The sequence below is a fragment of the Pseudomonas sp. NPDC089534 genome, from assembly GCF_044749305.1.
GTDB lineage: Bacteria > Pseudomonadota > Gammaproteobacteria > Pseudomonadales > Pseudomonadaceae > Aquipseudomonas > Aquipseudomonas ekonensis.
Genome location: NZ_JBIVHR010000032.1, coordinates 1 through 55310, shown reverse-complemented (window position 1 = coordinate 55310; position 55310 = coordinate 1). Strand labels below are relative to the sequence as shown.

Annotated in this window: 53 protein-coding genes and 1 pseudogene (1 of these 54 running past the window's edge); 31 read left to right on the top strand and 23 right to left on the bottom strand. The window is 66.0% G+C overall.

The genetic code is table 11. The features are described from left to right. On the top strand, positions 1-98 hold the 3' portion of the coding sequence (locus ACIP0B_RS12690; RefSeq protein ID WP_400832279.1) for an ATP-binding protein. The gene continues 1513 nt to the left of window position 1, outside the view; only the last 98 of its 1611 coding nucleotides appear in the window; its start codon lies off the left edge, out of view; the stop codon is at positions 96-98. Positions 99-257: 159 nt separating this feature from the next. Here the strand turns inward: ACIP0B_RS12690 and ACIP0B_RS12685 are convergent, their stop codons facing one another. Both ACIP0B_RS12685 and ACIP0B_RS12680 read right to left on the bottom strand, forming a co-directional pair. After that, positions 258-983 carry a 4'-phosphopantetheinyl transferase gene (locus ACIP0B_RS12685; RefSeq protein ID WP_400832278.1) on the bottom strand — a complete coding sequence of 242 codons (726 nt, stop codon included), beginning with the start codon at positions 981-983 and terminating at the stop codon, positions 258-260. A gap of 164 nt (positions 984-1147) precedes the next feature. Further along, positions 1148-1939: a dienelactone hydrolase family protein gene (locus ACIP0B_RS12680; protein ID WP_400832276.1), complete on the bottom strand. Its 792-nt coding sequence runs from the start codon at positions 1937-1939 to the stop codon at positions 1148-1150. Between the two features lie 140 nt (positions 1940-2079). On the opposite strand from ACIP0B_RS12680, the gene ACIP0B_RS12675 reads away from it, so the two are divergent. From ACIP0B_RS12675 to ACIP0B_RS12665, 3 genes are all read left to right on the top strand, one after another. Further along, on the top strand, positions 2080-2685 hold the full coding sequence (locus ACIP0B_RS12675) for a hypothetical protein (protein WP_085578199.1): 606 nt from the start codon (positions 2080-2082) through the stop codon (positions 2683-2685). Positions 2686-2834: 149 nt separating this feature from the next. After that, positions 2835-3512 carry a response regulator gene (locus ACIP0B_RS12670; protein ID WP_400832275.1) on the top strand — a complete coding sequence of 226 codons (678 nt, stop codon included), beginning with the start codon at positions 2835-2837 and terminating at the stop codon, positions 3510-3512. After that, positions 3509-4855, top strand: coding sequence for an ATP-binding protein (locus tag ACIP0B_RS12665; RefSeq protein WP_400832274.1), 1347 nt, complete (start codon positions 3509-3511; stop codon positions 4853-4855). The genes ACIP0B_RS12670 and ACIP0B_RS12665 overlap by 4 nt, the downstream gene beginning before the upstream one ends. 119 nt (positions 4856-4974) lie before the next feature. Here the strand turns inward: ACIP0B_RS12665 and ACIP0B_RS12660 are convergent, their stop codons facing one another. Further along, on the bottom strand, positions 4975-5973 hold the full coding sequence (locus ACIP0B_RS12660) for an AraC family transcriptional regulator (protein WP_400832272.1): 999 nt from the start codon (positions 5971-5973) through the stop codon (positions 4975-4977). A 351-nt stretch (positions 5974-6324) separates the two neighbouring features. Between ACIP0B_RS12660 and ACIP0B_RS12655 the strand changes: the two genes are divergently transcribed. Both ACIP0B_RS12655 and ACIP0B_RS12650 read left to right on the top strand, forming a co-directional pair. Continuing rightward, positions 6325-7659, top strand: a complete 1335-nt coding sequence (locus ACIP0B_RS12655) for a dicarboxylate/amino acid:cation symporter (RefSeq protein WP_400832271.1) — start codon at positions 6325-6327, stop codon at positions 7657-7659. Between the two features lie 145 nt (positions 7660-7804). Then, positions 7805-8986 (top strand): CaiB/BaiF CoA transferase family protein, encoded by a 1182-nt coding sequence (locus ACIP0B_RS12650; RefSeq protein ID WP_400832270.1) that lies wholly within the window; start codon positions 7805-7807, stop codon positions 8984-8986. A 119-nt stretch (positions 8987-9105) separates the two neighbouring features. Here the strand turns inward: ACIP0B_RS12650 and ACIP0B_RS12645 are convergent, their stop codons facing one another. Then, positions 9106-9600 (bottom strand): SprT family zinc-dependent metalloprotease, encoded by a 495-nt coding sequence (locus ACIP0B_RS12645; RefSeq protein ID WP_400832268.1) that lies wholly within the window; start codon positions 9598-9600, stop codon positions 9106-9108. Positions 9601-9771: 171 nt separating this feature from the next. Further along, positions 9772-10374 (bottom strand): Yip1 family protein, encoded by a 603-nt coding sequence (locus ACIP0B_RS12640; RefSeq protein ID WP_085578192.1) that lies wholly within the window; start codon positions 10372-10374, stop codon positions 9772-9774. Between the two features lie 288 nt (positions 10375-10662). Here ACIP0B_RS12640 and ttcA point away from each other — a divergent pair, with 288 nt between their 5' ends. Both ttcA and ACIP0B_RS12630 read left to right on the top strand, forming a co-directional pair. Then, complete coding sequence (gene ttcA / locus ACIP0B_RS12635) at positions 10663-11487, top strand: tRNA 2-thiocytidine(32) synthetase TtcA (RefSeq protein ID WP_085578191.1); 825 nt, start codon at positions 10663-10665, stop codon at positions 11485-11487. Between the two features lie 246 nt (positions 11488-11733). Further along, complete coding sequence (locus ACIP0B_RS12630; RefSeq protein WP_400832266.1) at positions 11734-12408, top strand: DNA-3-methyladenine glycosylase I; 675 nt, start codon at positions 11734-11736, stop codon at positions 12406-12408. 100 nt (positions 12409-12508) lie between these two features. Here the strand turns inward: ACIP0B_RS12630 and ACIP0B_RS12625 are convergent, their stop codons facing one another. The 3 genes from ACIP0B_RS12625 to arsC are packed head-to-tail and all read right to left on the bottom strand — an operon-like array spanning position 12509 to position 13883. Continuing rightward, positions 12509-12934 (bottom strand): DUF2069 domain-containing protein, encoded by a 426-nt coding sequence (locus ACIP0B_RS12625; protein ID WP_400832264.1) that lies wholly within the window; start codon positions 12932-12934, stop codon positions 12509-12511. A gap of 2 nt (positions 12935-12936) precedes the next feature. Then, positions 12937-13533: an NAD(P)H:quinone oxidoreductase gene (gene wrbA, locus ACIP0B_RS12620; RefSeq protein ID WP_400832263.1), complete on the bottom strand. Its 597-nt coding sequence runs from the start codon at positions 13531-13533 to the stop codon at positions 12937-12939. Beyond that, on the bottom strand, positions 13530-13883 hold the full coding sequence (gene arsC / locus ACIP0B_RS12615) for an arsenate reductase (glutaredoxin) (RefSeq protein ID WP_400832261.1): 354 nt from the start codon (positions 13881-13883) through the stop codon (positions 13530-13532). Before arsC ends, wrbA begins: the two co-directional genes overlap by 4 nt. Before the next feature lie 113 nt (positions 13884-13996). On the opposite strand from arsC, the gene ACIP0B_RS12610 reads away from it, so the two are divergent. Beyond that, positions 13997-14464, top strand: coding sequence for a TlpA disulfide reductase family protein (locus tag ACIP0B_RS12610; protein ID WP_400832259.1), 468 nt, complete (start codon positions 13997-13999; stop codon positions 14462-14464). Positions 14465-14609: 145 nt separating this feature from the next. On the opposite strand, the gene ACIP0B_RS12605 is transcribed toward ACIP0B_RS12610, so the two are convergent. Next, the gene (locus tag ACIP0B_RS12605; protein WP_400832257.1) at positions 14610-15014 is read right to left on the bottom strand and encodes an META domain-containing protein; all 405 of its coding nucleotides are present in this window, start codon (positions 15012-15014) and stop codon (positions 14610-14612) included. Next, on the bottom strand, positions 15014-15448 hold the full coding sequence (locus ACIP0B_RS12600; RefSeq protein WP_400832255.1) for a hypothetical protein: 435 nt from the start codon (positions 15446-15448) through the stop codon (positions 15014-15016). The genes ACIP0B_RS12605 and ACIP0B_RS12600 overlap by 1 nt, the downstream gene beginning before the upstream one ends. A gap of 133 nt (positions 15449-15581) precedes the next feature. Here ACIP0B_RS12600 and ACIP0B_RS12595 point away from each other — a divergent pair, with 133 nt between their 5' ends. After that, positions 15582-16031, top strand: coding sequence for a hypothetical protein (locus tag ACIP0B_RS12595; RefSeq protein WP_400832254.1), 450 nt, complete (start codon positions 15582-15584; stop codon positions 16029-16031). Between the two features lies 1 nt (position 16032). Here ACIP0B_RS12595 and ACIP0B_RS12590 read toward each other — a convergent pair whose 3' ends face one another. Then, on the bottom strand, positions 16033-17022 hold the full coding sequence (locus ACIP0B_RS12590; protein WP_400832253.1) for a 2-hydroxyacid dehydrogenase: 990 nt from the start codon (positions 17020-17022) through the stop codon (positions 16033-16035). 83 nt (positions 17023-17105) lie between these two features. Then, positions 17106-19859, bottom strand: coding sequence for a response regulator (locus ACIP0B_RS12585; RefSeq protein ID WP_400832283.1), 2754 nt, complete (start codon positions 19857-19859; stop codon positions 17106-17108). Between the two features lie 217 nt (positions 19860-20076). Here ACIP0B_RS12585 and ACIP0B_RS12580 point away from each other — a divergent pair, with 217 nt between their 5' ends. The 7 genes from ACIP0B_RS12580 to ACIP0B_RS12550 all read left to right on the top strand — a co-directional run bounded on the left by ACIP0B_RS12580 (position 20077) and on the right by ACIP0B_RS12550 (position 28417). After that, complete coding sequence (locus ACIP0B_RS12580; protein WP_400832251.1) at positions 20077-20799, top strand: response regulator transcription factor; 723 nt, start codon at positions 20077-20079, stop codon at positions 20797-20799. Further along, a complete protein-coding gene (locus tag ACIP0B_RS12575; RefSeq protein WP_400832250.1) occupies positions 20786-22210 on the top strand; it encodes a histidine kinase sensor domain-containing protein in 1425 nt (474 codons plus the stop codon). Before ACIP0B_RS12580 ends, ACIP0B_RS12575 begins: the two co-directional genes overlap by 14 nt. Before the next feature lie 120 nt (positions 22211-22330). Then, positions 22331-23233, top strand: coding sequence for a cysteine synthase CysM (cysM, locus tag ACIP0B_RS12570; protein ID WP_400832249.1), 903 nt, complete (start codon positions 22331-22333; stop codon positions 23231-23233). Next, entirely contained in the window at positions 23233-24585 is a 1353-nt protein-coding gene (gene rlmD, locus ACIP0B_RS12565; RefSeq protein WP_400832247.1) for a 23S rRNA (uracil(1939)-C(5))-methyltransferase RlmD, read from the top strand. The genes cysM and rlmD overlap by 1 nt, the downstream gene beginning before the upstream one ends. Before the next feature lie 124 nt (positions 24586-24709). Continuing rightward, a complete protein-coding gene (relA, locus tag ACIP0B_RS12560; protein ID WP_400832246.1) occupies positions 24710-26953 on the top strand; it encodes a GTP diphosphokinase in 2244 nt (747 codons plus the stop codon). Positions 26954-27011: 58 nt separating this feature from the next. Further along, positions 27012-27848 carry a nucleoside triphosphate pyrophosphohydrolase gene (mazG, locus tag ACIP0B_RS12555; RefSeq protein ID WP_085636695.1) on the top strand — a complete coding sequence of 279 codons (837 nt, stop codon included), beginning with the start codon at positions 27012-27014 and terminating at the stop codon, positions 27846-27848. Positions 27849-27874: 26 nt separating this feature from the next. Next, entirely contained in the window at positions 27875-28417 is a 543-nt protein-coding gene (locus tag ACIP0B_RS12550; RefSeq protein ID WP_085578175.1) for a DUF2058 domain-containing protein, read from the top strand. A 102-nt stretch (positions 28418-28519) separates the two neighbouring features. On the opposite strand, the gene ACIP0B_RS12545 is transcribed toward ACIP0B_RS12550, so the two are convergent. From ACIP0B_RS12545 to ACIP0B_RS12520, 6 genes are all read right to left on the bottom strand, one after another. Continuing rightward, positions 28520-28702, bottom strand: a complete 183-nt coding sequence (locus ACIP0B_RS12545) for a hypothetical protein (protein ID WP_400832245.1) — start codon at positions 28700-28702, stop codon at positions 28520-28522. A gap of 322 nt (positions 28703-29024) precedes the next feature. Then, positions 29025-30245 (bottom strand): beta-ketoacyl-ACP synthase I, encoded by a 1221-nt coding sequence (fabB, locus tag ACIP0B_RS12540; RefSeq protein WP_085578173.1) that lies wholly within the window; start codon positions 30243-30245, stop codon positions 29025-29027. An 11-nt stretch (positions 30246-30256) separates the two neighbouring features. Next, positions 30257-30772, bottom strand: coding sequence for a 3-hydroxyacyl-[acyl-carrier-protein] dehydratase FabA (gene fabA, locus ACIP0B_RS12535; protein WP_085578172.1), 516 nt, complete (start codon positions 30770-30772; stop codon positions 30257-30259). Between the two features lie 248 nt (positions 30773-31020). Continuing rightward, entirely contained in the window at positions 31021-32925 is a 1905-nt protein-coding gene (locus ACIP0B_RS12530) for an ATP-binding protein (protein WP_400832243.1), read from the bottom strand. Beyond that, positions 32922-33857, bottom strand: coding sequence for an ABC transporter substrate-binding protein (locus tag ACIP0B_RS12525; RefSeq protein ID WP_400832242.1), 936 nt, complete (start codon positions 33855-33857; stop codon positions 32922-32924). The genes ACIP0B_RS12530 and ACIP0B_RS12525 overlap by 4 nt, the downstream gene beginning before the upstream one ends. Position 33858: 1 nt before the next feature. Next, the gene (locus ACIP0B_RS12520) at positions 33859-35982 is read right to left on the bottom strand and encodes a TonB-dependent receptor plug domain-containing protein (RefSeq protein ID WP_400832240.1); all 2124 of its coding nucleotides are present in this window, start codon (positions 35980-35982) and stop codon (positions 33859-33861) included. Positions 35983-36178: 196 nt separating this feature from the next. Between ACIP0B_RS12520 and ACIP0B_RS12515 the strand changes: the two genes are divergently transcribed. The 9 genes from ACIP0B_RS12515 (at position 36179) to ACIP0B_RS12475 (ending at position 44248) form a co-directional block, all read left to right on the top strand. Continuing rightward, on the top strand, positions 36179-37204 hold the full coding sequence (locus ACIP0B_RS12515; RefSeq protein WP_400832239.1) for an NAD(P)H-dependent glycerol-3-phosphate dehydrogenase: 1026 nt from the start codon (positions 36179-36181) through the stop codon (positions 37202-37204). An 18-nt stretch (positions 37205-37222) separates the two neighbouring features. Then, positions 37223-37570 (top strand): DUF4389 domain-containing protein, encoded by a 348-nt coding sequence (locus ACIP0B_RS12510; RefSeq protein ID WP_400832237.1) that lies wholly within the window; start codon positions 37223-37225, stop codon positions 37568-37570. Then, positions 37567-38019, top strand: coding sequence for a phosphohistidine phosphatase SixA (gene sixA, locus ACIP0B_RS12505; protein WP_217890987.1), 453 nt, complete (start codon positions 37567-37569; stop codon positions 38017-38019). The genes ACIP0B_RS12510 and sixA overlap by 4 nt, the downstream gene beginning before the upstream one ends. A 268-nt stretch (positions 38020-38287) precedes the next feature. Further along, on the top strand, positions 38288-39943 hold the full coding sequence (locus ACIP0B_RS12500; protein ID WP_400832236.1) for an AMP-binding protein: 1656 nt from the start codon (positions 38288-38290) through the stop codon (positions 39941-39943). Positions 39944-39975: 32 nt separating this feature from the next. After that, the gene (locus ACIP0B_RS12495; RefSeq protein ID WP_400832234.1) at positions 39976-40419 is read left to right on the top strand and encodes a hotdog fold thioesterase; all 444 of its coding nucleotides are present in this window, start codon (positions 39976-39978) and stop codon (positions 40417-40419) included. A 119-nt stretch (positions 40420-40538) separates the two neighbouring features. Beyond that, the gene (locus ACIP0B_RS12490; protein WP_400832233.1) at positions 40539-41345 is read left to right on the top strand and encodes an alpha/beta fold hydrolase; all 807 of its coding nucleotides are present in this window, start codon (positions 40539-40541) and stop codon (positions 41343-41345) included. Further along, positions 41342-42196 carry an alpha/beta fold hydrolase gene (locus ACIP0B_RS12485; protein WP_400832232.1) on the top strand — a complete coding sequence of 285 codons (855 nt, stop codon included), beginning with the start codon at positions 41342-41344 and terminating at the stop codon, positions 42194-42196. Before ACIP0B_RS12490 ends, ACIP0B_RS12485 begins: the two co-directional genes overlap by 4 nt. 124 nt (positions 42197-42320) lie before the next feature. Further along, positions 42321-43127, top strand: a complete 807-nt coding sequence (locus tag ACIP0B_RS12480) for a DUF4892 domain-containing protein (RefSeq protein ID WP_400832282.1) — start codon at positions 42321-42323, stop codon at positions 43125-43127. 68 nt (positions 43128-43195) lie between these two features. After that, positions 43196-44248, top strand: a complete 1053-nt coding sequence (locus tag ACIP0B_RS12475) for an AI-2E family transporter (RefSeq protein ID WP_400832231.1) — start codon at positions 43196-43198, stop codon at positions 44246-44248. A gap of 213 nt (positions 44249-44461) precedes the next feature. Here ACIP0B_RS12475 and xopAW read toward each other — a convergent pair whose 3' ends face one another. The 3 genes from xopAW to ACIP0B_RS12460 all read right to left on the bottom strand — a co-directional run bounded on the left by xopAW (position 44462) and on the right by ACIP0B_RS12460 (position 47323). After that, on the bottom strand, positions 44462-45319 hold the full coding sequence (gene xopAW, locus ACIP0B_RS12470; RefSeq protein WP_400832230.1) for a XopAW family type III secretion system calcium-binding effector: 858 nt from the start codon (positions 45317-45319) through the stop codon (positions 44462-44464). A 193-nt stretch (positions 45320-45512) separates the two neighbouring features. Then, positions 45513-46562, bottom strand: a complete 1050-nt coding sequence (locus ACIP0B_RS12465) for a sensor histidine kinase (RefSeq protein ID WP_400832228.1) — start codon at positions 46560-46562, stop codon at positions 45513-45515. Next, positions 46562-47323, bottom strand: coding sequence for a response regulator (locus ACIP0B_RS12460; protein WP_400832227.1), 762 nt, complete (start codon positions 47321-47323; stop codon positions 46562-46564). The genes ACIP0B_RS12465 and ACIP0B_RS12460 overlap by 1 nt, the downstream gene beginning before the upstream one ends. 283 nt (positions 47324-47606) lie before the next feature. Here ACIP0B_RS12460 and pyrF point away from each other — a divergent pair, with 283 nt between their 5' ends. Further along, positions 47607-48305, top strand: coding sequence for an orotidine-5'-phosphate decarboxylase (gene pyrF, locus ACIP0B_RS12455; RefSeq protein ID WP_400832226.1), 699 nt, complete (start codon positions 47607-47609; stop codon positions 48303-48305). Between the two features lie 76 nt (positions 48306-48381). On the opposite strand, the gene ACIP0B_RS12450 is transcribed toward pyrF, so the two are convergent. Next, a complete protein-coding gene (locus ACIP0B_RS12450; RefSeq protein WP_400832224.1) occupies positions 48382-49386 on the bottom strand; it encodes an NADP-dependent oxidoreductase in 1005 nt (334 codons plus the stop codon). Positions 49387-49625: 239 nt separating this feature from the next. Between ACIP0B_RS12450 and ACIP0B_RS12445 the strand changes: the two genes are divergently transcribed. The 4 genes and pseudogenes from ACIP0B_RS12445 to ACIP0B_RS12430 all read left to right on the top strand — a co-directional run bounded on the left by ACIP0B_RS12445 (position 49626) and on the right by ACIP0B_RS12430 (position 54031). Beyond that, the gene (locus ACIP0B_RS12445; RefSeq protein ID WP_400832223.1) at positions 49626-50387 is read left to right on the top strand and encodes an SDR family oxidoreductase; all 762 of its coding nucleotides are present in this window, start codon (positions 49626-49628) and stop codon (positions 50385-50387) included. 191 nt (positions 50388-50578) lie between these two features. Beyond that, positions 50579-51955 (top strand): PLP-dependent aminotransferase family protein, encoded by a 1377-nt coding sequence (locus ACIP0B_RS12440; protein WP_400832221.1) that lies wholly within the window; start codon positions 50579-50581, stop codon positions 51953-51955. A gap of 108 nt (positions 51956-52063) precedes the next feature. Then, positions 52064-53125 (top strand): annotated as a pseudogene (locus tag ACIP0B_RS12435) (HAMP domain-containing protein); the annotation flags it as partial. A gap of 24 nt (positions 53126-53149) precedes the next feature. Continuing rightward, a complete protein-coding gene (locus tag ACIP0B_RS12430) occupies positions 53150-54031 on the top strand; it encodes a methyl-accepting chemotaxis protein (protein WP_371856089.1) in 882 nt (293 codons plus the stop codon). A 78-nt stretch (positions 54032-54109) separates the two neighbouring features. Here the strand turns inward: ACIP0B_RS12430 and ACIP0B_RS12425 are convergent, their stop codons facing one another. Continuing rightward, entirely contained in the window at positions 54110-54868 is a 759-nt protein-coding gene (locus ACIP0B_RS12425) for a hypothetical protein (RefSeq protein WP_225927212.1), read from the bottom strand. Positions 54869-55310 lie beyond the last annotated feature (442 nt).

The following is a 55310-nucleotide window of genomic DNA, read 5'->3' as shown; positions in this document are numbered from 1 at the left end:
TCCACTGGCACGATGGCCGGGCGCTGATCGGCAAGAGCAAGAGCCTGGGCGGGGCGTGCTTCAGCCTGAGCTGGCCGCGCAATCAGGAACGGCGCTAGGTCTTGCGGTGAAGCTGCCGTCGCCATCGCCAGCAGGCTGGCTCCCACCGTTTTATGGAGGGTGCCGGCCTCATCGCGAGCAGGCTCGCTCCTGCATCTCACCGCAGAAACCTGTGGGAGCCAGCCTGCTGGCGATGGCGTCGGTGAGGGCGCAAGCCTTCAGGCGGGAATGCTGACCAGGCTCAGCAACTGTCCGTCCTGCATCCCGAACTGTGCATCCAGTTCCGTTCCGTTGCGCCATTCGCCGGACAGGTCCGTCAACAGGCGCAACCGCACGGCGCCTTCCGGTGTCCACTCCAGCACTTCGGCATGCTCGAAGTAGAAGCGCTGCCGCACGATCGGATACAGCGCCTTGAACAGGCTTTCCTTCACCGAAAACGTCATCGTCACCCACAACGCCACCTGATCACGAGGCCCGGCGGCCATGCGCTGCAGTTCCGGCGGCGTGAGGATTTCCCCGGCCAGGCGCTCGGCCCGTTCGGCGTCGAGCAGGTTTTCCAGGTCCATGCCCAGCCCGCGCCAATGCCGCTTGTGGGCGACGATCGCCGCCGCGCGGCCGGTGCCGTGGGTGATCGAGCCGGTGATGTGCGCCGGCCACACCGGGGCACGGTCCTCGCCGATGGCCGGCACCACGCTTATGCCTTCCAACTGCTGGAGCGCAGCGCGGGCGCAGAGGCGGCCGGCCAGAAACTCCGCCTGACGCTTGGCCACCGAGCGCTGGATGCTCGGCGGGGGCTCGATGGCGGCGCGGGCAAAGTCATCGCCGAGCAGGCGTGACGGGTCGAAACGGGTGCTCAGCAGCACGGTGTCGGGCAGCGCCGTGGGCAACGGCCAATGGGCGTCGAGCGCGGAGCAGCAGGCGGGGAGCAGGGGATCGGCATTCATGGGAGGCATTTTGCCGGGTGGCGCCGGCACTGGAAAGCGGCACGTGTCCTGTGGCGAGGGCGCTTGTCGAATCGTCGCGCCGTCCCGCCAGGACGCGCAGCGGCCCGAAAGCCAGGGGCCGCTTCGCGGCCCAACGGGAGCGAGCTCCCTCGCCACGGGAGGGATCAGCCGAAGAGCTTCTTGAAGAAAGCCTGCATGTCCGCCCAGGACTTTTCATCGGCGGCCTTGTTGTAGCCGATGTCCGGGCCGCCATGGTCGCCGTGGCTCAGGCGGTCGGCGTCGGGGTTGCTGAAGCCGTGCTTGGCGCCGTCGAGGCTGACGAAGCGGTAGTCGGCTTTGGCCTTGTCCATTTCCGCCTTGAAGGCCGCGACGTTGTCTTGGGTGACCATGCTGTCCAGCGCGCCGTGCTCGACGAGGATCTTCGCCTTGACGCTGCCGGGCGTGGCCGGGGTGCTGGTGGCGAGGGAGCCGTGGAAACTCACCACGCCGGCCAGCGGCACGCCTTGGCGCGCGGCATTCAGCACCACGCCGCCGCCGAAGCAGTAACCGATGGCCGCCAGCTTTTGCGGATCGGTCTGCGGCTGTTTCTTCAAGAGGTCGAGGCCGGCCTGGAACCGCGCTCCCGCCGCCGCGCTGTCCTTGAGCGCCGCCTGCATGAAGGCCATGGCGTCTTTCGGGTGCTCGGTGTTCTTGCCGTCGCCGTACATGTCGATGGCCAGGGCGCTGTAGCCCAGCCCGGCGAGGTCGCGGGCGCGGCGCTTGGCGTAGTCGTTCAGCCCCCACCATTCATGCACCACCACCACGCCCGGGCGCGGGCCCTTGAGGGCGTCGTCGTAGGCGTAGTAGCCGATCAGCCGGGTGCCGTCGGCGCTCTGGTAAGGGATTTCCTGGGTCTTGATCGCCGCCTGGCTGAAACCGCTGGCGAGGAGCAGGGCGAGGGCGAGGAACAGGCGCATGGTCGGGTCTCCTGACAAAAAGGGGTCAAGACAGCCTAGTCCATTTGGTTCAGCGCAGGTTCAGAGAGCGTTCAGGGGCGGTACAGGGGAGGGCCGTTAACCTTGCGCCATACCCGAAGAGCACACATGAGGAACACCCTATGACTCGTTTGAACAAACTGCTGCTGGCTTTCACCGTCATGAGCGCAAGCATCGCCGCCCATGCCGACACCACCTCCAACTTCGCCGGCCTGACGTTCGGCCAGACCAGCGACAAAGTGAAGAAGTCCAACGCCCTGAACGAGAACCTGGGCCACCCGGACGCCGACGGCGTGATCGGCAAGGACAACACCTGGGGCGTGCGCCTGGGTCAGCAAAACAGCCAGGGCCGCTACTACGCCACCTACGACACCGTGTCCGGTTCGCACAATGGCATTAAACTGCGCCAGGAAAACCTGCTCGGCAGCTACGATCTGTTCTATCCGGTGGGCGACAGCACCAAACTGTTCGGCGGCGCCACCGCCGGCCTGACCAAGCTGAGCCAGAATTCCCCGGGCTTCAGCCACGACAGCGACATCGGTTACGCGGTCGGCGGCCAGTTCGGTGTGTTGCAGCAAGTGTCGCAGAACACCTCGGTGGAACTCGGTTACCGTTACCTGCGCAGCAACGCCAGCACCGAGATGAGCGAGCGCGGCGGCAGCAAGCAGGGCTCGCTGGACTTGACCAGCAGCGCCCAGACGTACCTGTCGGCCAACTACGCTTTCTGAGGCGCGGTTGACTGCAAAGCCCTGTGGGAGCCAGCCTGCTGGCGATGGCGTCCTGACGGTCGACCCTTTGTCGGCTGCCGGATCGCCCTCGCCAGCGGGCTGGCTTCCACCTGTTGTGTCCGGAAATATCGATTGACTGGGAGAAGGTCATGAAGCTGTTGGTCGTCGAAGATGAAGCGCTGCTGCGCCATCACCTGCAAACCCGCCTCACGGAAAGCGGCCATGTGGTCGAGTCCGTGGCCAACGCCGAGGAGGCGCTGTACCAGACCGGCCAGTTCAACTTCGATCTGGCGGTGATCGACCTCGGCCTGCCGGGCATGGGCGGGCTCGACCTGATCCGCCAGCTGCGCTCGGGCGGCAAGGCGTTCCCGATCCTGATCCTCACCGCCCGCGGCAACTGGCAGGACAAGGTCGAAGGCCTGGCCGCCGGCGCCGACGACTACGTGGTCAAGCCGTTCCAGTTCGAGGAGCTCGAAGCGCGCCTCAATGCGCTGCTGCGCCGCTCCAGCGGGTTCACCCAGTCGACCATCGTCGCCGGCCCGCTGCTGCTGGACCTGAACCGCAAGCAGGCGACCCTCGACGAAAAGCCGCTGGCGCTGACCGCCTACGAGTACCGGATCCTCGAATACCTGATGCGCCACCATCAGCAGGTGGTGCCCAAGGACCGCCTCATGGAGCAGCTGTACCCGGATGACGACGAGCGCGATCCGAACGTGATCGAAGTGCTGGTCGGCCGCCTGCGCCGCAAACTGGAAGGCCCGGCCGGGTTCAAGCCGATCGACACCGTGCGCGGCCTGGGCTACCTGTTCAACGAGCGCTGCACTTGATCCGCTCCCTTCGCGTCCGTTTGATGCTCGCCGCCACGACGTTGGCGGTGCTGTTCATGCTCGCCCTGCTGCCGGCGATGCAGGGCGCGTTCAGCCTGGCGCTGCAGGACTCGATCGAGCAGCGCCTGGCGTCGGACGTCACCACGCTGATCTCCGCCGCACGCGTGGAGAACGGCCGCCTGGTGATGCCGACGCAGTTGCCGGACGAGCGCTTCAACCTCGCCGACTTCCGCCTGCTGGGCTACATCTACGACCGCGAAGGGCATCTGGTCTGGCGCTCCAAGGCGACCCAGGAAGAGCAGATCAACTACAAGCCGCGCTACGACGGGCTCGGCAACGAGTTCGCGCGGATCCGCGAGAGCAACGGCCAGGAGTTCTTCGTCTACGACGTCGAGGTCAAGCTGCTGGGCGGCAAGAGCGCGGCGTTCAGCATCGTCGCCCTGCAACCGGTGCGCGAGTACGAAACCACCCTCGAAGGCCTGCGCGAAAATCTCTATCTGGGCTTCGGCGCCGCGTTGCTGGTGCTGCTGGCGCTGCTGTGGATCGGCCTGACCTGGGGCCTCAAGGCCCTGCGCCGGCTCAGCCAGGAGCTGGACGAAATCGAAAGCGGCACCCGCGAGAGCCTCAGCGAACAGCACCCGCGCGAACTGCTGCGCCTGACCGGCTCGCTCAACCGCCTGCTGCACAGCGAACGCCAGCAGCGCAGCCGCTACCGCGATTCCCTCGACGACCTGGCCCACAGCCTGAAGACCCCGCTGGCGGTGCTGCAGGGCGTCAGCGAAGACATGGCCCAGCGCCCGCAGGACCGGGATCAGGCCTGGGTGCTGCAGAGCCAGATCGAACGCATGAGCCAGCAGATCAGCTACCAGCTGCAGCGGGCCAGCCTGCGCAAGAGCGGGCTGGTGCGCCATCAGGTGCGCCTGCGCCCGGTGCTGCAGAGCCTGTGCGACACCCTGGACAAGGTCTACCGAGACAAGCGTGTGCGGGTCGCCTTCGACCTGCCCGAGCACTGCTATGTGCCGATCGAGCAGGGCGCGTTGCTGGAAATGATGGGCAACCTGCTGGAGAACGCCTATCGCCTGTGCCTGGGCGAGGTGCGCATCAGCGTGTGCGAGAGCCTGGCCGGGGTCGAGCTGTGCGTGGAGGACGACGGGCCCGGCGTGCCGCAGGATCAGCGCGCGCGGATCCTGGAGCGCGGCGAGCGGCTGGACCGTCAGCATCCGGGGCAGGGCATCGGCCTGGCGGTGGTCAAGGACATCATCGAGAGCTACAGCGCGAAGCTGACCCTGGGGGATTCGCCGATGGGCGGGGCGGCGTTCAGGATTTGTTTCCCGGCGGTCTAGCGGCTGATCGTGCCGGCCTCATCGCCAGCAGGCTGGCTCCCACGGGAGATGGGTGACCGGCACTGGACTTTGTGGGAGCCAGCCTGCTGGCGATGACCCATGTCCGTTCGCCGCGGGGCTCAATGCTCCTGCGCCCGGTAGGCCCCCGGCGTCAGCCCCGTCCACTTCTTGAACGCCCGGTGAAACGCCGACGGTTCGGAAAACCCCAGTTGCTCGGCGATCGCCTGCAACGACAGATCCGCCCGCCCCAAGTGATAGATGGCGATATCCCGCCGCAACTGATCCTTGAGCTCCTGAAAACTGGTGCCTTCCTCGCGCAGGTGCCGGCGCAGGGTCTGCGGGCTGATGTGCAGGTGCGCCGCCACCGCGTCCAGGTCCGGCCAGCGCGCGCTGTCCTGGCTGAGCAGGCGGCGCAGGCGGCTGCTGAGGCTGTTGCCGTCGTCCGGGCGCGACAGCAGGTCGGCGGGGGAGCGTTCGAGGAAATGCTTGAGGGTGCGCTCGTCCTGCAGCAGCGGCATGCCCAGGTAGCGGCTGTGGAAGCGCAGGCTGCTTTGCCCGGCCGAGAACGACAACGGGCAGGAGAACAGCAGGTCGTACTCGGCACCGTGCGCCGGCTTGGGGTAGCTGAACGTCGCCTGCTCCAGGCGGATCCGCTGGCCGATCATCCAACTGCCCAGGCGATGCCAGATCACCAGCAGGCTTTCGGTCAGGAAGTGATCCGGATCCCACAGCTGCGAATCGTCCAGGCTCAGGCGCACCCACTCGTCCTCGCGGCTGAGGGTCAGGCGCGGGGCCTCGGGGAATAGGCTATAAAACAATAAGCCGCGGTTGAGCGCCTTCTCCAGCGTGCGGCAATGGATCACGGCATGGCACATCATGGCGAAACTGCCGGGTTTGCTCGGCGCACGGCCGAACCCCAGGTACTCGTCGTCCAGCGCCAGCCACAGGCCCTGGATCAGCCGGGTGAACTGCTCCGGGGCGATCCGCGCGCGCGGCTCCTCCAGCAGTTCGGGGCTGATGCCCAACTGCTGCAGCAGGTCTGAACAGTCGTGGCCCGAACGCTGCGCGCCGACCAGGGCGGCGCGGGCGAAATGACTGGCAATGGTGCGTTCGCGCATAAACGGCAAATCCTCCCTCGGGCGGCGGATGGTATCCGGGTGTTCGAACCTGCAACAAGGCGGATTTCCGCCAAATTGTAGGACGAGTTCGGATGACTTGGCGGAAATCCGCCAACGCCAGGTCACCAAACGGTGACACAAAAATGCCGGCAACACCTGATATCAAAAGGCTTGCAGCCAATTGCGCCAAAGTGGCACGCGGTTTGCGATAGAAGCGCCAGAAGCGTGCGCCGAGCCGGTCCGGAAAGCGTCGCTCGACACAACAAATCCCTCCAGTGCAGGAGGGTTCGCAATTCAAGTGTCGTGTTCAACAGATGGATGTTGCCCACGGGACTCTTGAGGAAACTTGCAATGACGACTCGTCAGCCACTGTACAAATCCCTGTATTTCCAGGTGATCGTCGCAATCTGCATCGGTATTGCGCTCGGCCACTACTATCCGCAGCTCGGTGTGGCCGTAAAGCCGCTGGGTGACGGGTTCATCAAACTGATCAAAATGATCATCGCCCCGATCATCTTCTGCTCCGTCGTCAGCGGCATCGCCGGCATGCAGAACATGAAATCGGTCGGCAAGACCGGCGGCTACGCGCTCCTGTACTTCGAAATCGTTTCGACCATCGCTCTGCTGGTGGGTCTGGTCGTGGTCAACATCGTGCAGCCGGGCAACGGCATGCACGTCGACGTGAGCACCCTGGACGCCTCGAAAGTCGCCACCTACGTGCAGCAAGGCGCCGAGCAGAGCGTCGTCGGCTTCCTGCTCAACGTGATCCCGAGCACCATCGTCGGCGCCTTCGCCACCGGCGACATCCTGCAAGTGCTGATGTTCTCGGTGATCTTCGGTTTCGCCCTGCACCGCCTGGGCGCCTACGGCAAGCCGATCCTCGACTTCATCGATCGCTTCGCCCACGTGATGTTCAACATCATCAACATGATCATGAAGCTTGCGCCGATCGGTGCCTTCGGTGCGATGGCGTTCACCATCGGCGCCTACGGCGTCGGCTCGCTGGTGCAGTTGGGCCAACTGATGGCCTGCTTCTACATCACCTGCCTGGCGTTCATCCTGATCGTGCTCGGCGCCATCGCCCGCATGCACGGCTTCAGTGTGCTGAAGATGATCCGCTACATCCGTGAAGAGCTGCTGATCGTGCTCGGCACCTCGTCGTCGGAATCGGTGCTGCCGCGCATGCTGATCAAGATGGAGCGTCTGGGCGCGAAGAAATCCGTCGTGGGTCTGGTGATCCCGACCGGCTACTCGTTCAACCTCGACGGCACCGCGATCTACCTGACCATGGCGGCCGTGTTCATCGCCCAGGCGACCGACACCCACATGGACATCACCCATCAGATCACCCTGCTGGTGGTGCTGCTGCTGTCCTCCAAAGGCGCGGCCGGCGTGACCGGTTCGGGCTTCATCGTGCTGGCGGCCACGCTGTCGGCCGTGGGTCACCTGCCGGTGGCCGGCCTGGCGCTGATCCTGGGCATCGACCGCTTCATGTCCGAAGCCCGCGCGTTGACCAACCTGGTCGGCAACGCCGTCGCCACCATCGTGGTCGCCAAGTGGGTCAAGGAACTGGACACCGACGTGCTGCAGGCCGAGCTCGCCTCGGGCGGTCGCGGCATCGCCGATACCCGTCCGGAAGACGACCTGGGCGTGGCCGAAGGCCCGACCCCAAGCAGCGTCAAGTAACGCTGATGCCATGAAAAAACCCGCTGCGGCGGGTTTTTTCATGCCTGCGGTTTGAGCGCAACGGTCACTGCCGCTGACGCATCCGGTGATTGCCGCCCCGGCCGCGGCTGCCTAGGCTGCAAGGCATCGTTCACGGAGATCGCCCATGTCCGCACCGCTGGCCTCACTGAAAGTCCTGGATTTCTCGACCCTGTTGCCGGGGCCGTTCGCCTCGCTGCTGCTGGCGGACATGGGCGCCGAGGTGTTGCGCATCGAATCGCCGACCCGCCTGGACCTGGTGCGGGTGCTGCCGCCCCACGACCGGGGCTTGTCGGCCAGCCACGCCTACCTCAACCGCAACAAGCGCAGCCTGGCCCTGGACCTGAAGCAGCCCGAAGCGCTGGAGGTGATCAAGCGCTTGCTGGCGGATCACGACATCCTCCTGGAGCAGTTCCGCCCCGGCGTGATGGAGCGCCTGGGGCTGGGCTACGAGGCGCTGAAGGCGATCAATCCCCGGCTGATCTACGTGTCGATCACCGGCTACGGCCAGACCGGCCCCTACAGGGACCGCGCCGGCCACGACATCAATTACCTGGCCCTGGCCGGGCTCGCCAGCCACACCGGCCGCGCCGACAGCGGGCCGTTGCCGCTGGGCGTGCAGGTGGCGGACATCGCCGGCGGTTCGCTGCACGGCGTGATCGGCCTGCTGGCGGCGGTGATCGCCCGGCAGCAGACCGGGCAGGGCACGCACGTGGACGTGAGCATGACCGACTGCGCGTTCAGCCTGAACGCCATGGCCGGCGCCGGCTACCTGGCCTGCGGCGTGGAGCCGGGGCGGGAGGATCAGATCCTCAACGGCGGCAGCTTCTACGACTACTACCGCACCCGGGACGGGCGCTGGATGTCGGTGGGCAGCCTGGAGCCGGGGTTCATGCAGCAGTTGTGCAACGCCTTCGGCTGGCCGGAGCTGGCGGCCCATGGCCTGTCGCCCAAGCCCGAGCGCCAGCGGGCCCTGAAGGAGGCGCTGCAGGTCGAGTTCGAGAAGTACGACTTCGCCGAGCTGTGCGAGCTGTTCGCCGGCATCGATGCCTGCGTCGAGCCGGTGCTCGGCCTGGGCGAGGCGGTGCGGCATCCGCAGTTGCAGGCGCGGGAACTGGTGGCGCAGGTGCCGCGGGGGGACGGCACGGCCCAGGCGCAGATGGCGTGTCCGCTGAAGTTTTCCGAAGGGTTGCCGGCGCCGCGGCACGTCGGGGCGGCGCTGGGGGCGCACACGGACCAGGTGCTGGAAGGATTGGGCTTCGCTGCGGCGGAGATTGAGGCGCTGCGTCAAGCCAAGGTGGTGCTCTAGCGGCTGTCCCGGCCCATCGCCAGCAGGCTGGCCCCACACTGGATCTGTGGCGCTCACAAATCCCCTGTGGGAGCCAGCCCGCTGGCGATGGGGTCGGAACAGTCGGCGCAGAACCCGCGCTATTCGACCCGCATTTCCCCGCTGAACACCAGGGTATGGCGACACCGCCGGCACAGATACCGTCGCCCCTGCCGCACCAGGCTGTGGCGCTGGGCCGTGAACGGAAAGTCGCTGTCCGCGCACGGGCACTTGTAGATGTAGCGGGTCACGCTGCGGCGCTTGACCTCATAGGTGTGGCAGCGGTCGGGCGGCAATTCGTAGACGCCGCGCATGATCAGTTGCCATTCCTCGCCGTGGGGCTGGATGCGGTCGCCGAACAGTTGATGGGCGATCAGGTGCGCGACTTCATGGGCCACGGTCTGCTTGAGGAAATGCTCGGTGTTTTCCCGGTACAGCTGCGGATTGAAGCGCAGCAGGTTCTCGTGCAGGTGCGCAACCCCGGCTTTCTGCCCGCGCAGCTTGAGGCTCACCACAGGGCGCTTGAAAGGACGTTTGAAAAAGGATTCAGCGAGTTGGAAGCAGTCTTCGACGCGGGTGTTGAGTTGCTCGGGCATGCTTGATGGATCTCCAGAGGTTTGGAGTATGCCGCAACCTTCCGGCCTTGCGTATCGCCGAACCGCCGAATGGTCGCTGCGTTCCCAGGCATGAGAAGGCCGCCTTGCGGCGGCCTGGTGTTGGCGGATCTTGTTCTTCTCGGGGTGGAGCGGTCACCGGCGTGCGGCGATCTAGTTGGTGTAGACAGGGCCTACGCCCAGCCCCCAGACAATCACGGTGAACGCCATGATGGCCACCAGCACCACCAGGCCCACCGCCAGCACCGAGCTGGAGAACAGGAATCCCTCATCGGTCGGTATGTTCATGAAGGTGGGCAGGCCCACATAGAGCAGGTACACCGTGTAGCAGATGGCAGCCGTGCCGACGATCATCCCCAGCCACATGTGCGGATACAGCGCCGCCAGCCCGCCGACGAACAGCGGTGTCGCGGTGTAGGTGGCGAAGGCCACGCAACGGGCCAGGCTCGGGTTGGCGTCGTAGGTGCGGGCCATCCAGTGGATGAAAGCGCCCATGACCGCCACGCCGCCGAGCATCGCCAGGTACGACATGATCGTCATCCACAGCGCGCTTTCGAGGGTGAGCATCACCGGCGCGCGGCTGCCGATCACCCAGCCGACCTGGGTCGTGCCGATGAACGCCGAGACCGCCGGGATCGCCGCCAGGATCAGCGTGTGCGTCAGGTACATGTGGCTGATGCTTTCTTCCTGGTCGCCACGGATTTCCTTCCATTCCTGATCGGGGTGGGTGAAGAGCCCCACTACGTGATGGATCATGCCAGTCACTCCTCTCTATATTGCCATCGCCCCCCAAACGGAGCGCCTACGGGCCAAGGTGGCCGAGCAAATTCAGGTCTCCAGACATCTATGCGACCTTATGTCGCAGTATAGGGAGGTCTTGACCGCACAGGGTGTAGGGGCTTAGAGCAAATCGCGCTGTAAACCCGGGGCTTAATCGCCGCAGGGACTTGCGCCGCTGCGCAGTGACAGACCCGCGGCCCTTCGCCCTGGCGGCGTTTTTGCGTAAAATGCCCGCCCTTCGTCACACCTCACGGATTTCGCGTCATGGGCACTCTCACCGTCAACCAGAACAAACTGCAAAAGCGCCTGCGCCGCCTGGCCGGCGAAGCGGTCGCCGACTTCAACATGATCGAAGACGGCGACAAGGTGATGGTCTGCCTGTCCGGGGGCAAAGACAGCTACACCATGCTCGATGTGCTGATGCACCTGCAGAAGGTCGCGCCGGTCAAGTTCGAGATCGTCGCGGTGAACATGGACCAGAAGCAGCCGGGCTTCCCCGAGCACGTCCTGCCGGCCTACCTCAAAGAGCTGGGCATCGAGTACCACATCGTCGAGAAGGACACCTACTCGGTGGTCAAGGAACTGGTGCCGGAAGGCAAGACCACCTGCTCGCTGTGCTCGCGCCTGCGCCGCGGCACGCTGTACACCTTCGCCGACGAGATCGGCGCGACCAAGATGGCCTTGGGGCACCACCGCGACGACATCGTCGAGACGTTCTTCCTGAACATGTTCTTCAACGGCACCCTCAAGGCCATGCCGCCGAAGCTGCGCGCCGACGACGGCCGCAACGTGGTGATCCGCCCGCTGGCCTACTGCAACGAGAAGGACATCCAGGCCTACTCGGACTTCAAGCAGTTCCCGATCATCCCGTGCAACCTGTGCGGTTCCCAGGAGAACCTGCAGCGCCAGGTGGTCAAGGAAATGCTCCAGGACTGGGAGCGCAAGACCCCGGGCCGCACCGAAAGCATCTTCCGCAGCCTGCAGAACGTGGTGCCGTCGCAACTGGCCGACCGCAACCTGTTCGACTTCACCAGCCTGAAGATCGACGAGACCGCGGCTTCGCGCTTCGTCAACGTCGTCAATCTCTAAGCCCCGTTAAGGTGGGAGCCAGCCTGCTGGCGATGGCGGTGGGTCAGGCTCCGGTGATGTTGGATGTGCCGGCCTCATCGCTGGCAAGCCAGCTCCCACAGGGATTCTGCGATAGCCGGGAACCCTGTGGGCCAGCCCGCTGGCGAGCCGGTGCGTCACGAGTGATGCAGCGTCATCGCCGGCAGGCTGGCTCCCACTGTCGTTTGCGTTCTCGGGCGACATTCATTTCAGACCTCAGGAGAGGGCATGCGCGACTACAAGTGGCTGCACGAATACTGTCTGAACCGTTTCGGTTCGGCGGCCGAGCTGGAAGCCCACCTGCCGGTGCCCAAGACCGCGGCGCAGCTGCGTGCGGTCGGCGACGACCGCTACCTGTCGACCATGGCCCTGCGGGTGTTCCGCGCCGGGCTCAAGCACAGCCTGGTGGACGCCAAGTGGCCGGCCTTCGAAGAAGTGTTCTTCGGCTTCGACCCGGAAAAGGTCGTGCTGATGAGCGCCGAGCACCTTGAGCGCCTGATGCAGGACGCGCGGATCATCCGCCACCTGGGCAAGCTCAAGAGCGTGCCGCGCAATGCGCAGTTCATCCTGGACGTCGAAAAAGAGAAGGGCAGTTTCGGCGCGCTGCTCGCCGACTGGCCGGTGACCGACATCACCGGCCTGTGGACGTACCTGAAAAAGCGCGGCCACCAGTTGGGCGGGCTGTCGGCGCCGCGGTTCCTGCGGATGGCCGGCAAGGACACCTTCGTGCCGAGCTACGACGTGGTCGCGGCATTGAATGCCCAAGGCATCATCGACAAGGTGCCGAGCAGCCTGCGCGACCTGGCCACGGTGCAGGACGCGTTCAACCGCTGGCACGAAGAGAGCGGCGGACGGCCGATGAGCCAGATCTCGATGATGCTGGCCTATACCGTCAACCATTGAGGCCGTGTAGGCCCTGATCGCCAGCAGGCTGGCTCCCACAGGGGATTGGTGAACACCGCAGATCCAATGTGGGAGCCGGCCTGCCGGCGATGGCGACCGGTCAGGCGACGCTGATGGCGCCTTCGCCCGCCAGCTTGCGGTCCAGCTGATAGCGCCACCGCACATACAGCAGCGCCGAGCAGAACACCGCCAGGCTGGCGACCATCTCCAGCACGCCGAACAGCTGACGGCCCGGGTCATACGCGGCCAGCGCGCCCTTGATGAAGTACAGGTTCACCGCAAAGCACATCCACGAATGCCCGCGCGGGCTGCCCGTGATCATGCCCGGCGCGAGCACGAGCCACGGGATCAGCTCGATCAGCAGGATCACCCAGGGCCGGGCGCCGTGCAGGTCGGCGAACGCCAGGTAGTAGGCGGCGAGCAGCCCGGCCAGGGCGAAGAAGCACAGCAGGCTGACGATCCGCATCGCCCGCACCCGTGGCGCGAGCCATTCGACGGCGGGCAAGACTTTCGGCTTTCGGGCCATCCTCAGTTCCCCAGCTTCTGGGCCGTTTTGGCCAGGCGTGCGCCGAGGGCGCGGCACAGCGCGACTTCGTGGCTGTCCAGGCCGCTCTTGCCGTCGGCCCCGGCATGGTGGCTGGCGCCGTACGGCGTGCCGCCGCCCTGGGTCTCCAGCAGCGCCGATTCGCTGTAGGGCAGGCCGGTGATCAGCATGCCGTGGTGCAGCAGCGGCAGCATCATCGACAGCAGCGTGGTCTCCTGGCCGCCGTGCAGGCTGGCGGTGGAGGTGAACACGCCGGCCGGCTTGCCCACCAGGGCGCCGGTCAGCCACAGGTTGCTGGTGCCGTCGAGGAAGTACTTGAGCGGCGCGGCCATGTTGCCGAAGCGGGTCGGGCTGCCCAGGGCCAGGCCGGCGCAGTTCTTCAGGTCGTCGAGGGTGGCGTAGAGCGCGCCTTCGTCGGGGATGTCCGGCGCCACGGCTTCGCACTCGGCGGAGATCGCCGGCACGGTGCGCAGGCGCGCCTCGAGCCCGGCCTGCTCGACGCCACGGGCGATCTGCCGGGCCATCTCGTTGGTCGAGCCGCTGCGGCTGTAGTACAGGACCAGAATGTACGGATCGCTCACGGCAGCAGCTCCAGGATCTGCTCCGGCGGCCGGCCGATGACGGCCTTGTCGCCGGCTTCGAGGATCGGGCGCTCCATCAGTTTCGGATGGGCCGCGATGGCGGCGATCAGCTGTTCTTCGCTGAGGCCGCTGTCGGCCAGCTGAAGCATTTTGTATTCATCTTCGCCGGTGCGCAGCAGTTGCCGGGCGCCGATCCCCAGCTTGCCGAGCAAGGCCTTGATCTGTGCGGCGTCCAGCGGGGTTTCGAGGTAACGCACCACGTTCGGGGTCAGGCCACGGGCTTCGAGCAGTTCGAGTGCGCCACGGGATTTCGAGCAGCGCGGGTTGTGATAGAGCGTCAGATCGGTCATGGCGGGTCGCTTATGGCGTAAAGTGGCGGCTATTCTAACTGTGCGGCGCGCAATCCAGAACCTCGGGAGGCGAAGGGTCGCAGGCGCATTCAATTTTTGACAAGGAACATGACATGACACGGCGACTGGCAGCGGCATTGACGATCATCGGAGCGTTGATGCTGGGGGGCTGCGGTAACGACTATGGCATCGACCAGAACGGGCAGAAGGTGGCCTCCGAGCGCCTCGACAAGCAATGGGTGGTGCTCAACTACTGGGCCGAATGGTGCGGCCCGTGCCGGACCGAGATCCCGGAGCTCAACCATTTGGCCGATCAGCTCAAGGACAAGAAGATCGGCGTGTTCGGGGTCAACTTCGACAACGTGCAGGGCGAGGAACTGAAGGGCGCCAGCGAGAAGCTGGGCATCCGCTTCACGGTGCTGGCGCAGGATCCGGCGGATCTCTTCGAGTTGCCGCGCAGCGAGGCCTTGCCGGTGACCTACATCATCGACAACAAGGGCAAGGTGCGTGAGCAGTTGCTGGGCGAGCAGACGGCGGCGGGGGTGATGGCGAAGCTGGAGGCGCTGAAGGCGACCAACTGAGGGTGGTGTCAGATTCAGGGCCGCTTCGCGGCCCAGCGGGAGCAAGCTCCCTCGCCACAGGGGGCGAAGGGAGTGAGTTCTCTTGGGGGCTTCCGGCGGGAGCGAGCTCCCTCGCCACAGGAGCTCCTTCAGCCAGGAATGTGGCTCAGCCTTCTTCCAGCCACCAGCGCAACGGCTTGCCTTCGGCGGGCCAGAAGCGCATCTGCTCGATCGGCGAGACGTCCCAGCGCTCGACGTGCTCCAGGGCTTGCAGGAAGCGCTGCTCCTGCTCCATCAGCGCCGGCGCGCATTGCTTGCGGGTCTTGCCGATCTTGCCGAAGCTCAGCCTGTCGCCGTCCAGGGTGTACGGCGCGAACCAATGGTTGCAGCCGCCGTTGCCGTAGGCCCGGCCATCGTCGCCCAGGGTGACGGTCAGGTGGCTGTAATCCATCAGCGGGCGTTCGCCGATCCACTCCAGGATGTAGCTGCGGTTCTGCTGCAACTGCACGGGCTCGGCGGCGCACCCCATCAGGCCGGCACCGACGGCGGCGGTCAGGGCCAGGTGTTTCATCACGCGGACTCCCGGCAGCTCGGGCACACATGCTTGTCGCCGACGGCCTTCCAGCCGAGCTCGGCGATGCGTGCGGTGGCGGCGGCCGTTTCGGCCGGCTTGCCGAGCTTGGCGTCCACCGCGAACTCGAAGCTCAGGGCTTTGGCGCAGGCGTCGCAGTTGACCTCCCAGGTGTGGATTGCCAGTTCGCCGAACACCGGCCCCTGGGTCATCGCCGTCCATTGGCCCGGCGGGTTGATCAGGTGGCGGACGGATTCGACGGTCAGGCGCATGGACAAGTCCTTGCTGCCCTTGAGGGTCACCACCAGTACGTCGCCGATGCGGATCGAGCCGCCGTTGCCGGTGACCTGATAGCGGCCCGGCACGATGGCGCGGCATTCGGTGAGGGTGTGTTGCGGGTTCATCAGGGTGTAGCGGAAATCGTGTTCGACCATGGAGCCTCCAAATATGCGCGACATGCTAGCACGGGCTTGATTGCAGAATGGTGCGCGCTTGCGACCTTCGATCCGGTTCAAATCGGCATTGCAGTCATGGCAAACTGCCGCCTTCATTTCTAAGGAACGGAACATGGCGCTGATCGAATGTTATGAATGCAAGCGCAGCATCAGCTCGCAGGCGTCGACGTGCATCCATTGCGGAGCCCCGCTGGAACAGGGGGCGGCCGGCCCTGAAGCGACGAAATCCCCGATTTCGTTTGGCCGGCTGCCGCGCAACGAGTCTGTTCCCGAAGCCGTCACCGCTCCCGCAGCGCCTGCGCCTGCGCCTGCGCCGCAGCCACGGGCCACGCCGGCGGCGGCCGGTCGCCGGCGTCGTGCGCAAGCGGCTCAACCGGCCGAGCGTCAGTTGAACGCCGACGGTTCGCGGCCGGTGGAAGGCTGGCTGAAGATCATGGTGTTTCTGCTGCCGGGTTTCTTTGTCTGGTTTTTGCTGCGCAGCGGCCATTCGGCCAAGCAGCGGCTGTTCGGCTTCGGCTGGCTGGCGTTGCTGATCCTGGCGTCGTCGCTCAAGCCGTCCTGACTCAGGCCTCGACCCGGTTCTGCGGCGAGCCCTGTGCCCAGGCGGCGATGTTGCGCAGGGTCGTCGCGGCGATCGCGCCCAGGGCCTCGTGGGTCAGGAAGGCCTGGTGCGCGGTGACGATCACGTTGGGGAAGGTCAGCAGCCGGGCGAGGACGTCGTCCTGCAGCGGCAGGTCGGAGCGGTCCTCGAAAAACAGCTGCGCCTCCTCTTCATAGACGTCCAGCCCCAGATACCCCAATTGGCCGTCCTTCAGGGCGTCGATCAGCGCCGGGGTATCGACCAGCCCGCCGCGTCCGGTGTTGATGAGCATCGTGCCCGGCTGCATGCACGCCAGCGATTGGCGGTTGATCAGGTGCCGGCTCTGCTCGTTGAGCGGGCAGTGCAGGCTGATGATCCGCGACCGGGCCAGCAGTTCGGGCAGGCTCAGGTAACGGGCGCCCAGGGCTTCGACGGCCGGGTTGGGGAACGGGTCGTAGGCCAGCAGCTCGCAGCCGAAGCCGTGCATGATCTTCGCGAACGTGGCGCCGATCTGCCCGGTGCCGACAATGCCGACGGTCTTGCCCACCAGATCGAAGCCGGTCAGGCCGTGCAGGCTGAAATCGCCTTCGCGGGTGCGGTTGTAGGCGCGGTGCAGGCGCCGGTTGAGCGCCAGGATCAACGCCACCGCGTGTTCGGCCACCGCATGGGGCGAGTAGGCCGGCACCCGCACGACAGCCAGCCCGAGGCGCCGGGCAGCGGCGAGGTCGACGTGGTTGTAGCCGGCCGAACGCAGGGCGATCAGCCGTGTGCCGCCGGCGGCCAGGCGCTCCAGCACCGGCGCGCCGAGGTCGTCGTTGATGAAGGCGCAGACCACCTCGTGACGCTCGGCCAGCGCCGCCGTGTCGAGGCTGAGCCGGGCCGGCTGGAAGTGCAGCTCGATGCCGTCCGGGCAGTCGCAGGCCAGGAAACTGTCGCGGTCATACGTCTGGCTGCTGAAAACGATCGTGCGCATGCTGGCCTCCTGGAACCTCGTCGCGGGGCCCGATTGCCCACGCTCACTGTAGCCGTCCGCACCAGCGGCGGCGTTGTCCTGGATCAGGCGCTGATCCTGGCCTGCGCGGCCAGACGGTTGATCGCCCGGTCGAGTTCGTCCAGCGCCTGGGCGGCGGCGGGATCGTGCTGCTTGAGCAGGGTTTCGCTGCGCTGGCAGGCGGCGCGCAGCTGCGGCACGCCACAGTAGCGGGTGGCGCCGTGCAGGCGGTGCACCCGTTCAAGCAGGGCGTTCTGGTCGTTGCCGTCGCGGGCGGTGCGGATCGCTTCGCGGTCGGCCTCAAGCGACGCCAGCAGCATCGCCAGCATGTCCGCCGCCAGATCCGCCTTGCCGGCGGCCAGGCGCAAGCCTTCCTCGTGGTCGAGCACCGGCAGCTCCTGAGGGCCCGAGACGCTTTCGCCGGTGCGTTCCTGGGTCAGGTTGCGCAGCGCCAGCCCCGTCCATTTCAGCACCACCTGGGCCAGTTGCCGTTCGCTGATCGGCTTGGTCAGGTAGTCGTCCATACCGCTTTGCAGCAAGGCGCGCTTCTCATTGGCCATGGCGTGGGCGGTGAGGGCGACGATCGGCAGCGGCGTGCAATGCCGTTCGCTTTCCCAGTGGCGGATCGTTTCGGTGGTCTGACGGCCGTCCATGCCCGGCATCTGCACGTCCATCAGCACCAGGTCGAAGGCTTCGCTCTGCACGGCGTTGACCGCCGCATAACCGCTTTCCACGGCCAGCACCTTGGCGCCCATGTCTTCGAGCAGCGTCTGCACCAGCAGCAGGTTGGCCGGGTTGTCGTCGACGCACAGCACTTTCGGCGCACGGCTGGACAGCGGTTCGCCCGGCTCGCTGCGGGTCTGGCGCGGCAGCACCAGGTCCGACAGCGCCCGCCGCAGTTTGCGGGTGCAGGCCGGTTTGGCCTGGAGCTGGCTGTGGGGGTTGGGCACCGACAGGTGGAACAGGGTCTGTTCGGTGGTCGGGCACAGCACCAGCACCTTGCAGCCCAGGTGTTCGAGATCCCAGATGTGCTGGTTCAGCCGTTCCGGAAGCATGTCGTTGCTGGTGATGCCGAGCACCGCCAGGTCGATGGCCTGCTCGGTCTGGTGGGCGCCGGTGACGCCGTTGGTCAGGCTTTCCAGGGTGTTGAACGGGGTGACGTCCAGGCCGCAGTCTTCCAGCTGGTGCTGCAGCGCCTGGCGCGCCAGTTCGTGGTTCTCCAGCACCGCCACCCGGCGTCCGAGCAGCGGCGCGGCGGGCAGGTCCTCGGCGTCGTCGCGGGTCTTGGGCAGGCTCAGGCTGATCCAGAACTCCGAGCCTTCGCCCGGTGTGCTGTCGACGCCGATCTCGCCGCCCATCTGCTCGATGAGGCGCTTGGAGATCACCAGGCCCAGGCCGGTGCCGCCGGGTTGGCGCGACAAGGAATTGTCGGCCTGGCTGAAGGCCTGGAACAGCGCGCGCACATCCTGGGTCGAGAGGCCGATGCCGGTGTCCTGGATGCTGATGCGCAGCTGCACGCTGTCTTCGTGTTCCTCTTCGAGCATCGCCCGGGCGACGATGGTGCCTTCGCGGGTGAACTTGATCGCGTTGCTGACCAGGTTAGTGAGGATCTGCTTGAGCCGCAGCGGATCGCCGACCAGCGACAGCGGCGTGTCGCGGTAGACCAGGCTGACCAGTTCCAGCTGCTTGGCATGGGCGGCGGGGGCGAGGATGGTCAGGGTGTCCTGCAGCAGGTCGCGCAGGTTGAACGGAATGTGGTCGAGCACCAGCTTGCCGGCCTCGATCTTGGAGAAGTCGAGGATCTCGTTGATGATCCCGAGCAGGCTGTCGGCGGACTTCTCGATGGTGCCCAGGTAGTCGAGCTGACGCGGGGTGAGCTCGCTTTTCTGCAGCAGGTGGGTGAAACCGAGGATGCCGTTGAGCGGCGTGCGGATCTCGTGGCTCATGTTGGCCAGGAACTCGGACTTGATCCGGCTCGCCTCCAGCGCTTCCTTGCGGGCCAGGTCCAGCTCGATGTTCTGGATCTCGATGGTTTCGAGGTTCTGGCGCACGTCTTCGGTGGCCTGGTCGACGCTGTGCTGCAACTCTTCCCGGGCATTCTGCAGGGTGCCGGCCATGCGGTTGATGCCGGAGGCCAGTTCGTCCAGCTCTTGGCTGCCGAGGGGCGGCAGGCGGGTTTCCAGGTGGCCGTCCTTGAGCTGGGCGACGGCCTGCTTGATCTGGCTCAGCGGCCGGTTGATGGTGCGGCCCATGCGCACGGCCAGCAGCGCCGCACCGGCCAGGCCTGCGCCGATCAGCAGCAGGCTGGCGAACAGGCTGCGGTAGCCGCGCAGCAGCATGCCGTTGTGCGACAGCTCCAGTTCGACCCAGCCGAGCAGGCGGTCGGACTCTTCGGGGATCAGTTCGCCGGCCAGGTTGCGGTGCTTGCCGAACACCGGCAGCAGGTAGCGGGTCGCGTCGTTGCCGCTGCGCCGCAGCAGTTGCAGGCTGTCGCCGCTGGGGGCCTGGTTGAGCATGGTCGGGCCGGCGTGGGCCAGGGGCGAGCGGTCGGGCGCCAAAAAGGTCACCGCGCGCACGTCGGACTGTTCCAGGGATTGGGTGGCGATGCGCTCCAGCAGTTCGCTGTCGCCGTGGCCCATGGCGGGCGCCACCAGCGGCGCCAGTTGCTCGGCGATCATTTCGCCGCGCTGCATCAATTGGGCCTGCAGGTCGGATTGCTGCGTCCAGGTGAAGTAGCCGCCCAGCACCAGCGCCATCAGGCTGGTCGGCAACAGGGTCAGCAACAGCACGCGACCTTTGATTCCCAGTTTCTTGAGCACGCCCATCTCCCGCATCCCGCTGATCCGTTGACTCTCGCGTGCATCCGGCACGCGGCTTTGGCGCAGTGTAGCGATTTGCTCGCGGGCAATCTTGGGAAAAATGCGGTCGTCGCCCATCGGCCGGAAACGGGTCGTTTGTCCGCCGGTCCAACCTTGGGTTGCCCGGCGCCCGGCAATCTTGAATAATCCGCCAACTGAGAACTATTTGCAGATAGTCATGACTCCTGTCTCTGTTGGCCAGCCCCGCATCCTTTCCATCGAAGACGATCCCGTGCTCGGTGCCTATGTCCACGAGCACCTGGGCCGCAGCGGCTTTCAGGTGACCTGGTGCCGCGATGGCCAGGAAGGCCTGAACATCGCCAGGCGCCAGCCGTTCGATGTGGTGCTGATGGACATCCTGCTGCCGGGGCTGGACGGGCTCAACGCGCTGACCCAACTGCGCCGCAGCCATTCCACGCCGGTATTGCTGATGTCCGCCCTCGGCGCCGAAGCCGACCGCATCAGCGGCTTTCGCCTCGGCGCCGACGATTACCTGCCCAAGCCGTTCAGCATGGCCGAACTGCATGTGCGCATCGAGGCGATCCTGCGCCGGGTGGCGCTCGACCGGCGTCCGGTGCCGGTGGTCGAGCCCGTGGCGGCGGGGGCGCTGCATTTCGATGACGAACAGTGCGATGTGTTCTACCTCGACCGGCCCGCCGGGCTGACCCGCAGCGAGTTCCGCCTGCTGGAGACCCTCGACCGCAACCCCGAAGAAGTGCTGAGCAAGGCCTTCCTTTATCAGCACGTGCTGCAGCGCGGCTACGCGCCCCACGACCGCAGCCTCGACATGCACATCAGCCAGATCCGCCGCAAACTCAAGGCCGTCGGCTATGCCGAGCGCGAAGTGCGCACCGTGTGGGGCAAGGGATACGTACTGAGCGCGCTCGATGAAACCGTCTGACCTGCCGGGCCGGCACTCGCTGTTCTGGAAACTGGCCTGCCTGCTGGTGGCTTTCTGTCTGCTGATGATCTGGCTGAGCTGGTCCTGGGGCCGCTACATGGAGCAGCGCAATCAGTTCCTCTCGGACGAGGCCCGCGGCACGCTGGCCCGTTACGCGGCCGAAGCCGAGCAGGCCTGGCGGCATGGCCGGCAGGAGGGCGTCGATGCCTGGCTGCGGACCATGCGCTGGCGCGAGGCGGGTTGGGTCGGCGTGATCGGCGGCCACCTGCAGTCGCTGGGCAGCCAGCCGCTGAGCGAAGCCGAAACCCTGCGCCTGACCTTCCTGCGCGGCCCCGACTGGCCGATCCACAAGAAAGGCCTGCCTTGGCTGCGGGTGCCGTTTCCGCAGAACCCGTCCGCCGGCAGCCTGGTGATCGAGCTGCCCGAGCGTTTCGTGCCGGGGCGCTACAAGACGTTCTGGCGGGTCATCACCAACGGGGTGATTCCCGGCCTGTTCACGCTGCTGCTGTGCGTCGGCCTGTACCGTCTGCTGGTGGTGCCGCTGAACAACCTGCGCGAACAGGCCAACGCCTGGCGCGCCGACCAACTGAATGTGAGGCTGTCGAGCGGCATCACCGAGCGCCCCGACGAACTCGGCGAGCTGGCCCGGGCGTTCGACTCGATGGCCGAGCGTCTGCAGTCGACCGTGGCCCTGCAGCAGCAACTGCTGCGCGACCTGTCCCATGAGCTGCGCACGCCGCTGAGCCGCCTGCGGGTGGCCAGCGAAGGCGAGCAGGCGCTGTTGCCGTTGCGCGAACGGATCGGGCGGGAGGTCGACGTCATGCAGCGGCTGGTGGAGGACACCTTGCAGCTGGCCTGGCTCGACACCGAGCGCACGCCGCTGCCCGACGAGGCGATCCAGATCCAGGCCCTATGGGAAATGCTGACCGACAACGCCTGCTACGAAAGCGGCTGGCCGAGCGTGCGGCTGCAGTGTGCGGTGGAGGCTTCCTGTTGGGTGCGCGGCAACCTCAACGCCCTGGCCCAGGCGCTGGAAAACATTTTGCGCAACGCCATCCGCCATTCGCCGCCGGGCGGCACCGTGCGCCTCGGCGGGCAGCGCGACGGCGACCGCTGGCACCTGTGGCTGGAGGATCAGGGCGGCGGGGTGGCCGAGGCGGATCTGGAGCGGATCTTCTCGCCGTTCATCCGGCTCGACGGTTCGCGGCCCGGCGACGGCGGGTTCGGCCTGGGCCTGAGCATTGCGCGCAATGCGGTGCTGCGTCAGGGCGGCAGGCTGTGGGCCGAGAACACCGGAGCCGGGTTGCGGCTGAATCTGTCGCTGAAGGCGGATGAGGGCGGTGCATGCCCCGACGTCGCACAGGGCAGGCCCGCATCCGCAGCGGACGGGCTGCAGCCGCAGATCACCTGACGGCCCGGCGGTTTCTTCACTTATTCCCATAAGCCATAAGCACCATACTTTGCGTGATATGGCCGGCGCGGGTTTGCCGGTATGATAGGCGCCCCCGCTGTCCGGATTGCGAAAAACGCCATGACCTTGCAGTACCCAACCATCGCCGATTGCGTCGGCAACACGCCGCTGGTGCGTTTGCAGCGCCTGCCCGGCGCCACCAGCAACACCCTATTGCTCAAGCTGGAAGGCAACAACCCGGCGGGTTCGGTCAAGGATCGTCCGGCGTTGTCGATGATCACCCGTGCCGAGCTGCGCGGGCAGATCCAGCCCGGCGACACGCTCATCGAAGCGACCTCGGGCAACACCGGGATCGCCCTGGCGATGGCCGCTGCGATCAAGGGCTACAAGATGATCCTGATCATGCCGGACAACTCCACCGCCGAGCGCAAGGCCGCCATGACCGCCTACGGCGCCGAGCTGATCCTGGTCACCCAGGAAGAGGGCATGGAAGGCGCCCGCGACCTGGCCCAGCGGATGGAGGCCGAAGGCCGCGGCAAGGTGCTCGACCAGTTCGCCAACGGCGACAACCCCGAAGCGCACTACGCCACCACCGGCCCGGAGATCTGGCGGCAGACCCAGGGCACCATCACCCATTTCGTCAGTTCCATGGGCACCACCGGCACCATCATGGGCGTGTCGCGCTACCTCAAGGAACAGAGCGACAACGTGCAGATCATCGGCCTGCAGCCGATGGAAGGCTCGGCCATTCCCGGCATCCGCCGCTGGCCGCAGGAATACCTGCCGAAGATCTACCAGGCCGACCGCGTCGACCGCATCGTCGACATGGCGCAAAGCGAAGCCGAGGACGTCACCCGTCGCCTGGCCCGCGAAGAAGGCATCTTCTGCGGCGTGTCCTCCGGCGGTGCGGTGGCGGCGATGCTGCGCCTGTCCAAGGAGGTCGAGAACGCGGTGATCGTCGCGATCATCTGCGACCGCGGCGACCGCTACCTGTCGACCGGCCTGTTCGACGCGCCCAACTGATGGCCAAGCAAGCAAGAGGCCTGCGCTTCCAGCCCACCGGCGGCAGCAAGGCCCCGCAAATCCCGACCGGCAAGAAGCAGCGCCTGACCATCGAGCGCCTGGCCAATGACGGTCGCGGCATCGCGTTCTTCGAAGGCCGCACCTGGTTCGTCCTCGGCGCCCTGGCGGGCGAGGAGGTCGAGGCGCGGGTGCTCGGCGCCCACGGCAAAGTGGTCGAGGCCCGTGCCGAGCGCGTCATCAAGGCCAGCGAGCTGCGTCGTCCTGCGCCTTGCCAGCATGCAGGCACCTGCGGCGGCTGCAGCGTGCAGCATCTGCCCCACGGCGAACAGCTTGCCCTGAAACAGCGCATGCTGGCCGAGCAGCTGTCGCGGGTCGCCGGTGTCGAGCCCCAGGAATGGGCGGCGCCGCTGACCGGCCCCGAATTCGGCTACCGGCGCCGCGCCCGGGTGGCGGTGCGCTGGGACGCCAAGGCGAAGCGCCTGGACGTGGGCTTTCGCGCCGCGGGCAGCCAGGACATCGTCGCGATCAGCGAATGTCCGGTGCTGGTACAGCCCTTGCAGCCGATCATGAGCCGGTTGCCGCAGATGCTCCGCCGCTTGGGCAAGCCTCAGGCGCTGGGGCATGTGGAACTGTTCAGCGGCTCGTCGCTGGCGGTGCTGCTGCGGCACACGGCGCCGCTGTCGGACGCGGACCTTTCGGTCCTCAAGGATTTCTGCGCGTTCCATGAGGCGCAGCTGTGGCTGCACGGCGAAGGCGAGCCGCAGCCGGCGGACCCTGCGCAGTCCCTGGGCTATCGCCTGGAGACGTGGGGGCTGGAGCTGGCCTGGCGGCCGGGCGATTTCATCCAGGTCAACGCCGGCGTCAACGAAGCGATGGTCGCCCAGGCGCTGGAGTGGCTCAAGCCCACGGGCGATGAGCGTGTGCTCGACCTGTTCTGCGGCCTGGGCAACTTCGCCTTGCCGCTGGCCAAGGCCGTGCGCGAGGTGGTGGCGGTCGAAGGCGTGCAGACGATGGTCGACCGCGCGGCGGAGAACGCCGCCAGCAACAATTTGCATAACACAAAGTTTTTTCAGGCCGATTTATCCCAGCCTTTGACCGATGCCGAATGGATCGGAAACGGCTTTTCTGCGGTACTCTTGGACCCACCCCGTGACGGTGCTTTCGAGGTGGTGCGCAAGCTGGCGACCCTGGGTGCCCAACGGCTGGTGTACGTGTCGTGCAACCCTGCAACTCTGGCGCGCGACACGGTCGAATTGATCAAGCAGGGCTACCGGTTAAAACGTGCCGGGATTCTCGATATGTTTCCTCAGACGGCGCATGTCGAGGCCATGGCGTTATTTGAAGCGGGCTAGGATGGCCCGTCTGATCCGTCTGGTCCGCCCGGACAGCGCTCGTCCCAGCCCCGCGAGCGCGAACGGGCAATGAAGGTCAGCGATTTGACGCATTGAATCTGCGTCGTAGGGAAGGTAAAGCAAGATGGTACAGGTGAGAGCACACCAGCCGATCAACACCGACGGCAGTATCAATCTCGAGGCTTGGCTCGATCATGCGGTCAGCGTCGATCTGGCGCTGGATCGCGAAGCCTTGAAGGAGGCCTGCGAATACGCCCGTCAGGCCGAGCAGCAATCCAAAGCGGCGAACAACCTGTGGACCGAGGGCAGCGGCAGCTTCAGCACCGGCCTCGAGATCGCCGAGATCCTGGCCGACCTCAAGCTGGACCAGGATTCGCTGGTGGCCGCCGTGCTGTACCGCGGCGTGCGCGAAGGCCAGATCGAGCTCGCGGCGGTCAGCCAGCGGTTCGGCCCGGTGGTCGCCAAGCTGATCGACGGCGTGCAGCGCATGGCGGCGATCAGCGCCAGCCTCAGCCCCCGCCAGTCCATGGTGCTGGGCACCCAGGGCCAGGTCGAGAACCTGCGCAAGATGCTGGTGGCGATGGTCGACGACGTGCGCGTCGCGCTGATCAAGCTGGCCGAGCGCACCTGCGCGATCCGGGCGGTGAAGACCGCCGACGACGAGAAGCGCAACCGGGTCGCCCGGGAGGTGTTCGACATCTATGCGCCGCTGGCGCACCGGCTCGGCATCGGTCACATCAAGTGGGAGCTGGAGGACCTGTCCTTCCGTTACCTCGAACCCGACCAGTACAAACAGATCGCCAAGCTTTTGCACGAGCGGCGGCTCGACCGCGAGCGCTTCATCAGCGACGTGATGACCCAGCTCAAGAACGAGCTGCAGGCCACCGGCGTCGAGGCCGACATCAGCGGCCGGGCCAAGCACATCTATTCGATCTGGCGAAAGATGCAGCGCAAGGGCCTGGAGTTCAGCCAGATCTACGACGTGCGCGCCGTGCGCGTGCTGGTGCCGGAGATGCGCGACTGCTACACCGCGCTCGGCATCGTCCACACCCTGTGGCGGCACATCCCCAAAGAATTCGACGACTACATCGCCAACCCGAAGGAGAACGGCTACCGCTCGCTGCACACCGCCGTGATCGGCCCGGAAGGCAAGGTGCTGGAGGTGCAGATCCGCACCCACGCCATGCACGAGGAGGCCGAGCTCGGCGTCTGCGCGCACTGGCGCTACAAGGGCACCGACGTCAAGTCCGGCTCCAACCACTACGAAGAGAAGATCTCCTGGCTGCGTCAGGTGCTCGAGTGGCATGAAGAGCTGGGCGACATCGGCGGCCTGGCCGAACAGCTGCGGGTCGACATCGAGCCGGACCGGGTCTACATCTTCACCCCGGACGGCCACGCCATCGACCTGCCCAAGGGCGCGACGCCGCTGGACTTCGCCTACCGCGTGCACACCGAGATCGGCCACAACTGCCGCGGCGCCAAGATCAACGGGCGGATCGTGCCGCTCAACTACAGCCTGCAGACCGGCGAGCAGGTCGAGATCATCACCAGCAAGCACGGCACCCCGAGCCGCGACTGGCTGAACCAGAACCTGGGGTACGTCACCACGTCCCGGGCCCGGGCGAAGATCGTGCACTGGTTCAAGCTGCAGGCCCGCGACCAGAACGTCGCGGCCGGCAAGACCCTGCTCGAGCGCGAGCTCACCCGCCTCGGCCTGCCGGCGGTGGACTTCGACAAGCTGGCCGACAAGGCCAACATGAAGACCGCCGACGACCTGTTCGCGGCCCTCGGCGCCGGCGACCTGCGCCTGGCGCAACTGGTCAACCTGGCGCAGCAGTTGGTTGAACCGGAGCGCGGCAACGAGCAGTTGGAGCTGATTCCGCGCAAGGCCGCCGGCTACAAGCCTGGCAAGCGCGGCGACATCCAGATCCAGGGCGTCGGCAACCTGATGACGCAGATGGCCGGCTGCTGCCAGCCGTTGCCGGGCGACGCGATCGTCGGCTACATCACCCAGGGCCGCGGCGTGAGCATCCACCGCCAGGACTGCGCCTCGGTGCTGCAGTTGGCCGGCCGCGAGCCGGAGCGGATCATCCAGGTCAGCTGGGGGCCGGTGCCGGTGCTCACCTACCCGGTGGACATCATCATCCGTGCCTACGACCGTTCCGGGCTGCTGCGCGACGTTTCCCAGGTGCTGCTCAACGAGCGCATCAACGTGCTGGCGGTCAACACCCGCTCGAACAAGGAGGACAACACCGCACTGATGTCCCTCACCATCGAGATTCCGGGGCTGGACGCGCTGGGGCGGTTGCTGGGGCGGATTTCCCAGTTGCCGAACATCATCGAGACGCGGCGCAACCGTACGCCTTGAGGATCAACGGCGGGAGCGGGCTTGTCCGCTCCTGCACGGGTTTTGTGGTGAGACATACATGACGTACAGCCTGGAAGACCTGCTGCACCTGATGAACCGTCTGCGCGATCCGCAGTACGGCTGCCCGTGGGACATCAAGCAGACCTACGCGACCATCGTCCCGCACACCCTGGAGGAGGCCTACGAGGTCGCCGACGCCATCGAGCGCGGTGATTTCGACCACTTGCAGGGCGAGTTGGGCGATCTGCTGTTCCAGGTGGTGTACTACAGCCAGCTGGCCCGGGAGGAGGGGCGGTTCGAGTTCGCCGGTGTGGTCGACAGCATCACCCGCAAACTGGTGCGCCGCCATCCGCACGTGTTTCCCACCGGCGACCTGTATGCGCCGCTGGATGTGCCGCGGCTGAACGAAGAACAGGTCAAGGAGCGCTGGGAAGAGATCAAGGCCGAAGAGCGTGCCGAGAAATCCGCCGAGCCGCAGCAACTGTCGCTGCTCGACGATGTGCCTGCCGCGCTGCCGGCCCTGTCGCGTTCGGCCAAGCTGCAGAAGCGCGCCGGGCAGGTCGGTTTCGACTGGCCGGACGCCTTGCCGGTGTTGGACAAGGTGCGCGAAGAGCTCGATGAAGTGCTCGAGGCCATGTCCGAAAACGACCCGGCGGCGGTGGCCGACGAGATCGGCGATCTGCTGTTCTCGGTGGTCAACCTGGCCCGGCACCTGAAGGTCGATCCGGAAACCGCGCTGCGTGGCGCCAACGGCAAGTTCGAGCGGCGTTTCCGTTTTATCGAACAGGCATTGCGCGACACCCGTCGTCCCATGGAAGATTGCACCCTCGAAGAGTTGGACGCCTTGTGGGGCGAAGCCAAACGACAGGAAAAGAATGCGCCCGGCTGCGGCTGAGCAATTTGCCCAAGTGAGTAAGCACCATGAGTATTTCCCTTCGCGACCAGTTGCTCAAGGCAGGGCTGGTCAACCAAAAGCAGGTCAAGCAAGTCAGTAAGGACAAGCAAAAGCAGCAACGCCTGGCCCACAAGGGGCAAATCGAGCTGGACGACTCGCAGCAGCGCGCGGCCCAGGAGGCCCAGGCCGAGAAGGTCAAGCGCGACCAGGAGCTGAACCGCCAGCAGCAGGAAAAGGCCGAGGCCAAGGCCCGCGCCGCGCAGATCAAGCAGTTGATCGAGGTGTCGCGCCTGCCGAAGCTGAACACCGAGGACTACTACAACTTCGTCGACGACAAGAAGGTCAAGCGCCTCTCGGTCAACACGCTGATGCGCAACAAGCTCAGCAGCGGCTCGCTGGCGATCGTGCACCATGCCGGCGGCTACGAAGTGATCCCGCGCGAGGCCGCCCTGAAGATCCAGGAGCGTGATCCGCAGCGCATCGTGCAGATGAACGAGAAGACCGAAGAGGTCACGGACGAGGACGATCCGTACGCGGCCTATCAGATCCCTGACGATCTGATGTGGTAAGCCCTGTGGCGAGGGAGCTTGCTCCCGCTGGCTGCGCAGCAGCCCCTTGTTGAGGCCTGCTGCGCAGTCCAGCGGGAGCAAGCTCCCTCGCCACGGCCGTTTTCAGCCCTGTTCGCGCTGGCGCTCCAGGAGCTCCAGTTCGGCCTTGTAATTGTGGGCGTCGGTTTCGTTGTGGAACATCCCGACCAGCAAGTCCTGTTGATGCACATCCCAGATCCGCACACCGGCGGCCACGCCTTCATGGGACATGTGTGAATCGTCGCGTTCAGTCACTTTTACAGTCATCTGCTAGCTCCAATCTCTGTTATCTGCAGCAAGGCATGTGCAGGACTCTTTTATAGAGTTTGTTAGCTTGCTAAGTAAACGTTCGATTTCTGCAATGTACCCTTGCGGATTTCGCAACAGTGCTGGAGCCCGCGAGATACGCGACATTCAGTCGCAGGGCGGGAAGTTGCATGACAGATGTTTCATGTTGGCGGGGCGTTGCGCCGCCCTTTGCGGGAACCGTTGTGCCTGGGCGGGCGCGCAGCGGGGGGCGTTTCTCCAGGCGAAAAAAAACGCCCCGAACCGGTCGGGGCGTTTTCATGTACGGCTCAGCAGCGTGAAATCACTTGCCGGTCCAGCGCTTGAGCACCAGGGTGGCGTTGGTGCCGCCGAAGCCGAAGCTGTTGCTCATCACGGTGTCGATCTTGGCGTTCTCGCGGGTCTGGGTCAGCACCGGCAGGTCGGCCACTTCCGGATCCAGCTCGTCGATGTTGGCGGAGCCGGCGATGAAGTTGCCTTCCATCATCAGCATGCAGTAGATCGCTTCGTGAACGCCGGCGGCGCCCAGGGAGTGACCCGACAGGCTCTTAGTGGAGCTGATGGCCGGCGCCTTGTCACCGAAGACTTCACGCACGCCCTTCATTTCCGCGACGTCGCCGACCGGGGTCGAAGTGCCGTGGGTGTTCAGGTAGTCGATCGGGGTGTCGACGGTGGACAGCGCCTGCTGCATGCAGCGGATCGCGCCTTCGCCGCTCGGGGCCACCATGTCGTAGCCGTCGGAGGTCGCGCCGTAGCCGACGATTTCCGCGTAGATCTTCGCGCCGCGGGCCAGGGCGTGCTCCAGCTCCTCGACCACGACCATGCCGCCGCCGCCGGCGATGACGAAGCCGTCACGGTCGGCGTCGTAGGCGCGGGAGGCCTTTTCCGGAGTGTCGTTGCGCTTGCTGGACAGGGCGCCCATGGCGTCGAACAGGAACGACTGGCTCCAGTGCTCTTCTTCGCCGCCGCCGGCGAAGACGATGTCCTGCTTGCCCATCTGGATCTGTTCCATCGCGGTGCCGATGCAGTGGGCGCTGGTGGCGCAGGCGGAGGCGATGGAGTAGTTCAGGCCCTTGATCTTGAACGGAGTGGCCAGGCAGGCGGACACGGTGCTGCTCATGGTGCGGGTCACGCGGTACGGGCCGACGCGCTTGACGCCTTTCTCGCGCAGGATGTCCAGCGCTTCCATCTGGTTCAGGGTGGAGGCGCCGCCGGAGCCGGCGATCAGGCCGGTGCGCGGGTTGGACACCTGCTCTTCGGTCAGGCCGGAGTCCTTGATCGCATCAGCCATCGCCAGGTAGGCGTAGGCGGCCGCATGGCCGACGAAACGGTAGACCTTGCGGTCGATCAGTTCTTCGAGGTTGAGGTCGATGGAGCCGGAAACCTGGCTACGCAGACCCATTTCGGCGTATTCCGGGTTGAACCGGATGCCAGGGCGGCTTGCACGCAGGTTGGCGGAGACGGTCTCTTTGTCATTGCCCAGGCAAGAAACGATGCCCAGACCAGTGATAACGACGCGGCGCATGCGGATAACCCTTAGAAGTTGTCAGTGGAGGTGAACACGCCGACCCGGAGGCCTTCGGCGGTGTAGATTTCGCGACCGTCGACGCTGACCGAACCATCGGCGATGGCCATGTTCAGCTTGCCCTTGAGGACGCGCTTGATATGAATGTTATAGGTGACTTTGCTGGCGGTCGGCAGCACTTGGCCGAAGAACTTCACTTCGCCCGAACCCAGCGCACGGCCGCGGCCCGGCAGGCCTTGCCAGCCCAGGAAGAAGCCGACCAGTTGCCACATGGCGTCCAGGCCCAGGCAGCCCGGCATCACCGGATCGCCTTCGAAATGGCAGGCGAAGAACCACAGGTCAGGGGTGATGTCCAGCTCGGCGACCAATTCACCTTTGCCGTACTTGCCGCCTTCCTCGCAGATGTGGGTGATGCGGTCCACCATCAGCATGTTCGGGGCGGGCAGTTGCGCGTTACCTGGGCCGAACAGCTCACCGCGACTGCAGCGCAGCAGGTCTTCCCGGGTAAAGGCGTTTTGTTTGGTCATGCGAGCTCCTCAATAGTCCCATGCGGCAGGTGGGGCGAATCTTCCCGGCCGACCGAAGCGTTCATGCCTCGATCCGGCAGCCTACTCATAGACTATTGCGTTGTGGTGAAAGTCACAGCACCAAGGACATGAATGTACACTTGTGCACTGAAATTTTTATTCAAGCCCCTTTTGAGGCCCGTTCGGGAGCCTAAGACTGCCGCACTTTCGCTTTTCACGCCAGTCGCAGATGGTTGAAAGGCTGTCCCCTACTGCACCCAGCGCTGCATGATCTGCTGCAAGTCGTTGCGTTTGAACGGCTTGGCCAGATAGTCGTTCATCCCCGCCGACAGGCAGTTTTCCCGGTCGCCCTGCAAGGCGTTGGCGGTCAGTGCGATGATCGGCACGTCATTGCAGGCGGGCAGGCGGCGGATCTGGCGCGTCGCCTCGTAGCCGTCGATGACCGGCAGCCGGCAGTCCATCAGGATCGCCTCGAAACGCTGTCCGTCGGCGCAGCGCACCGCCTGGGCGCCGTCGGCGGCGATGCTGACGGCAAAGCCCAGGCTGCGCAGCATCGCTTCGATCACGGTCTGGTTGACCGGATTGTCCTCCACCAACAGCACCTTGCGCCCTTCGCCGTGGCCGTCGCCTGCGGGGAGCCGCGGCGCGCTCGGGGTCGGCAACGTCTGCTTATATATGGCCAGGGGGATTTCCAGCGTAAACACCGAGCCGCGGCCTTCTTCGCTCTGCGCCCGCAGGGTGCCGCCCATCCGCTCGGCGAGGGTGCGGGCGATCGGCAGGCCCAGCCCCGTCCCGCCGTAGCGCCGGGAGATCGAACTGTCGGCCTGCTGGAACGCGTTGAACATCAGTTCCAGGCTTTGCGCGCTGATGCCGATGCCGCTGTCGCGCACCGAGCAGGTGAACCAGAGCAGTTCATGATCCAGCGACTGCCACTGCGCCTCGATGCTGACGCGGCCCTGTTCCGTGAACTTCAGCGCGTTGCCCACCAGATTGACCAGTATCTGCCGGATCCGCGTCGGGTCGCCTTGCACCTGCAGGCCGCGCATGTCGTCGGGGATCCGCAGTTGCAGGCTCAGGCCACGCTGCATGGCGCTGTGCTGGAACGACTGGGCGCAGGCGGCGATCACGTCCGCCAGGTTGAACGGGATGTGCTCCAGCTCCAGTTCCGAACGCTCGATGCGCGAGAAGTCCAGGATGTCGTTGATGACCTTGAGCAGGTGTTCGGTGGACTCGGACGCCAGGGCGGCGTACTCGATCTGCTCCTCGGTCATGTCCGTGGTCTCCAGCAACTGCAGCATGCCCAGGACGCCGTTCATGGGCGTGCGCAGCTCATGGCTCATCATCGCCAGGAAGTCCGATTTGGCGTTGTTGGCCTTTTCCGCCTCTTCGCGGGTCTGGATCAGTTGCGCCATCGCCTGGTGCTGTTCGCGGCTGGCCTGTTCCAAGGCCTGGGCCAGGTTGTTGATGTGCTGCGACAAGGCGCCGAGCTCAGTGTCGTCGACGATCGGCAGCGGGGTCTTGAAGTCGCCGTCCTGGATGGCCCGGACCGCGTGGCCGATGTCGCGGATCGGCTGCGACAGGCTGCCGGCCAGCCGCCGCGCCAGGACGAAGGTGAAGAGCAGGGCGAACAGCGCGAGGATGCCGGCCTTGAGCAGGATCTCCTGTTGGCGCTGACTGAAGGCGTCGCTGGACAGGCCGACGATCACCCGGCCGAGATAGTCCTCGCCGGCGCCGTTCTTGGCCGGGCGGCTGTCCTGGAAAAAGTCATTGTGCAGCGCGATCCGCTGGAGCCTGACCGGCGCCTGGAACACCTCGACCTGATGCGGGCGGCTGTGGGCGTTCGCCGCTTGCTCAACGTAGGCCAGCACCCGGTTGGCGCTGTCCTGCACCTCCAGGAACCGCACGTTGGGCGTGGCCAGGGTGGCCTTGAGCAGGCTTTCCAGCACTTCGTTGTTGCCGGAGATCACCCCGTATTCGGTGGCCGGGGCCAGTTGGTTGGCGATCAGCTGGCCGGTGCGGGTGAGCTCCTGGCGCAGGTCCTGGATGCGCACGAAGGTGAAAAAGGTGATCAGGAGCAAAGTCAGCAGCAGCGCAGGGCCCAGGCTGATCAGTTGGGTGCGGGTGTTGATGTCCCAGCGGCGGCGGAAAATCATGGGTGGCGCTCTCCTTCGGCCAGCGCTTTGGCGATTGCGTCCTCGTCCGGCGGTTCGATACCTAGAGAACGAGCCACCTGGGCATTGCTTGAGACCTTGAAGCGTTCGGGGTAGAGCGTCCGGGGCCAGTTTGCCGGTGGACGGTCGAGCAGTTCGTCGAGAATGGCCAGCCAGTCGCTCTGGTCGCTGTAGCTGCTGGCCAGGCTGCCGGCCCGCACGAAGGCGGCATTGGGGCCGATCAGCGCCAGTTGCCGGGAATAGCTGCTGAGCAGCAGGTTCTTCACGGTTTTGGGGTTGTACAGATCCGGGTCGTCGAGCCCCAGCAGGACATCGCTGCCCTTGAGCAGCGATTGCAGCGGACGGCTGTCACGGGTGTTGTCCCAGCGCTCGCCGACGATTTCCAGGTTCAGCGCCCGGGCGGCCAGGTGCAGCTCCTGCAGGAGAAATTCGCTGTGCCGGTCGAAGAGCACGCCGACCCTGCGGGCCTGGGGGAGGATGCGCCGGATCAGCTGCAATTGGCGGCCGGGCATCGGATCGCTCCACAGCAGGCTCAGGTGCGACGGCGGCTGGGCGTCGCCGAAGCGTTGCCGGGCTTGCAGGCGGCTGATGCGCAGCACCAGGGTGGCCGGGCCCGGGGCCTCTTGCAGGCGCCAGTCGAGGCTCGGCAGGTCCAGCAGGATCAGGCGCAGGCTGGCCGGCAGCTTGCCCGGCGCCGGCAGGCTGGCCAACGGCTGGAAGCGCACGCGGTCGGTGGGGCGCAGCTCGCTCAGGGCCTGGACGAAGGATTGCACCCCCGGACTTTCCTCGGCGCCGGTCAGCAGGATGTCGGCCGCCTGCACGGCCATGCCGTGCAGCCACGCTGTCAGGAACAGGCAGAGTCCGGCCAGCCAGTGGCCGACGCCCGGTATCTTCCGTGACAGGGGCAGGCGCATCTTAGAACTCCAGCTCCGCGCTGAAGTACATCGTCCGGCGTTCGTCGTAGTTGTTGTCGACGAACGTGGTCGGCTCATGGTCCAGGCGCTGCTGCAGCACGCCGGCCAGTTGCAGTTGGGCCTTGCCCAGGGGAATGCGCTTGGCGATGCGCGTATCGACCCGCTCGAAGCGGTAGCCGTTGAGCGCATTGTCGCCATAGTAGAAGAGGGCGCTGCTCCAGCCCTGGCCCCAGTCGCGCAGCCACCCGGCGGAACCGCTGTTGCGCGCGGTGAACTGCTGGTCCTGCGGGTTGCTGGCCTGCGCGTCGACGAAGGCATAGGTCAGGCGCAACCGGTCGGCGGCGCTCAGGCGCCAGTCGGCCTGGGTCTCGGTGCCGCGGAAGCGGGCGCTGTTGGCGTTGCTGGCGATGAACTGATTGTTGCGCAGCGGTTCGCTGATCATGCCGGTGATTTCGTCGTAGAACAGCTTCACGTCCAGGGCCAGGCCGAGCTCGGCGAAAAAGCCGTTGTAGCCCAGTTCCCGCGAGCGCATGCGTTCCTGGTCGAGGTCGCCGGGGCCGCGGGTCTTGACGAAGTAGCGGGCCGAGGACTGGCCGTAGGCGTAGGGCCGCAGGCCCGACACCTGATAGCTCCAGTTGACGTTGTTCTCGAACATGCCCGGCGAGCGGATGGCTTCCGAGTACACCGCGCGCAGGCCGTGGCGCGGGTTGATCAGATAGTTGACCGCGAACCTCGGCGTCAGCGAGCTGCCGATCAAACGGGTGTCTTCGAACATCGCGCCGCCCTGCAACAGCCAGTGTTCGCCGGCGCGCCACTCCAGTTGGCCGAACGTGCGCCAGGTGGTGTCGTCCAGCGTCCCGTTGAAATAGGTTTCGGAGTCGGCCCGGTCATAACGGTAGTTCATGCCGCTGACCAGGCGCAGGCTGTCGGACAGGCTGAGGGTGTCCTGCAGTTCGAGGTCGTAGCGCGATTCGCGGATGCTCTGGTCGATGTCGCCGCATACGGTGCGGCTGGCCCCGTTGCGCCACTGATCCAGCACCTGGTTGGCCAGCGCCATCTCGCCGGGCTTGCCGGGCGGTGCGCCGGGGCCGGTGAAGCGGTTCATGTTGCGCGCCAGCAGTTCGGTGTAGTTGGGGTTGAGCTTCCACAGTTCGGTCAGTTGCGGGCTGAACGACACTTCGGCGTCGCAGGCGCGCCAGGTCTGCTGGCGGTCCCAGTGCTGCGCCGAGCCCTGCACATAGAGGCTGTGGTCGGGATTGACGTCGAGGTTCCAGCGCACCGATCCGGCGTAGTCCTTGGCGATCACGTCGGAATCGTTGCCGGCGGCGGTGATGCCGTAGAACACCGGACGGTAGGTGTAGGGGCGCTGGTTGGTGCCGTCCTTGGCGTTGATCTGCCAGTCGAGGCTCTGATCGTCGCTGAGCGTGTGGCTGACCGCCAGGCTGAAGCGGTCCAGACGCCGGCTGTCGCGGTACTCGGCGCCGGTATGGTCTTCGTCGAAGCCGTCGTCCTGCTGGCCGGACAGCGACAGGCGCAGGTTGCCGCCGTTCCAGCCGGTGCCTTGGCTGGCGTAGTAGTCGTTGATGCCGCGCTGGCCGCGGCTGACCTTAATGCGCGTGCCGTGGCTGTCCGCCGGGTTGCGCGTGATGATGTTGACCACCGCCATCAGCGCGTTGGCGCCGTAGCTGACGGTGTTGGGGCCGCGGAACACCTCGATGCGTTCGATGTCTTCCATGGCCACCGGGATGTCGCTCCAGTCCACCGTGGCCAGGCCGGCGCGGTACACCGAGCGGCCGTCGATCAGCACCTGCATGCGCCGCGCCTGGGTGGCGTTGGTGCCGTGGTAGTTGACGGCGGCCTGGTTGCCGCTGATGTTGCCGACCATCATGCCCGGCACCAGGCGCAGCAGTTCGCTGATGTCCCGGGCGCCGCTGGCGTTGATCAGTTCGCTGTCGAGCACGGTCATGCTGCCGGGCACTTCGGCCGGCGACTGTTTCAGGCGGGTGGCGGTCAGGATCTGCGGCAGGGCCTCGCTGTCCAGAAACAGGTCGTCCGCCAGCACTGCCGGGCTGAACAGCAGCGCCAGCAGCAGGGAGGAACGTGTGGAAGATGGGCCAAAAGACACGAGACAGCCTTGATAGCGAATAAGTGGCGCGCATGTTAACCGAGCGCGGTGACTTTTCCATTCACGATGCAGGCATTTTCCTCGGTTTTATTGGTCTTCTTCCTACATGCAGCGGTAATTGTTGCCGGGGCTGTCCCGGCGGGGGCCGCCCCGTATAATGCCGCCATCGCCACTGGTATGGATTGACGGATTACATATGACTGAACAGCGCCCGATCGCGGTCCTGGGAGGCGGAAGTTTCGGTACCGCCGTGGCCAATCTGTTGGCCGAGAACGGCCATCAAGTCCGGCAGTGGATGCGTGACCCCGAGCAGGCCGAGGCCATCCGGGTCAACCGCGAGAACCCGCGTTACCTCAAAGGCATCAAGATCCTGCCGCAGGTGACCGCGGTCACCGACCTGCAAGAGACCCTCGACGCCTGCGAGCTGTGCTTTGTCGCGCTGCCCTCCAGTGCGCTGCGCACCGTGCTGGCCAGCCACGCCGAGCGCCTGCGGGGCAAGATGCTGGTCAGCCTGACCAAGGGCATCGAAGCCCACACCTTCAAGCTGATGAGCCAGATCCTCGAAGAGATCGCCCCGCAGGCGCGCATCGGCGTGCTGTCCGGGCCGAACCTGGCGCGGGAGATCGCCGAACATGCGCTCACCGCCACGGTGGTCGCCAGCGAGGACGAAGACCTGTGCCGCCAGGTGCAGGCCGCGCTGCACGGGCGCACCTTCCGCGTCTACGCCAGTGCCGACCGTTTCGGCGTGGAGCTGGGCGGGGCGCTGAAGAACGTCTACGCGATCATCGCCGGCATGGCGGTGGCGATGGACATGGGCGAAAACACCAAGAGCATGCTGATCACCCGCGCCCTGGCCGAGATGACCCGGTTCGCGGTGAACCAGGGCGCCAACCCGATGACCTTCCTCGGTCTGGCCGGGGTGGGTGACCTGATCGTCACCTGTTCGTCGCCCAAGAGCCGCAACTATCAGGTCGGCTTCGCCCTGGGCCAGGGGCTGAGCCTGGACGAGGCGGTCTCGCGCCTGGGCGAGGTGGCCGAAGGCGTAAACACGCTCAAGGTGCTCAAGGCCAAGGCGCAGGAGACCGGCGTGTACATGCCGCTGGTCGCCGGGCTGCACGCGATTCTGTTCGAGGGGCGCACGCTGGAGCAGGTCATCGGCCTGTTGATGCGGGGCGAGCCGAAGACCGATGTCGATTTCATTTCCACCAGTGGTTTCAACTGAGTCAGCAGGGGACGAGACATGAACGATCCGAAAAACGAAGCAGGCTACGAATCCATCCTCCTGCGGGTGCTGTGGATGATCGTGTACGCGCTGGTCTGGCAGGTGGCGCAATTCATCCTCGGGGCCGTGGTGCTGGTGCAACTGATCTATCGTTTGATCTACGGCGCCCCGAGCGCCGGGCTGATGAACTTCGGCGACAGCCTGAGCCAGTTCCTGGCCCAGATCGGCCGCTTCGGCAGTTTCCACAGCGACCAGAAGCCCTGGCCGTTCGCCGACTGGCCGGCGCCGCGCACCCCGGAAGGCGAAGCGCCGCACACCGTTGCGCCGGCTGCGCCCCCGGTTCGAGATGAGGAACCCAAGCTATGAAACTCTGGGTATTGCGTCACGGCGAGGCCGAGCCTTATGGCTCGCGCGCCGATTCCGAGCGGGAACTGACCGCCCATGGCCGCAAGGAAGTGCTGAGCAGCGCGGCCAGGCTGATGGGCCAACCGCTGACGGCGATCTACGCCAGCCCTTATCTGCGGGCGCAGCAGACGGCGCAGCTGGTGCGCGAGGCGCTCGGCTTCGAGCCGGAGATCCGCACGGTGGAGTGGCTGACCCCGGAAACCGATCCGGACAAGGTCGCCGAGCAACTGGTGTCGGTCAGCAATGTCTTGCTGGTCAGCCACAATCCGCTGGTGGGGCACCTGTTGAGCTACCTGCAGCACGGCGCCGGCCACCCGCCGGAGAAGGTCAGCACCGCCGGACTGGCCGAGCTTGAGCACAGCGAACTGCTGATCGGCTCGATGACGCTCAACAGCCTCAAGCATCCCTGAATCGCGGGTGCCCGCGATGGCGCCGAGTCAGTTGCCCAAGAGGTTAATGACGCAACGCCATCGCCAGCAGGCTGGCTCCCACATTGTTTGCGGCGCTCGCACATTCTGAATTCACCCCGGAACCCTGTGGGAGCCAGCCTGCTGGCGATGGCGTCAGACGGCGCACCGCAGTGCGGGATTGCCTTGAAATGATTTGTGCGAAATTTCCAACCAAGCACTTGCTTGGTTGGCTACGCTTGCTCCTGACCCAAAACCAGGAGCGAGTCCCATGCCTGCCCCTTTCCGTTTGCCGCTGGACGTGTTCTACGAGCGCGAGGCCCGTCATCCCCGCCAACGCTTCCTGGTGCAGCCTGTCGGCGGCGGGCAGGTCGAGACCCTGACCTGGGCCGACGTCGGCCACCAGGCCCGCTGCGCCGCGCACTGGCTGCGCGCCCGCGAACTGCCTCAAGGCAGCCACATCGCCCTGATCTCGAAGAACTGCGCCCACTGGATCATCGCTGACCTGGCGATCTGGATGGCCGGACACGTGTCGGTGCCGCTCTATCCGAACCTCACCGCCGAGTCGGCAGGCCAGGTGCTGCGCCATTCGGACAGCGCGCTGGCGTTCATCGGCAAACTGGACGACTGGCCGGCGATGTCGGCCGGCGTGCCCGAGGACCTGCCGACCGTCAGCCTGCCGCTGCACCCGCCGGGCGCCTTCGACTTCAGTTGGGATGACCTGCAGCGCAGTTCGCCGATCCAGGACGATCCGCGTCCCGACGCCGATCAGCTGGCGACCATCATCTACACCTCCGGCACCACCGGCCTGCCCAAAGGCGTGATGCACAGCTTCGGCAACCTCGGTTTCGCCACCACCCGCGGCACGCAGCTGTTCGGCCTGGGCGAGAGCGACCGGCTGCTGTCCTACCTGCCGCTGTGCCATGTCGCCGAGCGCATGTTCGTCGAACTGGCGGCGGTCTACACCGGCCAGACCGTTTTCTTCGCCGAAAGCCTCGACACGTTCCTCACCGACCTGCAGCGGGCGCGGCCCACGGCGATGTTCGGCGTGCCGCGGATCTGGACCAAGTTTCAGATGGGCGTCTACGGCAAGATCCCGGCCAAACGACTGGACTTCCTGCTGGGGCTGCCCCTCATCGGCAAGCGGATCGGGCACAAGGTGCTGGCCGGTCTGGGGCTGGACGCCTTGCGCGTGGCGCTGTCCGGCGCGGCGCCCGTGCCCCAGGCCTTGCTCGACTGGTATCAGAAGCTGGGCCTGGATGTGCTGGAGGTCTACGGCATGACCGAGAGCTGCGGCTATTCGCACATCTGCCTGCCCGGCGAATACCGGCAGGGCTGGATCGGCAAGCCTTGCCCGGACGTCGAGGTGCGCATCGACGCGTCCGGCGAAGTGCTGGTGCGCAGCCGGGCGAACATGCTCGGCTACTACAAGGATCCGCAGAAGACCGCCGAGACCCTGACCGACGACGGCTTCCTGCGCACCGGCGACAAGGGCGAGCAGGATGCCGAGGGGCGTCTGCGCCTGACCGGGCGGCTGAAGGAAATCTTCAAGACCAGCAAGGGCAAGTACGTGGCGCCGGCGCCCATCGAAAACCGTCTGGCGGTGCATTCGCGGATCGAGCAGGTGTGCGTGGTGGGGGACGGCCTGATCGCGCCGCTGGGGCTGTGCGTGCTGTCGCTCGCCGGCCGGGACGAGGGCCGCGCCGGGCTGCATTCGAGCCTGGAAAGGCTGCTGGAGGAGGTCAACGCCGCCCTCGACAAGCATGAGCGCCTGCATCGGCTGGTGGTGGTCAAGGACACGTGGGCGGTGGAGAACGGCTTCCTGACGCCGACCCTGAAAATCAAGCGCAACGTCATCGAGGACGCCTACGGGGCGAGCTTCGCGCAATGGAGCGAGCGCAGCGAGGCGGTGCTGTGGCAGGATTGAGCGACGAACAAAACAATAAAAGGAACCCTGCGATGAGCCTGTGGCGCACCACCCCGAACATCGAGCAGTTGAACGCGATCCAGAAAAACACCATCGGCGAAGTGCTGGACATCCGCTTCGAAGCGTTCGACGACGAGTCCCTGACCGCCAGCATGGCGATCGACCACCGTACCCACCAGCCCTATGGCCTGCTGCACGGCGGCGCCTCGGTGGTGCTGGCCGAAACCGTCGGCTCGATGGCCAGCTACCTGTGCATCGACGCCAGCAAATTCTATTGCGTGGGCCTGGAGATCAACGCCAACCACTTGCGCGGGCTGCGCAGCGGACGGGTGACGGCGGTGGCCAAGGCCATTCACCTGGGCCGCACCACCCACGTCTGGGATATCCGCCTGACCAGCGACGAAGGCAAGGCCAGCTGCGTGTCGCGCCTGACCATGGCGGTGGTGCCGCTGGGCGAGCGCCCGCCGGCGCGTTAGGTGCCGATTGCGCCATAGCCGTGACCGGACTGTCATCATTCCTGGCAGTTACGGTCATTGCTGCGCAGCGCGCTCTTGCGGACAATCGCCGCATGTTTCCCGCTCATGGACCTGCCGGTATGCCGCAACCGATCTTCTTCGCCCACGCCAACGGGTTCCCTTCGGGCACCTACGGCAAACTGTTCGCGGCGCTGGCGCCGGAATACCGGGTCGCGCATCTGGAGCAGCACGCCCATGACCCGCGTTTCCCGGCGGACGACAACTGGCACAACCTCGTCGATGAACTGATCCATCACTTGCGCCAGCAAGACGAGCCGGTGTGGGGCGTCGGCCATTCCTTCGGCGGCATGCTGCACCTGCATGCGGCCCTGCGCTGCCCGGAGCTGTACCGCGGGGTGGTGATGCTCGATTCGCCGGTGCTGACCCGTACCGATCAATGGGTGATCCGCGCCGCCAAGCGTTTCGGCTTCATCGACCGGCTGACCCCGGCGGGGCGCACCCTGGGCCGGCGGGAAGAGTTCGCCGACCTCGCCAGCGCCCGCAGCTACTTTGCCGGCAAGACCCTGTTCCGGGGCTTCGACCCGGAATGCTTCGATGCCTACCTGCAGCACGGCCTGCACAGGGTCGGCGACAAACTGCGCCTGCGCTTCGACCCGGCCACCGAAATCAGCATCTACCGCAGCGTGCCGCACACCAGCCCCGGCCGCACCCGCCAGCTGAAAGTGCCGCTGGCGGTGGTGCGCGGGCACAAGAGTCGGGTGGTGATGAACCATCACACCCGTTACGTCGGGCGCCTGCCGCAAGGTGAATCGCTGAGCATGCCCGGCGGCCACATGTTTCCCCTCGAACGGCCGCAGGACACGGCGCGTCTGCTTAAAGGCCTGTTCGAGCGTTGGGAAAACCGTCAGGGCAGGGACTGCGCATGAGCCCGGCCGTCGAGGAAGTGCGCCTGAGCCTGCCGCACATCGAACTGGCGGCGCACCTGTTCGGCCCCGAAGACGGCCTGCCGGTGATCGCCCTGCATGGCTGGCTGGACAACGCCAACAGCTTCGCCCGCCTGGCGCCGATGCTCAAAGGCCTGCGCATCGTCGCCCTGGACATGGCCGGCCACGGGCATTCCGGGCACCGCCCGAACGGTGCCGGCTACGCGCTGTGGGACTACGCCCACGATGTGCTGCAGGTCGCCGAGCAATTGGGCTGGAAGCGCTTCGGCCTGCTCGGGCATTCGCTGGGGGCCATCGTTTCGCTGGTGCTGGCCGGCTCGATGCCGGAGCGCATCAGCCATCTGGCGCTGATCGACGGGGTGATTCCGCCCACCGACAAAGGCGAAAACGCCGCCGAGCGAATGGGTATGGCCCTGCAGGCGCAGTTGGATCTGCGGGACAAGCGCAAACCGGTCTACGGCACCCTCGACCGCGCCATCGAAGCGCGCATGAAAGGCCTGGTGGCGGTCAGCCGCGAGGCCGCCGAACTGCTGGCGCAACGGGGCCTGATGCCGGTGCCCGGCGGCTACACCTGGCGCACCGACAATCGCCTGACCCTGCCGTCGCCGCTGCGCCTGACCCAGGAGCAGGCGATGGCGTTCGTCCAGCGCATCACCTGTCCCGCGCAACTGGTGGTGGCGGCCGACGGCATGCTGGCCAAGCACCCGGAACTGCTGGAGCGTCTACCCTTCAGTCGGGAACAGTTGCCCGGCGGGCACCATCTGCACCTGAACGACGCGTCCGGCGCGGGGCTTGTCGCAGACTGTTTCAATCGGTTCTTCGCCATTTCTTGACTTGCGCCGGGCAACTGTCGAGGCTGGGCGGGTTGAAATGGGAGACGACCAAGATGGATTTCCGCACCGCAACCCCGCACCGCCTCCAGGGCACCCAGGCCATGCCGACCCGATGAGCCTGCGCATCCGACTCATCAGTCTGCTGGCGTTGGGGTGTTTCAGTGCCGCAGCGTCGGCCGCCGACCTGCCCGGCAGCCAGGACCTGCCGATCGTGCCGCGCCTGGCCGACGCGCAGATCGTCGATTACCGCGCGCCGGTCGAGATGGAACGCATCTACCCGTTGGGCTCGATCCGCAAGATCAGCGGCCAGTTGCGCTTCGACGGCCAGGTCAGCGCCCGCGGCCAGACCACCTCGGTCACCTATGAGCTACCGCCGGAGCATTCCTCCACCGAAGCCTTCACCGTCGCCCGCGAGGCCCTGCAGAAGCAGGACGCCGAGCTGCTGTTCTGGTGCCAGGCCCGGGATTGCGGCGAGAGCAGCCTGTGGGCCAACGAAGTGTTCGGCAATGCCAAGCTGTACGGCGCCGACGAACAGCAGGCCTATCTGCTGCTGAGGCTGGCGGCCCCCCGGGACAACACGCTGGTGGCGCTCTACGGGATCACGCGGGGCAACCGCAAGGCCTACCTGCATGTCGAGCAGTTCGAGTCAGGCGCGCCGTTGGGTGACCTGCTGCCGACCTCCGCGACCCTGCTGCGCCAGCTCAAGAGCACCGGCGAGCTGGACTTCCCGAAGCTGTCGGGCGAACCGGACGACACCTGGCTGCGTCTGCTGTCCCGCGGGCTGAACCTCGACACCACGCTGCGGGTGACGGTCTCCGGGCCGAAGGCCGAGGCCTGGCGCCAGGCCCTGATCGGTTCGGGCGTGCGCGCGGCCCGGATGGAAACCGGCAGCGGGGACGCTTCCGGCCTGCGCATCGAGCTGCTGCGCTAAGCGTATCGGGCGGACACGGGCGACGTGTTCGCCTACTCTTTGGCTGACTCAATTCTTCGGGGCTTCACATGCTCAATAACGATCGGCTGTTGGTGCAGATCCTGTTGCTGGTGCTGTTCGGCGCCAGCCTGTGGGTGATGGCGCCGTTCTGGTCGGCGCTGTTCTGGGGGGCGGTGCTGGCGTTCGCCAGTTGGCCGCTGATGCGCCTGCTGACCCGCTGGCTCAACGGCCGCGAATCCCTGGCGGCGCTGGTGCTGACCGTCGGCTGGATGCTCCTGGTGGCGGCGCCGCTGGTGTGGCTGGGGTTCAACCTGGCCGACCACGTGCGTGACGCCACCTCGTTCATCAAGGACGTGCAGGTCGACGGCCTGCCGGAGGCGCCGGACTGGCTGGGCACGGTGCCGCTGGTGGGCGAGCGGCTGGTGCGGGTCTGGAACAGCATCGACCAGCAGGGCGCAGCGGTCATCGTGGCGGTCAAACCTTACCTCGGGCAGGTCGGCAACTGGCTGCTGGCGCGCAGCGCGCAGATCGGCGGCGGCATTCTCGAACTGACCCTGAGCATCGTCTTCGTGTTCTTTTTCTACCGTGACGGCCCGCGGCTGGCGGCGTTCGTCCATAGCCTGCTCGAACGGCTGATCGGCGACCGCGCCGGTTACTACATCGAGCTGGTGGCGGGCACGGTGCAGCGGGTGGTCAACGGAGTGATCGGCACCGCGGCGGCGCAGGCGATCCTGGCGCTGATCGGCTTCCTGATCGCCGGGGTGCCGGGGGCGCTGGTGCTGGGGATCGTCACCTTCCTGCTCAGCCTGATCCCGATGGGGCCGCCGCTGGTGTGGATTCCGGCCACGGCGTGGCTGGCCTGGAAGGGCGAGTACGGGATGGCCGTGTTTCTCGGGATCTGGGGCACGTTCATCATCAGCGGCGTGGACAACGTGCTCAAGCCGTACCTGATCAGCCGCGGCGGCAACCTGCCGCTGGTGATCGTGCTGCTCGGGGTGTTCGGCGGCTTGATCGCGTTCGGCTTCATTGGCCTGTTCATCGGGCCGACCCTGCTGGCCGTGGCCTACAGCCTGCTGACCGACTGGAGCAAGAGCCAAGGGCGGGTCGAAGACCGGCGCTGAGGCGTTGCCCGGCCATCGGCGACGCCCCCCATCGCCAGCAGGCGGGCTCCCACAGGGTTTTGCGTTGAACAACGGTATCGCGTTCAGCAAAGATCCCGTGCGGGAGCCAGCCGATACGCCGCAAGGCGGATCAAGGCAGTGGCTCCCGCAGGGAGCCCGGCAGTTCCACGCCAGGTCACCTGCGGGAGCGGGCCTGCCCGTCATGCCTTCGGCTCAAGTCGACACATTCAGGTATTTGCCCACCGGTGCCGCGTTGTCGAGCGAGTACTGCTTGCTCAGGTTGGCGATCATGCGGTTCAGCGCCTCGGTCGCTGACTGTCGGGTGTCGGCCGTCGCTTCGTCGTTCGGGCGTTCGCGGCCAGCCTGCAGCGCAGCCTTCAACTCGTCGCTGCTGACACCGCCGCTGCTGTCGCTGTCCAGCACCTTGAGCAGCGCGGCGGCGTTGTCGGTGTCGGACGACGAGGCGCTGGCGCCGGTCTGCAGGGCGCTGTTCAGTTCAGTGGCGGTGACGCTGCCGTCGCCGTCGGCATCGAGCTGGCTGAACAGTTCATCTCCGGATGCCTGCTGCGGCGGCGGTGGCGGCGGAGTGAGGCTGGCGGCGAGCTCGTCCTGGCTGACGACGCCGTCCTTGTTCTTGTCCAGGGCCGAGAAGATTTCGCCGCTGTCGGCATCGCTGCCCGCACTGGTCAGGCCGCTGCTCAGTTCGTCGCCGCTGATGGCGCCGTCGCCGTCGGTGTCCAGGGCGCTGATCAGGGCATCGGCCAGGTCGGTGTTCGGTGCCTGGTCATGGGGCGGTGGCGGCGGAGGCGCCATGGCGGTCATTTCTTCGGCGCTGAGGCTGCCGCTGGCGTCGCTGTCCAGATCGCCGAACTGCTGGCTCAGGCTGACCAGCAGGCCATCGTCGGACTTCTGCGACAGGGCGCTGCCCAGTTCGTCCTGATCCACCGCACCGTCGCCGTTGCTGTCGAGCTTGGCGAACAGTTCCTTCTGCAGTTGCTGGCTGCGGGCGTTTTGCGTGGCGGTGCTGCTGGTGCTGGTATAGCTCGTGTAGTTGCTGACGCTACCGATCATCGGGCTCGCTCCTTGGGCTGGAAACCGGTGGGTGTACCGGTTTGTGCAGCTTCATGGGGCGAGTTGTCGTGGGTATGTGGTTTTTGTACCGGGCGGTACACACGCATGAGGACGAACCTGCTCGCCAGAGCGGTCTGTCAGCCAGCCTCTCTGTTGCGAGCAGGCTCGCGCCCGCTTGGGGCTCGGCAGGGCGTCAGGCGCGGGGCAGGCGGATGACGGCGGTGAGGCCGCCGCCCGGGGTCTCTTCCAGGGTCAGTTGCCCGCCCAGGCGCTGCGCCGCTTCCCGGGCGATGGTCATGCCGAGGCCGACGCCGCCGGAGTTGCGGTTGCGCGAGCCTTCCAGCCGGTAGAACGGCTCGAACACCGCTTCGCGTTTGTCCGCCGCGATGCCGGGGCCGTGATCGACCACCCGGATCAGCAAGTGCCCGCGTTGGTCGTGCAGTTCGATGTGCGCCTGGCCGGCGTAGCGCAGGGCGTTGTCCATCAGGTTGTTGATGCACGAGCGCAGCGCCATCGGCTGCACCTGCAACGGCGCGCAGTGGCCGCTGACCCGGACGTCGGCGCCCTGATCCTGGGCGTTCTCGCACAGCGATTCGACCAACGCCTGCACGTCCATCCACTGCAGCGCTTCGCTGGTGCGCTGTTCGTGCAGGTAGGTCAGGGTGGCGTCGAGCATGCCGATCATGTCGTCCAGGTCCTGGCGCATCTGGCCTTGCAGCCTGTCGTCGCTGATGTTCTCCAGGCGCAGCTTCAGGCGCGACAGCGGCGTGCGCAGGTCATGGGACACGGCGCCGAGCATCCGGGCGCGCTGCTGCACCTGCTCGCGGATGCGTCGCTGCATCAGGTTGAAGGTGTGCGCCGCCTGCCGTGCCTCCCGGGGGCCGGACTCGTCCAGCGGCGGGCTGTCGAGGTCCTCGCTCAGGCGTTCGGCGGCGTCGCTCAGGCGCTGGATCGGCCGGCTCAGCAGCTTGGCGCCGTACCACGCGGCAATGATCAGCGAGACGAACTGGAAGGTCAGCGGCACCAGCGGGCCGCCGAACCAGGGGCGGGGCGGGCGCTGGGCGAAGCGCGGATCCGGCGGTCGCTTGGGGTCGAACTGCCCGGAGAACTCCGCAGGCATCGGAGGCGGCGGCGGAGGGCCGTACAGCCTGAACCAGGCGAAGGCCAACAGGTGCGCCAGGACGATCGCCAGAAAGAGCACGCCGAACAGGCGGCCGAACAGCGTGTCGAAGCGCGCCCGCATCAGCCGATGTCCCGCGCGTCGAACAGGTAGCCCTCGCCGCGCACGGTCTTGATCAGTTGCGGCGCTTTCGGGTCGTCGCCCAGCTTCTGCCGCAGGCGCGACACCAGCAGGTCGATGCTGCGGTCGAACGCTTCGATCGAGCGGCCCCGGGCGGCGTCGAGCAGCTGTTCGCGGCTGAGCACCCGGCGCGGGCGTTCGATGAAGACCCACAGCAGGCGGAATTCGGCGTTGGACAGCGGCACGACCAGGCCGTCGTCGGCGATCAGCTGGCGCAGGACGCTGTTCAGGCGCCAGTTGTCGAAGCGGATGTTGGCGCGCTGCTCGGTGCGGTCGTCGCGCACCCGGCGCAGGATCGTCTGGATCCGCGCCACCAGTTCCCGGGGCTCGAAGGGCTTGGCCATGTAGTCGTCGGCGCCCAGTTCCAGGCCGATGATGCGGTCGGTGGGCTCGCAGCGGGCGGTGAGCATCAGGATCGGGATGTCCGATTCGGCGCGCAGCCGGCGGCACAGCGACAGACCGTCCTCGCCGGGCAGCATCAGGTCGAGCACCACCACGTCGAAATGCTCGGCCTGCAGGGCCTGGCGCATGGCGGCGCCGTCGGTGACGCCGCTGGCGTGAATGTTGAAGCGGGCCAGGTAGTCGATCATCAGCTCGCGGATCGGCACGTCATCGTCGACGATCAGCGCACGGATGCTCCAGCGCTTGTCGTCTTTGTGCTCTTCGTTCACGGAGGCTTGGGAGTTGTGCATGGGGCTGTTCATCTGCCAGTGGGGCGCCAACCACAAAGATAGGCTGCGAGGTTGTGGTTTCAGCATAGGCGTCCGGCCGCGGGGCGGGAAGGGCTGCTGTAAGGACGTGTTGCGGCTGGCGAGGCTAGCGCGCACGCTTGTTGTCGGCGTGTCGGTTGTGTATCGGGATCGACACAATAGCGCCGAACGCTGTCCGGATCATGGCCTTCGCTGCGATTTACCGATCATCGGGTGCCGCGCCGCCGCCGGTTCCGCTACAATGCGCGCCGATTTCGACTTGCCTGAGAGCCCGCCCATGTCCGCCTGCCAGACGCCCATCATCGTCGCCCTGGATTTCCCTACCCGTGACGCCGCCCTGAAGCTGGCCGACCAGTTGGACCCGAAGCTGTGCCGGGTCAAGGTGGGCAAGGAACTGTTCACCAGCTGCGCCTCGGAGATCGTCGGCACCCTGCGCGACAAGGGGTTCGAGGTGTTCCTGGACCTGAAATTCCATGACATCCCCAACACCACCGCGATGGCGGTCAAGGCCGCGGCCGAGATGGGCGTGTGGATGGTCAACGTGCACTGCTCCGGCGGCCTGCGCATGATGGCGGCCTGCCGCGAAGAACTGGACAAGCGCAGCGGCCCGCAGCCGCTGCTGATCGGCGTGACCGTGCTGACCAGCATGGAGCGCGGTGACCTGGCCGGCATCGGCCTGGACATCGAGCCGCAGGAGCAGGTGCTGCGCCTGGCCGCGTTGGCCGAAAAGGCCGGGATGGACGGTCTGGTGTGCTCGGCCCAGGAAGCCCAGGCCCTGAAGGCGGCGCACCCGGCGCTGCAACTGGTGACTCCGGGGATCCGTCCGGCGGGCAGCGCCCAGGACGACCAGCGCCGCATCCTGACTCCGCGCCAGGCGCTGGACGCGGGCTCCGACTACCTGGTGATCGGTCGCCCGATCAGCCAGGCGGCGGATCCGGCCAAGGCCCTGGCGGCGGTCGTGGCCGAACTGGCCTGATCCGAACGCCGCGCAATGCCTGCGGGAGCCACGGTGCGACTTCGCACTGTCGCTCCCGCAGCGGTTTCTGAGGGCTTCAGACCTTCAGCACCAATTTTCCGAAGTTCTCGCCGCTGAACAGCTTCGCCAGCGTCTCGGGGAACGTTTCCAGTCCGTCGACGATGTCTTCCTTGCTCTTGAGTTGCCCCTTGGCCAGCCAGCCGGCCATTTCCCTGGCGGCATCGGCGTACTGCGCGGCGTAGTCCATCACCACGAAACCCTCCATCCGTGCGCGGTTGACCAGCAACGACAGGTAGTTGGCCGGGCCTTTGACCGCTTCCTTGTTGTTGTACTGGCTGATGGCGCCGCAGATCACTACCCGCGCCTTGAAGTTCAGGCGGCTCAGCACCGCGTCGAGGATGTCGCCGCCGACGTTGTCGAAATACACGTCCACGCCGTTCGGGCATTCGCGCTTGAGGCCGGCGAGCACGTCTTCGCGCTTGTAGTCGATGGCGCCGTCGAAGCCCAGCTCATCGGTCAGGTACTTGCACTTGTCGGCGCCGCCGGCGATGCCGACCACCCGGCAACCTTTGATCTTGGCGATCTGCCCGGCGATGCTGCCCACCGCACCGGCGGCGCCGGACAGCACCACCGTGTCGCCGGCCTTCGGCGCGCCGACGTCCAGCAGGGCAAAGTAGGCGGTCATGCCGGTCATGCCCAGGGCGGACAGATAGACCGGCAGCGGCGCGAGTTTCGGATCGACCTTGTAGAAGCCCCTCGGCTCGCCGAGGAAGAAGTCCTGCACGCCCAGGGCGCCGTTGACGTAGTCGCCGACCGCGAAGTCCGGGTGGTTCGAGGCGGTGACCTGGCCCACGCCCAAGGCACGCATGACTTCGCCGATGCCCACCGGCGGAATGTAGGACTTGCCTTCGTTCATCCAGCCACGCATGGCCGGATCCAGGGACAGGTATTCGTTCTTGACCAGGATCTGTCCCGCCGCCGGTTCGCCGACCGGAACGGTCTGGTAGGTGAAGGTTTCGCGGGTGGCGGCGCCCACGGGGCGTTTGGCGAGCAGGAACTGGCGATTGTTCTTGGAAGTCATGGCAGGCACTCGGGCTTGGTGAAGCCTAGTTGATAGACCGTCGCCGCCGATGCCGCAAGGTCGGCCGACGGGCCGAATGCAGGCCGATCCAGTTCGGTGATAGTGATGCGCGGGCGTTCATCACTGCAATCCATGGGCGGCCAACGGGGCGTTTGATAGTGCTGACGCGCTGCGGGCCGCTGTGGCTATTCTGAACGCCGATGTTTCCCCTGCTTGCACAACCCTTCGAGGACACAACAATGAGCATGACGTTTTCCGGCCAGGTTGCCGTAGTGACGGGCGCGGCCAACGGCATCGGCCGCGCCACCGCCCTGGCGTTCGCAGCCGAAGGCCTGAAAGTGGTGGTGGCGGACCTGGATGCGGCCGGAGGGGAAGGCACCGTGGCGCTGATCCGCGCCGCCGGCGGTGAGGCGACCTTCGTGCGCTGCAATGTGACCGTCGAGAGCGAAGTGAAAAATCTGATGGAAGAGGTGATCAAGGCCTACGGTCGCCTCGACTATGCCTTCAACAACGCCGGCATCGAGATCGAGAAGGGCAAGCTGGCCGAAGGCTCGATGGACGAGTTCGACGCGATCATGGGCGTCAACGTCAAAGGCGTCTGGCTGTGCATGAAGTATCAATTGCCGCTGCTGCTGGCCCAGGGCGGCGGGGCGATCGTCAACACCGCGTCGGTGGCCGGGCTCGGCGCCGCGCCGAAGATGAGCATCTATGCCGCCTCCAAGCACGCGGTGATCGGCCTGACCAAGTCGGCCGCCATCGAGTACGCCAAGAAAAAGATCCGGGTCAACGCTGTGTGTCCGGCGGTGATCGACACCGACATGTTCCGCCGGGCCTACGAGGCCGATCCGAAGAAGGGCGAGTTCGCCAACGCGATGCATCCGGTCGGCCGCATCGGCAAGGTCGAGGAGATCGCCAGTGCGGTGCTGTACCTGTGCAGCGATGGCGCGGCGTTCACCACCGGTCATTCCCTGGCGGTGGACGGCGGCGTCACGGCGTTCTGAATGCAGGCGGGACAACGCCTCGGGAAACCCGCCTTCGTGCGGGTTTTTCGTTTTCAACTGGCGCGACGAGCCAATTAAACATTGTATTTCAAATAGTTAGAGGAGCCCTTTTTGGCGGCGTTGTCGCACAGCGTGCCCGGCGTCGCTGTGCTTTACTGCCGCCAGCAAAACGGACAGGAGTTGGCTTGCTCATGGAATTGAGAATTGATCGTCAGGCAATGGTGCCGGTCGTCCAGCAGATCGTTGACGGACTGACCGAATGGATCGTGCAGGGCGAGGTGGCCCCGGCCACGCGTTTGCCGTCCGTGCGGCAGATTGCGCGCAGCAACCTGCTCAGCCAGTCGTGCGTGGTTGAAGCCTGCGAGCGCCTGGTGGCCCAGGGGCTCCTGGCCGTGCGTCCGGGGTCGGGGTTCATGGTGGCCTCCGGACTGTCGGCGCGCTGCGGCCCCGCCGGATATGCCGTCGGCGGGGCTGGCGACGCGGCGGCCGGCTTGAGGCTGTGCTGCGGGGTTCTGCCGGAGAGCTGGCGCGAGCCCGACGACCTCAGCTACGCGATCCGTCAGGTGGCGCGCACCGACATGGCGGGCCTGTTCAACTACGGCACGCCGCTGGGCCTGCCGGCCTTGCGTGAGCAGATCGTCAAGCGCCTCAAGGGGCTGGACATCAAGGTGGGCGACGACCAGGTGCTGACCACCGCCGGGGCCAGCCAGGGCCTCGACCTGATCGTGCGTGCGCTGTTCAAGGCAGGCGACTGCGTGCTGGTCGAATCCCCCGGCTATGCGCCGCTGTTCGAGCTCCTGCGCTTGCAGGGCGTGCGCATGCTTGAGGTGCGCCGGCTGCCCGACGGCCCGGACACCGAGGCGCTCGAGACGTTGATCCGAAGCTTCCGGCCCAGGGCGCTGTTCATCAACAGCCATCATCAGAACCCCACGGGCAGCAGCCTGACGCCGGCGGTCGCTAAGCGGATCCTGATGCTGTGCAAGGCCCATGACGTGCGCCTGATCGAAGACGATGTCTACGCGGACCTGCATCATGGCCGGGGCGCGCGTCTCGCGGCGTTGGGCGACGGCCACGGGGTGATCTACATCGGCAGTTTCTCCAAGACCCTCAGCAGTTCGATCCGGGTCGGCTATGTGGCGGCGGACGCCGAATTCATCGCGCAGCTGGCCCGCATCAAGACGGTCAGCAGCCTGGGAGGGTCGGGATTCTGCGAAGCGGTGCTGGCGAGCCTGCTGGCCAGCGGCGCCTACCGCAAGCTGGTGCAGCGTTTGCGTCAGCGTCTGGCCACCGATCGAGCAGCCGCTCTGGAGGCGCTGGAGGATGCCGAGTGGGAAGTGTTCGGCAAGCCCGCAGGCGGCCTGTTCATCTGGGCCCGGCCGGCGTTGGCCGATGAGGCGCGGCTGCATGAGCGGGCGCGCGGCTGCGGCGTGGCGCTGTCGCCGCCGGACGCGTTCAGCCCCAGCGGCGAACGCAGCGACTGGCAGCGCATCAACGTGGCCTATGCCTGCGATCCGCGTGCCCGTAGGTTCTTTCAGGAGGGGATGGCAGATCGACCTCGAGTGTTCTGAAAACGACGCGTGCCTAGCTTTTTGCCATTATTCCGACGCCAGAGACTTGTGCTGGTTCATGGCCGTTGCGAATCTTCGGAAACAGACAATGGCAGGGGACTACGCGCAATGATTTCGGCCGTGCAAGGACGTTTTGCCAACCTCGGTATGGCGAAAAAACTGGGTGTCGGGTTTGTTCTGGTGCTGCTGTTGACCGCCCTGGTGGCAGCCATCGGCGTCTGGTCCCTGCAAACGATCAGTCAGCGCTTCGACGGCCTCAAGCAGATGTCGTCGCTCAACAGCGGCCTGCTCAAGGTGCGCTTGCTGGAGCAGGACTACGCGCTGCACGCCAATCCGAAAACCGTCGACGCCTTGCATGAGGGCGTCGACGGCCTGCTGGCCCTGGCCGCACAGCTCAAGGCGCAATCGGCGGCCAACGCCAAGGTGATGAGCGATGTCGAGCAATCGCTGGGCGCCTACCGCAAGGCCTTCGACGAGTTCGTGTCCCTGACCCAGGCCAAGGACCTGGCGCTGGAGATGGCCAGTTGGTCGGTGTCCAGCGTGGCCAACAACCTGGATGTGCTGCAGGCCGGGCTGGCCGATGACGGCGCGTACACCCTGAAGGACACCGAGGGCAAGGACGGTGCGCAGTTCATCGAGCAGGCCAGTCAGGTCAGTCAGGTGTCCCGTCTTATGCTCCAGGCGATGAACGAGGCGCGGGTGCGCCTGGACCAAAGCCGCAAGGGCGATGCCGACAGCGCCGGCAAGGGCAATATCGAGCAGGCGGCCCAGGCCCTGTCCCAGGCCGAACAGTTGAAGACGACGGTCAAGGACGAGGGCTACCTGACGGTGCTCAACGAGGTGTCCGGGCACATCGCCGGCTTCAATGACAAACTGGCCGAATACACCGGCTTGCTCGCCCAGGAAAAGACCGTGTACGAGCAGTTGCACCAGCGTGCCGCCGAAGTGGTGGCGCGGGTCGATCAGGCCTATGCCGACGAAGACGGCGCGATGCAGGCGGAACTGAAGAAGAACTCGGTGCTGATCATCGGCTCCTCGGCGTTGGCGTTGCTGGTGGGCCTGGTTGCGGCCTGGGTGATCACCCGGTTGATCGTCGCGCCGCTGCGCAGCGTGATCCGTGTCGCGCAGCAGATCGCCGCCGGCGACCTGAGTTCGAAGGTCGAAGTGACCCGCCGCGACGAAATCGGCCAACTGATGGCCGCCATGCAGCAGATGGGCGACGGGCTGAGCGCCATCGTCAGCGGATTGCAGGCGGGCATCGAGCAATTGGCCGGCTCGGCGCAGTCGCTGTCGGCGGTGACCGAGCAGACCAACCTCGAAGTCAGCAGCCAGAAAGAGGAGACCGAACAGGTCGCCACGGCCATGAACCAGATGACGGCCACCGTCCATGACGTCGCCCGCAATGCCGAAGAGGCGGCGCTGGCGGCGCAGACGGCCGACGGCAAGGTCGAGAGCGGTCAGCAGGTGGTGCGCCAGAGCATGGCGCGCATCGAGCAGTTGGCGGAGTCGGCGACGACGGCCAGTTCCAGCATCGAAAGCCTCAGTGCGGAAATCCAGAACATCGGCACGGTGCTCGGCGTGATCAAGAGCGTCGCCGAGCAGACCAACCTGCTGGCGCTCAACGCGGCCATCGAAGCGGCCCGGGCCGGCGAGCAGGGCAGGGGCTTCGCGGTGGTGGCCGACGAGGTGCGGGCCCTGGCGCGGCGCACCCAGCAATCGACGGAAGAGATCGAGCGGCTGGTGAGCGCGCTCCGGGCGGCGGCGCACGCCTCGGTGCAGCAGATCCAGAGCAGCGGCGAACTGGTGAAACTGGCGGTCAGCGATGCGCTGCAGACGGAAAGCGCGCTGGGCAGCATCGCGGCGGCGGTGTCGCTGATCCAGCAGATGAACCAGCAGATCGCGGCGGCCGCGGAGGAACAGAGTTCCGTGGCCGAGGAGATCAACCGCAGCGTGACCAGCATCCGCGCGAGTGCCGACCAGTCGTCGATCGCGATGCAGGGCAACGCGGCGTCCAGCGTGGAGCTGGCGCAGCTGGGGCATGAACTGAAAGGGATGGTGGGGCACTTCAGGCTCTGAGCCCGACAGACTCCGCAGGCGCGAGCCTGTCGCCCACAAAAAAGCCACCTTCCGGTGGCTTTTTCGTTTGCGACGCACTCAGTCGTAGATCACGCGTTTCTTCCAGTCCGCATCGGCTTCGACTTCCTTGAGGCCGGCGGTCAGCTGGTTCTCTTCGCCTTCCACCGGTGCGATCTTGTCCATGACCTGCGCGTTGGCCCGGGCCAGGAGCTTTTCCAGGTACTCCAGCTGTTCGGCGTAGATCCGCGGATCCTGCTGCTTGCGCAGGTACTGGACGCCGCGCTCGAAGGCCAGGCGGGCCTGGCCAGGCTGGTTCTGCTGCAGGAAGTGCTGGCCGAGGTTGTTGAAGAACTCGATGTGCAGCAGCACCAGGATATGGCGCACCTCGCGGACCCAGTGCTTGGCTTCGTTCGGCGGCAGGAAACCGTCCTGGGCGGCGCGGGTGATCTGGCCGTGCAGGGCTTCGAGCAGGAAGCGCACGTCCTTGGCCTTGGCTTCGGTCTGGATCGGCGACGGCGGGTTGTTGACCGGGATCGATTCGCCCTGGGCCACCAGTGCGCTCAGTTCGGTGATGCGTGCCTTGGTGGTGGCGCTGGTCTTTTCCAGGTTCAGCAGGCGCTGGCAGACGTTCAGCTCCAGGCGGGTCAGCAGCAGCTTGAGCGCCGGGGTCATGAACTGGCCGGGGAACGTTTCGGTCAGTTCGCCGCAGCGGCGCAGGCGGTCGTTGAGTTCGACCTTGGTGCGGGCCTTCTCCAGTTTGTTGTTTTCCACCACATGGTTCATGTAGCCAATGGCGATCAATAGGGCGATCCCGGCTACGACTAGCAGGGTGATCATGAGTGGTGTCACCGGTAAGACCTCTTTATAGGGTTCACGATCGAGTGTAGTGGCTTGGCATTTAAGCGCCTAGGGCCGCTCGACGAGTTGGATCGGCGTGGCCCAACCTGTATCGGCCAGGCACCTGCTTATATGAATGCTGGCGCATGGGGTTCAGATTGCCATCACCTGTGCCGTGGACTATAACGCCTTGGCGGGTGTCGGAATATAGGCGTCAAACGCCGGACGGCAGAAAAGCCCGGACGGCCTCTGAAAGCAGGTCGAAGTCATTGATTTAAATAAATTTATATCAGGGGGTTGACGACCTCTCAAACCATCCATAGAATGCGCGCCACTTGCAGCGTAAAGCACACAGCGAAACGAAGCAGGGAGTGAATGTTGTAGCGTGTCCCCTTCGTCTAGTGGCCTAGGACACCGCCCTTTCACGGCGGTAACAGGGGTT

Bases quoted from the DNA above. Each gene is read 5' to 3' on its own strand.
- ACIP0B_RS12440 (WP_400832221.1), top strand. From the start codon at position 50,579: ATGGAATTGAGAATTGATCGTCAGGCAATGGTGCCGGTCGTCCAGCAG.
- ACIP0B_RS12545 (WP_400832245.1), bottom strand. From the start codon at position 28,702: ATGACTGTAAAAGTGACTGAACGCGACGATTCACACATGTCCCATGAA.
- ACIP0B_RS12610 (WP_400832259.1), top strand. From the start codon at position 13,997: ATGACACGGCGACTGGCAGCGGCATTGACGATCATCGGAGCGTTGATG.
- ACIP0B_RS12515 (WP_400832239.1), top strand. From the start codon at position 36,179: ATGACTGAACAGCGCCCGATCGCGGTCCTGGGAGGCGGAAGTTTCGGT.
- ACIP0B_RS12450 (WP_400832224.1), bottom strand. From the start codon at position 49,386: ATGACTTCCAAGAACAATCGCCAGTTCCTGCTCGCCAAACGCCCCGTG.
- ACIP0B_RS12530 (WP_400832243.1), bottom strand. From the start codon at position 32,925: ATGATTTTCCGCCGCCGCTGGGACATCAACACCCGCACCCAACTGATC.
- ACIP0B_RS12510 (WP_400832237.1), top strand. From the start codon at position 37,223: ATGAACGATCCGAAAAACGAAGCAGGCTACGAATCCATCCTCCTGCGG.
- ACIP0B_RS12655 (WP_400832271.1), top strand. From the start codon at position 6,325: ATGACGACTCGTCAGCCACTGTACAAATCCCTGTATTTCCAGGTGATC.
- ACIP0B_RS12605 (WP_400832257.1), bottom strand. From the start codon at position 15,014: ATGAAACACCTGGCCCTGACCGCCGCCGTCGGTGCCGGCCTGATGGGG.
- ACIP0B_RS12550 (WP_085578175.1), top strand. From the start codon at position 27,875: ATGAGTATTTCCCTTCGCGACCAGTTGCTCAAGGCAGGGCTGGTCAAC.
- ACIP0B_RS12625 (WP_400832264.1), bottom strand. From the start codon at position 12,934: ATGGCCCGAAAGCCGAAAGTCTTGCCCGCCGTCGAATGGCTCGCGCCA.
- ACIP0B_RS12525 (WP_400832242.1), bottom strand. From the start codon at position 33,857: ATGCGCCTGCCCCTGTCACGGAAGATACCGGGCGTCGGCCACTGGCTG.
- ACIP0B_RS12670 (WP_400832275.1), top strand. From the start codon at position 2,835: ATGAAGCTGTTGGTCGTCGAAGATGAAGCGCTGCTGCGCCATCACCTG.
- ACIP0B_RS12595 (WP_400832254.1), top strand. From the start codon at position 15,582: ATGGCGCTGATCGAATGTTATGAATGCAAGCGCAGCATCAGCTCGCAG.
- ACIP0B_RS12490 (WP_400832233.1), top strand. From the start codon at position 40,539: ATGCCGCAACCGATCTTCTTCGCCCACGCCAACGGGTTCCCTTCGGGC.
- ACIP0B_RS12460 (WP_400832227.1), bottom strand. From the start codon at position 47,323: ATGAACAGCCCCATGCACAACTCCCAAGCCTCCGTGAACGAAGAGCAC.
- ACIP0B_RS12680 (WP_400832276.1), bottom strand. From the start codon at position 1,939: ATGCGCCTGTTCCTCGCCCTCGCCCTGCTCCTCGCCAGCGGTTTCAGC.
- ACIP0B_RS12685 (WP_400832278.1), bottom strand. From the start codon at position 983: ATGAATGCCGATCCCCTGCTCCCCGCCTGCTGCTCCGCGCTCGACGCC.
- ttcA (WP_085578191.1), top strand. From the start codon at position 10,663: ATGGGCACTCTCACCGTCAACCAGAACAAACTGCAAAAGCGCCTGCGC.
- ACIP0B_RS12430 (WP_371856089.1), top strand. From the start codon at position 53,150: ATGGCCGCCATGCAGCAGATGGGCGACGGGCTGAGCGCCATCGTCAGC.
- ACIP0B_RS12645 (WP_400832268.1), bottom strand. From the start codon at position 9,600: ATGCCCGAGCAACTCAACACCCGCGTCGAAGACTGCTTCCAACTCGCT.
- ACIP0B_RS12580 (WP_400832251.1), top strand. From the start codon at position 20,077: ATGACTCCTGTCTCTGTTGGCCAGCCCCGCATCCTTTCCATCGAAGAC.
- sixA (WP_217890987.1), top strand. From the start codon at position 37,567: ATGAAACTCTGGGTATTGCGTCACGGCGAGGCCGAGCCTTATGGCTCG.
- rlmD (WP_400832247.1), top strand. From the start codon at position 23,233: ATGGCCAAGCAAGCAAGAGGCCTGCGCTTCCAGCCCACCGGCGGCAGC.
- relA (WP_400832246.1), top strand. From the start codon at position 24,710: ATGGTACAGGTGAGAGCACACCAGCCGATCAACACCGACGGCAGTATC.
- xopAW (WP_400832230.1), bottom strand. From the start codon at position 45,319: ATGATCGGTAGCGTCAGCAACTACACGAGCTATACCAGCACCAGCAGC.
- ACIP0B_RS12485 (WP_400832232.1), top strand. From the start codon at position 41,342: ATGAGCCCGGCCGTCGAGGAAGTGCGCCTGAGCCTGCCGCACATCGAA.
- ACIP0B_RS12590 (WP_400832253.1), bottom strand. From the start codon at position 17,022: ATGCGCACGATCGTTTTCAGCAGCCAGACGTATGACCGCGACAGTTTC.
- fabB (WP_085578173.1), bottom strand. From the start codon at position 30,245: ATGCGCCGCGTCGTTATCACTGGTCTGGGCATCGTTTCTTGCCTGGGC.
- ACIP0B_RS12600 (WP_400832255.1), bottom strand. From the start codon at position 15,448: ATGGTCGAACACGATTTCCGCTACACCCTGATGAACCCGCAACACACC.
- mazG (WP_085636695.1), top strand. From the start codon at position 27,012: ATGACGTACAGCCTGGAAGACCTGCTGCACCTGATGAACCGTCTGCGC.
- cysM (WP_400832249.1), top strand. From the start codon at position 22,331: ATGACCTTGCAGTACCCAACCATCGCCGATTGCGTCGGCAACACGCCG.
- ACIP0B_RS12445 (WP_400832223.1), top strand. From the start codon at position 49,626: ATGAGCATGACGTTTTCCGGCCAGGTTGCCGTAGTGACGGGCGCGGCC.
- ACIP0B_RS12650 (WP_400832270.1), top strand. From the start codon at position 7,805: ATGTCCGCACCGCTGGCCTCACTGAAAGTCCTGGATTTCTCGACCCTG.
- ACIP0B_RS12640 (WP_085578192.1), bottom strand. From the start codon at position 10,374: ATGATCCATCACGTAGTGGGGCTCTTCACCCACCCCGATCAGGAATGG.
- fabA (WP_085578172.1), bottom strand. From the start codon at position 30,772: ATGACCAAACAAAACGCCTTTACCCGGGAAGACCTGCTGCGCTGCAGT.
- ACIP0B_RS12630 (WP_400832266.1), top strand. From the start codon at position 11,734: ATGCGCGACTACAAGTGGCTGCACGAATACTGTCTGAACCGTTTCGGT.
- pyrF (WP_400832226.1), top strand. From the start codon at position 47,607: ATGTCCGCCTGCCAGACGCCCATCATCGTCGCCCTGGATTTCCCTACC.
- ACIP0B_RS12500 (WP_400832236.1), top strand. From the start codon at position 38,288: ATGCCTGCCCCTTTCCGTTTGCCGCTGGACGTGTTCTACGAGCGCGAG.
- ACIP0B_RS12675 (WP_085578199.1), top strand. From the start codon at position 2,080: ATGACTCGTTTGAACAAACTGCTGCTGGCTTTCACCGTCATGAGCGCA.
- ACIP0B_RS12660 (WP_400832272.1), bottom strand. From the start codon at position 5,973: ATGCGCGAACGCACCATTGCCAGTCATTTCGCCCGCGCCGCCCTGGTC.
- ACIP0B_RS12475 (WP_400832231.1), top strand. From the start codon at position 43,196: ATGCTCAATAACGATCGGCTGTTGGTGCAGATCCTGTTGCTGGTGCTG.
- ACIP0B_RS12495 (WP_400832234.1), top strand. From the start codon at position 39,976: ATGAGCCTGTGGCGCACCACCCCGAACATCGAGCAGTTGAACGCGATC.
- ACIP0B_RS12465 (WP_400832228.1), bottom strand. From the start codon at position 46,562: ATGCGGGCGCGCTTCGACACGCTGTTCGGCCGCCTGTTCGGCGTGCTC.
- ACIP0B_RS12425 (WP_225927212.1), bottom strand. From the start codon at position 54,868: ATGATCACCCTGCTAGTCGTAGCCGGGATCGCCCTATTGATCGCCATT.
- arsC (WP_400832261.1), bottom strand. From the start codon at position 13,883: ATGACCGATCTGACGCTCTATCACAACCCGCGCTGCTCGAAATCCCGT.
- ACIP0B_RS12575 (WP_400832250.1), top strand. From the start codon at position 20,786: ATGAAACCGTCTGACCTGCCGGGCCGGCACTCGCTGTTCTGGAAACTG.